43 protein-coding genes and 1 tRNA gene (1 of these 44 only partly in view) are annotated in these 57,671 nt (G+C 65.4%); 12 read left to right on the top strand and 32 right to left on the bottom strand.

Translation table 11 applies throughout. The features are described 5' to 3' along the window. Nucleotides 1–65: 65 nt before the first annotated feature. Nucleotides 66–1,697, bottom strand: coding sequence for a diguanylate cyclase domain-containing protein (locus tag GN330_RS17840; RefSeq protein ID WP_197435221.1), 1,632 nt, complete (start codon nucleotides 1,695–1,697; stop codon nucleotides 66–68). A 42-nt stretch (nucleotides 1,698–1,739) separates the two neighbouring features. Here GN330_RS17840 and GN330_RS23530 point away from each other — a divergent pair, with 42 nt between their 5' ends. Further along, nucleotides 1,740–1,883, top strand: a complete 144-nt coding sequence (locus GN330_RS23530) for a hypothetical protein (RefSeq protein WP_197435222.1) — start codon at nucleotides 1,740–1,742, stop codon at nucleotides 1,881–1,883. Nucleotides 1,884–2,218: 335 nt separating this feature from the next. Here GN330_RS23530 and preA read toward each other — a convergent pair whose 3' ends face one another. The 11 genes from preA to GN330_RS17895 all read right to left on the bottom strand — a co-directional run bounded on the left by preA (nucleotide 2,219) and on the right by GN330_RS17895 (nucleotide 20,510). Beyond that, entirely contained in the window at nucleotides 2,219–3,529 is a 1,311-nt protein-coding gene (gene preA, locus GN330_RS17845) for an NAD-dependent dihydropyrimidine dehydrogenase subunit PreA (protein ID WP_156714073.1), read from the bottom strand. Between the two features lie 2 nt (nucleotides 3,530–3,531). Further along, a complete protein-coding gene (locus GN330_RS17850) occupies nucleotides 3,532–3,861 on the bottom strand; it encodes a hypothetical protein (RefSeq protein WP_156714074.1) in 330 nt (109 codons plus the stop codon). Between the two features lie 43 nt (nucleotides 3,862–3,904). Further along, nucleotides 3,905–5,257, bottom strand: a complete 1,353-nt coding sequence (locus GN330_RS17855; RefSeq protein WP_156714075.1) for an NAD(P)-dependent oxidoreductase — start codon at nucleotides 5,255–5,257, stop codon at nucleotides 3,905–3,907. A 566-nt stretch (nucleotides 5,258–5,823) separates the two neighbouring features. Continuing rightward, a complete protein-coding gene (locus tag GN330_RS17860) occupies nucleotides 5,824–6,207 on the bottom strand; it encodes a hypothetical protein (protein WP_156714076.1) in 384 nt (127 codons plus the stop codon). Between the two features lie 261 nt (nucleotides 6,208–6,468). Further along, the gene (locus tag GN330_RS17865) at nucleotides 6,469–6,720 is read right to left on the bottom strand and encodes a hypothetical protein (protein ID WP_156714077.1); all 252 of its coding nucleotides are present in this window, start codon (nucleotides 6,718–6,720) and stop codon (nucleotides 6,469–6,471) included. 253 nt (nucleotides 6,721–6,973) lie between these two features. Then, nucleotides 6,974–9,823, bottom strand: a complete 2,850-nt coding sequence (locus tag GN330_RS17870; protein ID WP_156714078.1) for a dipeptide ABC transporter ATP-binding protein — start codon at nucleotides 9,821–9,823, stop codon at nucleotides 6,974–6,976. A gap of 79 nt (nucleotides 9,824–9,902) precedes the next feature. After that, on the bottom strand, nucleotides 9,903–11,060 hold the full coding sequence (locus tag GN330_RS17875) for an ABC transporter permease (RefSeq protein ID WP_156714079.1): 1,158 nt from the start codon (nucleotides 11,058–11,060) through the stop codon (nucleotides 9,903–9,905). Nucleotides 11,061–11,072: 12 nt separating this feature from the next. Next, the gene (locus GN330_RS17880) at nucleotides 11,073–12,110 is read right to left on the bottom strand and encodes an ABC transporter permease (RefSeq protein ID WP_156714080.1); all 1,038 of its coding nucleotides are present in this window, start codon (nucleotides 12,108–12,110) and stop codon (nucleotides 11,073–11,075) included. A gap of 227 nt (nucleotides 12,111–12,337) precedes the next feature. Then, nucleotides 12,338–13,990: an ABC transporter substrate-binding protein gene (locus GN330_RS17885; protein ID WP_156714081.1), complete on the bottom strand. Its 1,653-nt coding sequence runs from the start codon at nucleotides 13,988–13,990 to the stop codon at nucleotides 12,338–12,340. Nucleotides 13,991–14,367: 377 nt separating this feature from the next. Beyond that, complete coding sequence (locus tag GN330_RS17890; RefSeq protein ID WP_343040842.1) at nucleotides 14,368–18,537, bottom strand: translocation/assembly module TamB domain-containing protein; 4,170 nt, start codon at nucleotides 18,535–18,537, stop codon at nucleotides 14,368–14,370. Between the two features lie 125 nt (nucleotides 18,538–18,662). Further along, complete coding sequence (locus tag GN330_RS17895) at nucleotides 18,663–20,510, bottom strand: autotransporter assembly complex protein TamA (protein ID WP_197435223.1); 1,848 nt, start codon at nucleotides 20,508–20,510, stop codon at nucleotides 18,663–18,665. 316 nt (nucleotides 20,511–20,826) lie between these two features. Here GN330_RS17895 and GN330_RS17900 point away from each other — a divergent pair, with 316 nt between their 5' ends. The 3 genes from GN330_RS17900 to pbpC all read left to right on the top strand — a co-directional run bounded on the left by GN330_RS17900 (nucleotide 20,827) and on the right by pbpC (nucleotide 29,285). Next, nucleotides 20,827–21,420, top strand: coding sequence for an NAD(P)H-dependent oxidoreductase (locus GN330_RS17900; protein WP_156714083.1), 594 nt, complete (start codon nucleotides 20,827–20,829; stop codon nucleotides 21,418–21,420). Between the two features lie 200 nt (nucleotides 21,421–21,620). After that, nucleotides 21,621–27,092 (top strand): alpha-2-macroglobulin family protein, encoded by a 5,472-nt coding sequence (locus GN330_RS17905; protein WP_156714084.1) that lies wholly within the window; start codon nucleotides 21,621–21,623, stop codon nucleotides 27,090–27,092. A gap of 90 nt (nucleotides 27,093–27,182) precedes the next feature. Beyond that, complete coding sequence (gene pbpC / locus GN330_RS17910) at nucleotides 27,183–29,285, top strand: penicillin-binding protein 1C (protein WP_156714085.1); 2,103 nt, start codon at nucleotides 27,183–27,185, stop codon at nucleotides 29,283–29,285. A 13-nt stretch (nucleotides 29,286–29,298) separates the two neighbouring features. Here pbpC and GN330_RS17915 read toward each other — a convergent pair whose 3' ends face one another. From GN330_RS17915 to GN330_RS17950, 8 genes are all read right to left on the bottom strand, one after another. After that, nucleotides 29,299–30,219: a helix-turn-helix transcriptional regulator gene (locus GN330_RS17915; protein ID WP_156714086.1), complete on the bottom strand. Its 921-nt coding sequence runs from the start codon at nucleotides 30,217–30,219 to the stop codon at nucleotides 29,299–29,301. Between the two features lie 73 nt (nucleotides 30,220–30,292). Beyond that, complete coding sequence (locus GN330_RS17920; protein WP_156714087.1) at nucleotides 30,293–30,751, bottom strand: acyl-CoA thioesterase; 459 nt, start codon at nucleotides 30,749–30,751, stop codon at nucleotides 30,293–30,295. Between the two features lie 15 nt (nucleotides 30,752–30,766). After that, nucleotides 30,767–31,963 carry a benzoyl-CoA 2,3-epoxidase subunit BoxA gene (gene boxA, locus GN330_RS17925; RefSeq protein WP_156714088.1) on the bottom strand — a complete coding sequence of 399 codons (1,197 nt, stop codon included), beginning with the start codon at nucleotides 31,961–31,963 and terminating at the stop codon, nucleotides 30,767–30,769. 77 nt (nucleotides 31,964–32,040) lie between these two features. Next, a complete protein-coding gene (boxB, locus tag GN330_RS17930; RefSeq protein WP_156714089.1) occupies nucleotides 32,041–33,492 on the bottom strand; it encodes a benzoyl-CoA 2,3-epoxidase subunit BoxB in 1,452 nt (483 codons plus the stop codon). A 98-nt stretch (nucleotides 33,493–33,590) separates the two neighbouring features. Continuing rightward, nucleotides 33,591–35,252 carry a 2,3-epoxybenzoyl-CoA dihydrolase gene (boxC, locus tag GN330_RS17935; RefSeq protein ID WP_343040846.1) on the bottom strand — a complete coding sequence of 554 codons (1,662 nt, stop codon included), beginning with the start codon at nucleotides 35,250–35,252 and terminating at the stop codon, nucleotides 33,591–33,593. 126 nt (nucleotides 35,253–35,378) lie between these two features. Then, nucleotides 35,379–35,906, bottom strand: coding sequence for a DUF309 domain-containing protein (locus tag GN330_RS17940; RefSeq protein ID WP_156714090.1), 528 nt, complete (start codon nucleotides 35,904–35,906; stop codon nucleotides 35,379–35,381). Nucleotides 35,907–35,938: 32 nt separating this feature from the next. Next, on the bottom strand, nucleotides 35,939–36,754 hold the full coding sequence (locus GN330_RS17945; protein ID WP_156714091.1) for an alpha/beta fold hydrolase: 816 nt from the start codon (nucleotides 36,752–36,754) through the stop codon (nucleotides 35,939–35,941). A gap of 1 nt (nucleotide 36,755) precedes the next feature. Beyond that, nucleotides 36,756–38,309: a benzoate-CoA ligase family protein gene (locus GN330_RS17950; protein WP_425487180.1), complete on the bottom strand. Its 1,554-nt coding sequence runs from the start codon at nucleotides 38,307–38,309 to the stop codon at nucleotides 36,756–36,758. Nucleotides 38,310–38,890: 581 nt separating this feature from the next. Between GN330_RS17950 and GN330_RS17955 the strand changes: the two genes are divergently transcribed. From GN330_RS17955 to GN330_RS17980, 6 genes are all read left to right on the top strand, one after another. Then, entirely contained in the window at nucleotides 38,891–39,784 is an 894-nt protein-coding gene (locus GN330_RS17955) for a LysR substrate-binding domain-containing protein (protein ID WP_156714092.1), read from the top strand. 201 nt (nucleotides 39,785–39,985) lie between these two features. Continuing rightward, a complete protein-coding gene (locus GN330_RS24140) occupies nucleotides 39,986–41,809 on the top strand; it encodes an ATP-binding protein (RefSeq protein ID WP_197435225.1) in 1,824 nt (607 codons plus the stop codon). Beyond that, on the top strand, nucleotides 41,806–43,146 hold the full coding sequence (locus GN330_RS17965; RefSeq protein WP_343040848.1) for a sigma-54-dependent transcriptional regulator: 1,341 nt from the start codon (nucleotides 41,806–41,808) through the stop codon (nucleotides 43,144–43,146). The genes GN330_RS24140 and GN330_RS17965 overlap by 4 nt, the downstream gene beginning before the upstream one ends. Before the next feature lie 289 nt (nucleotides 43,147–43,435). Next, nucleotides 43,436–44,437: a DctP family TRAP transporter solute-binding subunit gene (locus GN330_RS17970; RefSeq protein WP_156714094.1), complete on the top strand. Its 1,002-nt coding sequence runs from the start codon at nucleotides 43,436–43,438 to the stop codon at nucleotides 44,435–44,437. A 96-nt stretch (nucleotides 44,438–44,533) separates the two neighbouring features. Continuing rightward, nucleotides 44,534–45,229, top strand: a complete 696-nt coding sequence (locus GN330_RS17975; protein ID WP_156714095.1) for a TRAP transporter small permease — start codon at nucleotides 44,534–44,536, stop codon at nucleotides 45,227–45,229. A gap of 5 nt (nucleotides 45,230–45,234) precedes the next feature. Next, the gene (locus tag GN330_RS17980) at nucleotides 45,235–46,854 is read left to right on the top strand and encodes a TRAP transporter large permease (RefSeq protein WP_156714096.1); all 1,620 of its coding nucleotides are present in this window, start codon (nucleotides 45,235–45,237) and stop codon (nucleotides 46,852–46,854) included. A gap of 61 nt (nucleotides 46,855–46,915) precedes the next feature. Here GN330_RS17980 and GN330_RS17985 read toward each other — a convergent pair whose 3' ends face one another. From GN330_RS17985 to GN330_RS18020, 8 genes are all read right to left on the bottom strand, one after another. Continuing rightward, nucleotides 46,916–47,395, bottom strand: coding sequence for a TspO/MBR family protein (locus tag GN330_RS17985; RefSeq protein ID WP_156714097.1), 480 nt, complete (start codon nucleotides 47,393–47,395; stop codon nucleotides 46,916–46,918). 79 nt (nucleotides 47,396–47,474) lie between these two features. After that, on the bottom strand, nucleotides 47,475–47,876 hold the full coding sequence (locus GN330_RS17990) for a DUF3307 domain-containing protein (RefSeq protein WP_246188742.1): 402 nt from the start codon (nucleotides 47,874–47,876) through the stop codon (nucleotides 47,475–47,477). A gap of 249 nt (nucleotides 47,877–48,125) precedes the next feature. Continuing rightward, the gene (locus GN330_RS17995) at nucleotides 48,126–49,367 is read right to left on the bottom strand and encodes an MFS transporter (protein WP_343040851.1); all 1,242 of its coding nucleotides are present in this window, start codon (nucleotides 49,365–49,367) and stop codon (nucleotides 48,126–48,128) included. Between the two features lie 214 nt (nucleotides 49,368–49,581). Next, complete coding sequence (locus tag GN330_RS18000) at nucleotides 49,582–49,944, bottom strand: ArsR/SmtB family transcription factor (RefSeq protein WP_156714098.1); 363 nt, start codon at nucleotides 49,942–49,944, stop codon at nucleotides 49,582–49,584. Between the two features lie 76 nt (nucleotides 49,945–50,020). After that, entirely contained in the window at nucleotides 50,021–50,443 is a 423-nt protein-coding gene (arsC, locus tag GN330_RS18005) for an arsenate reductase (glutaredoxin) (RefSeq protein WP_156714099.1), read from the bottom strand. A 15-nt stretch (nucleotides 50,444–50,458) separates the two neighbouring features. Next, nucleotides 50,459–51,550 (bottom strand): ACR3 family arsenite efflux transporter, encoded by a 1,092-nt coding sequence (gene arsB / locus GN330_RS18010; RefSeq protein ID WP_156714100.1) that lies wholly within the window; start codon nucleotides 51,548–51,550, stop codon nucleotides 50,459–50,461. 28 nt (nucleotides 51,551–51,578) lie between these two features. Continuing rightward, nucleotides 51,579–52,088: an arsenate reductase ArsC gene (locus GN330_RS18015; protein ID WP_156714101.1), complete on the bottom strand. Its 510-nt coding sequence runs from the start codon at nucleotides 52,086–52,088 to the stop codon at nucleotides 51,579–51,581. After that, nucleotides 52,085–52,465, bottom strand: a complete 381-nt coding sequence (locus tag GN330_RS18020; protein ID WP_156714102.1) for an ArsR/SmtB family transcription factor — start codon at nucleotides 52,463–52,465, stop codon at nucleotides 52,085–52,087. Before GN330_RS18020 ends, GN330_RS18015 begins: the two co-directional genes overlap by 4 nt. A 427-nt stretch (nucleotides 52,466–52,892) precedes the next feature. Between GN330_RS18020 and GN330_RS18025 the strand changes: the two genes are divergently transcribed. Next, on the top strand, nucleotides 52,893–53,918 hold the full coding sequence (locus tag GN330_RS18025) for a PAS domain S-box protein (protein WP_156714103.1): 1,026 nt from the start codon (nucleotides 52,893–52,895) through the stop codon (nucleotides 53,916–53,918). A 313-nt stretch (nucleotides 53,919–54,231) separates the two neighbouring features. On the opposite strand, the gene GN330_RS18030 is transcribed toward GN330_RS18025, so the two are convergent. The 3 genes from GN330_RS18030 to GN330_RS18040 all read right to left on the bottom strand — a co-directional run bounded on the left by GN330_RS18030 (nucleotide 54,232) and on the right by GN330_RS18040 (nucleotide 55,959). Continuing rightward, entirely contained in the window at nucleotides 54,232–55,593 is a 1,362-nt protein-coding gene (locus tag GN330_RS18030; RefSeq protein ID WP_156714104.1) for an amidase, read from the bottom strand. A gap of 40 nt (nucleotides 55,594–55,633) precedes the next feature. After that, nucleotides 55,634–55,798 carry a hypothetical protein gene (locus GN330_RS18035; RefSeq protein WP_156714105.1) on the bottom strand — a complete coding sequence of 55 codons (165 nt, stop codon included), beginning with the start codon at nucleotides 55,796–55,798 and terminating at the stop codon, nucleotides 55,634–55,636. 85 nt (nucleotides 55,799–55,883) lie between these two features. Further along, a tRNA-Ile gene (locus GN330_RS18040) sits at nucleotides 55,884–55,959 on the bottom strand. Nucleotides 55,960–56,073: 114 nt separating this feature from the next. Here GN330_RS18040 and GN330_RS18045 point away from each other — a divergent pair. Beyond that, the gene (locus GN330_RS18045) at nucleotides 56,074–56,784 is read left to right on the top strand and encodes an SIMPL domain-containing protein (RefSeq protein WP_156714106.1); all 711 of its coding nucleotides are present in this window, start codon (nucleotides 56,074–56,076) and stop codon (nucleotides 56,782–56,784) included. 71 nt (nucleotides 56,785–56,855) lie between these two features. Here the strand turns inward: GN330_RS18045 and GN330_RS18050 are convergent, their stop codons facing one another. Continuing rightward, on the bottom strand, nucleotides 56,856–57,671 hold the 3' portion of the coding sequence (locus GN330_RS18050; protein ID WP_156714107.1) for an ABC transporter substrate-binding protein. 396 nt of this gene lie beyond the right edge of the window; only the last 816 of its 1,212 coding nucleotides appear in the window; its start codon lies beyond the right edge, outside the window; its stop codon occupies nucleotides 56,856–56,858.

A 57,671-nucleotide genomic window follows, 5' to 3' on the forward strand; every position in this document is an offset into this window, starting at 1 on the left:
GCACAACATGCGCAATCTCGAAAGCCTGGGGTGCGCCGAGCGAGGCTGAAACAGTGCAGCGCGCTTCAACCGGCGGCGCGATCCGCGCCGCTTTCACCGGCATGTCGGCCAAAATCCGGATTGAAGGTCCGCACCGTGTTACGGCCGGCCGATTTTGCCGCATAGAGCGCCTGGTCTGCCTTCCTCAACAACTCATCGGGACTAACGCCATCATAGGGTGCGAACGCGATGCCGATGCTCGCGCCGACAAGCGCGCGCGAACCGTCCAAGCTGAAAGGTTCGACAAAGGCGGCGAGGATACGCTCCGCCAGCCCTAGGGAACCGTCCGGTTCGTCGGCACTCGTCGACAGGATCGTGAACTCGTCACCGCCGATGCGCGCCACCACGTCCTCGCTCCGGCATACCGACTTCAGCCGTCGCGCCACATCCGCCAGCAAAAGGTCGCCCGCCGCGTGGCCAAACGTATCGTTGACGGGCTTGAAGCGGTCGAGGTCGAGATACATGACCGCAAGCCAGCCGCCTTTGCGCTTGCGCTGTGCAAGCGCCTGCTCAAGCCGCTCCATGAAATGGCGCCGGTTCGGCAGGTTGGTCAATGGATCGTGACTTGCAAAATAGGCGTTCTGTTTTTCGGCCCGCATGCGTTCGGTGATGTCGATCAGCGTTCCTTCGAAATAGGCCGGCTCCCCGTTTTCGTCCCAGACCGTCCAACCGTTTTCGGAGACCCAGATGCGTTCGCGTGTCTTGTGACGATAGACCTCCGAAACGAAATCGATGACCCGCCCGGTTCGGCCCATGAGCCGCGCCCATTCCTCGCGGCGCTGCGGTTCGACATACCACTCAGAGGCAATATCGTTGACGGCCGTGACCAGTTCGGCCTCCGAGGAATATCCGTTCAGACGAACCAGCGCCGGGTTGGCGCGCAGCATTCTGCCGTCGGGCGTGGTTCGGTAAACCCCCACGACGGCATTTTCAAACAGGGCCCGGTATTCGGCCTCCGCCTTGCGGAGCTTTTCTTCCTGCTGCAGCCGACCGGTGATATCAAACACCGACGAAACGACCTGCATGTCCGCCGCGCTCTTGTCAACCACGTTGGCCGACACCAGCACCGAGCGAACGCTGCCGTCGGCGGCGTGGACCCGGGTGGGGAAATCCCGCACTGCCCCCTCGCGGGCGAGAGAGGCCAAGAGCGCCGATCCGTCGCCGGGATCTTCATGAAGATCGGCAGCCCGGCAACCGACCAGCCCGCCCGTCGAACCGTGCAGGAACAACCCGGCCGCCTTGTTAGCCCGCCTGATCCTCCCGCTCGCCGTCGACACCACCACCAGCGGGATCGGAACCGCCTCGAAGATACGTTCGATCAGCTTGCGGCTTTGCGCGAGCTCGGCGAGCGCCTCGGCGCGAGAGCGCGCGGTTGCCCAGGCGATCCGCAGATCACGCCCGCTCCGCCCGCGCAATGCCGCAAGAAGCCCGGTGAGGACGATCAGCGCCACACCCGTCCGCAACGTTGTTTCCGTCGCTCCGGCATACGCGGTGTAACTGCCCATCATGACAAGGCTTGCAACACCGTTGGTGATGACGGCAACTCGAAAGCGCGTCGGAACGGCCAGATAAAAAGCCGCAGGCAACATCAGGACGGAGACCGCGTCGACGTTCTGCTGAACAAAAATCAACGTCGCCGCGGCCAGCGTGATCACCACCTGCCAGACGACCAGCAGCGGTTCGACGAGCGACTTCGCCACATGTCCGACCACCAGCAGGCAGGCAAGCGACGCGGCAAACGCGACCGAGCGCGCGGCAAGCGCAAGGGGAACGAGTTCCTGGTCCGCGAGAAGAGCGTTAACGCCGGCCAGGACGAGGCTGACCAACAGCCCGAGGCCGAATAGGAACTTCGATTGCCTCAGAATTTCGGCATATTGGTCGCGACGGAAATCATCCTCGAGCGCGGCATCCCGAAACTCGCCGGTGAAGCGCGACAGGGCGCGCGCGGGATCGTTCGCGGACAAGGCATCTGGTCGCATATATCTGTATCGCCGGCTGCCAATGGATGCATCACTAAACGGCGATCATGCGGGTGGAGGGTAAAAAAACGGACAACAAATCGATAGGACGCCAACAATCCATCCATCAACCGGGCCGACGCCCGATTGATGGATGGTCCTTGTCTTGACGGGTGAAATTTTCCGCCAGCGCGAAACGGCGGCGTCAACGCCTGCGCTGGCTATTCCGCGGCCTGCCTCGCGGCCGGGTTGTTGGGATGCGTCGTCCAGTTGGCATAGGTCGGATCGACCTTTTCGCCTGTGCGCTTGTCGAGGGCTCCAGCCTCCAGCGCCACCATGTCGATACAGCTCTCGACCGGGCAGACATTGACGCACAGATTACAGCCGACACATTCCTCCTCGATCACCTCGAAGCGGCGCTTGCCGTCGACGATTGCCGTGATCGCCTGGTGCGAGGTGTCTTCGCAAGCGATGTGGCAACGGCCGCACTGGATGCACAGATCCTGGTTGATGCGCGCCTTGGTGACGTAGTTGAGATTGAGGTATTGCCAGTCGGAGATGTTGGGTGTGGCACGCCCGATCACATCGTCGAGCGTGGCGTGGCCCTTGACGTCCATCCAGTTTTTCAGGCCCTCGATCATCTCCTCGACGACCTTGAAGCCGTAGGTCATCGCCGCCGTGCACACCTGCACGTTGCCCGCCCCGAGCGCCAGAAACTCGGCCGCGTCGCGCCAGGTGGTGATGCCGCCGATGCCGGAGATCGGCAGGCCGGCGGTCTCGGTATCGCGCGCGATCTCGGCCACCATGTTCAGCGCGATCGGCTTCACCGCCGGGCCGCAATAGCCACCATGCGAACCCTTGCCGTCAATGGTCGGCTCCGGCGCGAAACTGTCGAGATCGACGCCGGTGATCGAGTTGATCGTGTTGATCAGCGACACGGCATCGGTGCCGCCGGCCCTGGCCGCGCGCGCCGGCTTGCGGATGTCGGTAATGTTGGGCGTGAGCTTGGTGATCACCGGCATGCGCGAGTTCTGCTTGCACCAGCGCACCACCATCTCGATATATTCGGGCACCTGCCCGACGGCGGAACCCATGCCGCGCTCGGACATGCCGTGCGGGCAGCCAAAATTCAGCTCAATGCCGTCGGCTTCGGTCTCCTCGACCAGTTTCAGGATCGACTTCCAGTTCTCCTCCTCGCACGGCACCATCAAAGAGACGATCATCGCCCGGTCGGGCCACTCCTTCTTGACCCGCTTGATCTCGCGCAGATTGGTCTGTAGCGGCCGGTCGGTGATCAGCTCGATATTGTTCATGCCCAGCAGACGCCGGTCGCCGCTCCAGATCGCGCCGTAACGCGGCCCGTTGACGTTGACGACATGCGGGTCCTCGCCGAGCGTCTTCCACACCACACCGCCCCAGCCGGCGCGGAAAGCGCGTACGACATTATATTCCTTGTCGGTCGGCGGGGCCGAGGCGAGCCAGAACGGGTTGGGGGATTTGATCCCGACGAAATTGTTGCGGATGTCTGCCATGGTCAGTTCCCCTTGTTGGCCGCGAGGTCCGGAAACAGGGCGGGAAGGCCGGCAATGCGACGCCAACCTTCACTCTTTTCCACCGCCTCCACGCGAAGATCGTCAAAATACCGGTCGAGGACCGCCACCCGCTCTTCGGCGAGCGGCGGATCGCAATAGTCTTCTTCTTCCCACATCGCATTCCCGTCGGCGCGCAGACAGGCATTCTCGAGTGCGACCGTGAGCGCGCCGCCAAACGGTTTGAGCGAGCGGAACGCGGCGCGGTCGAGTTGGTCGCTCAGTTCCGCCATCAGCGCGCCGCGTGGTTTCGCCGTCACCAGGTAATGGCTCATGGTCCCGTTCTCCCTTGCGCGGGCCGTGTCCATGCCGGCGCCGTCAGCCCATCAACGCCCGGTCGATGCTCATCGCCGCGTCGCGGCCCTGCGCGACCGCGGAAACCGTCAGATCGTCGCCGCCGAAAATGCAGTCGCCGCCGGCCCAAACCTTCGTCATCGAGGTCCGGCCCTCCTCGTCAACCTTGATGCGGCCCTTTTCGAGCGCGATCGCGTTGCCGCTGCCGTTGAGCGGGGCGGCATCGAAAGTCTGGCCGATCGCCTTGAACACCTGGTCGGCTGCGAGCGTGACCACCTCACCGGTGCCTACCAGCTTTCCCTCGACCAGGCGGGTATATTCGAGTTCGATGCCCACCGTCGTGCCATTGACCGCAACGACGCGTTTGGGCTGTTGCCAGTGGCGAATAACGACGCCGTTCGAGGCGGCAAGATCCTGCTCGTATTCCGAGGCGTTCATATGCTCCTTGCCGCGCCGGTAGCAGATCGTCACCTCCTCGGCGCCGAGCAGCTTGGACTGGATCGCCGCGTCGATCGCCGTCATGCCGCCGCCGATGACCACGACCCGGCGGCCGACGGGGATGGTGGCGAGATCGTCCGCCTGGCGCAGGCCGGCGATGAACTCGACGGCGTTTTCCACGCCCGACGCGTCCTCGCCCTCCGCGCGCAGCGCGTTGACCCCGGCCAGCCCCATGCCCAGAAAGACGGCATCGTGCTTAGCCGCCAGTTCGGCAAGCGCGATGTCGCGGCCGAGCGCCATGCCATATTCGATCGAGATGCCGCCGACCGCCGTCACATAATCGACCTCGGACTGGGCGAATTCGTCCACGGTCTTGTAGGCGGCGATACCATATTCGTTCAAGCCGCCCGGCTTGGGTTTGGCCTCGTAAAGGGTGACCGCGTGGCCGCTGACCGCCAGCCGATGGGCGCAGGCGAGGCCGGCCGGTCCGGCGCCGACCACCGCGACCGTCTTGCCGCTCGACGCGGCGCGTTCGTAAAACTGCCTGCCTGCTTCCATCGCCACGTCGGTGGCGTAGCGCTGCAGCCGCCCGATCTGCACCGGCTTGCCCTCGGCGACCTCGCGCACGCACACTTCCTCGCACAGCGTTTCGGTCGGACACACACGTGCGCACATGCCGCCAAGAATGTTCTGGTCGAAGATCGTCTTGGCCGATCCGAGCGGATTGCCGGTGGCGATCTGGCGGATGAACATCGGGATGTCGATCGAGGTCGGGCAGGCCTGCAAGCACGGCGCGTCGTAGCAGAAATAGCACCGATCCGCCTCCACGACCGCTTCATGGCGGTCAAGCGGCGGATGAAGATCGGAAAAATTTTCCGAATATTGCGCTTGCGACAGTCGCCCGGCGGCAATCCCGTCCTTGAACTGGCCTTGTGCCATCCTTGTTCCCCATTCTTGATTTGGGAAAAATCTAGCACGTTTTCTTTTTTTATCAATCGGTCAAATTTTTAGATCACTGCCAGGCAGCGACTATTACATGAGTATTATTCTCATATTTTATCAGAGACGGAATCGGGTGCTGCAACCTTCCGGTTCCCGCGCTGCTCGGTCGCTTCTACGCCAAGATCGACGCAGGACCATCCCGCAAGGAAGCCCCACCGCCGTGGAGCCGAGATGTTCCAAGTGCGCGATTGCGATGTGATACTCTGTAACATCCGGATACGGCGGCAGAACCGATACGGCCCAACCGCGCTGTGCGCGGGAATGCAACAACCAGCGAAATATCGTTGACGAAAATTCAATCTTGTTCAGTTTACCTCACAAAATGGCCTATCGCCGTTATCGACTACTTCGGCATTAGGCCGACTCGCAAGTTGAGCACGTGTCTGATATTCAAGGAGATACGGGTGATTCCGGTGAATTTCTTCGCTGACCTTCCAGAAAATGTGCCGCTGGAATAGCGCCCTCTCATTTTGTTTGCTATAAAACCTTCAGCATCAAATCGCTCACCCCGGATTGCCCGCATGACAAGCAAACCCGATCCCGTTGAGGTAACGCGCGCCGCCGACGCCATGATGGAAGCTTATGGCCGGGAAGACCCCCAGCATGCGCTGCGTCAGGCGGCTCGGGCGGAAGCCCAGAGTGCCAACAGGGTTTTTGCGCGGGCGGTTCGAGAGGAAATCGAAAAGCGCTGCCTGGAGCAAAATCCTGAAAAATGGGCACCGGTTTTCGGAAAAGATCACCCCGTGACGCGAAGATAATTCATCATCGCGCTGCGCGGCTTGTCCCGAGCGCCCAAAATCCAGCCCGTCAAACCGCTTCCGGCAAGACCCGAGCGGTTCATCTTTGGATGAAAGTGGTTTGATGGAGCGGATTTTTCGGTCCGGCAAGGAGACGTCCGCGGCGCGATATCAGTATCGGGCAAGGGCTTTGACGGCGAGAACTGGCTTATCGGACCTGCCCGACGAAACGTCCGAAGGGCCGGGGCGGAAAAGCCGCCCAGGCCGGGAGCGCCTTGTACTTTTGATGCCGCCTGTCCAACCGCGATTGTCCGACCTTGGTCTTTCGCGCCCTCACCAGCGTCGCGCGCGGTTCACGGTGCCGGCACCATATCGCCACGCGCTCCCGGTCAGACCACGAAGTCCCGGCGGTCAGACGGCTCGAGCCAAAGATGAGTCGCCCTTATCCGTGGCCAGGACCGTCTCCTGGGCTTTGTTCTCATTGTCGGATGTGTCGAAGGGACGTTCCCTGCGTACCGTGTCGCACGCCTCGATATAGGCCATCTCGACAAAATACCCGATCAGGGGCAGCCCGTCCCCCTGGGCCATCTGGCGCAGTTCGCGCAGATGTTCCTGCAAATAGACCAGACGTTGACGCCGGTCATACCTTGTTCTCGCGCCCATGGCGGTGCCCCTTTTCGCGACGTTTAATCACCCCGCCATCACTATACCCACCATGTTGGATACGCGCGGGTTTCCCCCTTGGACAGGTTATGATTGCAGCCGGTTGCAGAAGGAAACGATCGGACGCGGACATTATGAGGCGGCGATATCCGCCCCTGTGCCGGCGGGATACCGGCGCGCGGTGCGGGCAGGCACACCACGGACCGCTTTGAGCCGTTCATCCTTAAATGGACAACCTCCGGAAAGCCTGCAGCTACCGCGGCTTCTTGCCGAACACCTTGACGTATTCCGCGACGCCGCCCTTCGCGAGCGCCTTGGCCTGTTTCACCCAGTCCTCGCGCTCGATGCGACCGTGGAATTTCAGATGCCCATCGACCCATCCGCGCTCGGCTTTCTTCCACGAAGCAACCTGGCTGTAGCTGTAAATGCCGAGCCCGTTCAAAATTCCCTCGATCTTCGGGCCGACGCCCGAGATCAGTTTGAGGTCGTCCGGCCGGGCCGGTTTTTTCATCGCCGGCGGGCGGTTCTTGTCCGGGTCGGACGCCGGCTGGGCCTTGGCTGGCCCTGCCTTCCTGGCGACGGAGCTACCCTTGCGGGCCGCAGCCGACGGCGCTTTTTTGGCGGTCTTCGGTGCCGGTCCGCTCGCGGCAAGCTCTCCGCGTGACACTGTTTTCGGCCCCGACGGTTTGGCCTTGCGGCCGGCGAGATCGGTGTCGGGCGCGGCCTGCTTTGCCGTTTTCGGCCGCTTTGCGGTCGCCGGCCTGGTCGATGCGCTCACCGCCTGCCGGCCGGCGCCGACCTGCGACATTACCTTGGCCGGAGCGGATTCACCCGGCAGAGCAGACGGTGTCTTGCGCACGCCCGCCCTACCCGTCTTCTTCGCCGCTGCCTCGCGGGCTCCGGGAATTTCTCCCTTTGCCTTTTGCCGGGCCTTCGGGCTCGTCTTGGCAGCCTTGGCGGATGCCGGTTTGCGCTTAGATTCGGCGACCTTGCTGGCGCCGACCTCGAAGCTAATCACCGGCTCCATCTCGTCCAGAATCTCGTCGTCGAGCCAGCATAGGCTTCTGTGGCCATTGCCGAGTTCCTTGAGCGGCGGCACCTCGGTTTCGCATTTGTTGCCCGGCACGCGCGATTTCCAGCGGCAGCGCGTCTGGAACGGGCAGCCCGTGGGTGGATTGAGCGCGGACGGAATGTCGCCCTCAAGCACGATATGCTGCTTGACGACGCTGGTGTCAGCGATCGGGATCGCCGAAAGCAGCGCTTCGGTGTAAGGGTGATAGGGCGGCGAAAAAATCTGGTCGGTCGTGCCCTGCTCGACGATATAACCGAGATACATCACGACCACCCGGTCGGCGAGATAACGCACGACCGACAAATCGTGGCTGATGAACAGCATCGTCGTCTTGTTCTTGCGCTGGATGTCCATCAAAAGTTCGGTGACGGCCGCTTGCACCGACACGTCGAGCGCCGATACCGGCTCGTCCGCCACCACCACCTTGGCGTTGCCGGCGAAGGCGCGCGCCACGCCGATACGCTGCTTCTGGCCGCCCGAAAGCTGGCGCGGCATCCTGACGGCGAAGGCGCGCGGCAGTTTCACCAGGTCGAGCAGTTCCAGCATGCGTGTCTGTCTGTCGGCCTGGCTGTTGCCGACTTTGAATTTTTCCAGCGTACGGATGATCTGCGAGCCGACCGAATGGCTTGGGTTGAGCGTATCGAACGGGTTCTGGAACACCATCTGGATGGAGGAGATCGTGTCGACGTCGCGCTCCTCGATCGGCGTCGACTGGATTTCCTTGTTGCCCAGCGTCACCGTGCCCTCGGTCGCCGTTTCCAGGCCGAGCAAAACCTTGGCGAGCGTCGACTTGCCGCAACCCGATTCACCCACGATCGCCACGGTCTCGGCCTCGCGGGCCTCGAAGCTGATCGTCTCGTTCGCCTTGACGGTCCGCGTCTCCGATCCGCCGAAGATCGCGTTGGCGGCGACATGGTAATATTTCTTCAGCTTGTCGACGACCAGCGCCGGAGCGCCGGGTCCGGTCGCCGTGTGCTCCACCTCGGCGCCTTCCGGCAACGCCTGCCAGTCGAGTTCGTCGAAACGCAGGCAACGGCTCTGGTGCCTATCATGACCCTTCACGTCGATCATCGGGATTTCGGCCACGTCGCAGACCCCTTCCACGAAATGGTGGCAGCGCGGCGCGAAATTGCAGCCCTTGGGCCGATCCTGCGGCAGCGGCAGTTGCCCGGGAATGGCGATCAGCGGCCGCGAGTTCTTGTCCGCGCCAGGCAGTGGGATGGAGCGGAACAGGCCTTGCGTGTAGGGGTGGCGCATATGGTTGAAGACGTCGTCGATATTGCCGGTCTCCACGGCCTCGCCCGAATACATCACCGTGATCCGGTCGCAGGTCTCCAGAATCAGGCCGAGATTGTGCGACACGAAGATCATCGACGTGCCGAATTCCTTGCCGAGCCCCTTGACCAGTTCGACGATGCCGGCCTCCACCGTGACGTCGAGCGCGGTGGTGGGCTCGTCGAGCAGAAGCAGCGCCGGTTTCGACAACAGCGCCATGGCGATGACGATGCGCTGCTGCTGGCCGCCTGAAAGCTGGTGCGGGTAGGACCGCATCATCCGCTCGGGATCGGGCAGGCGCACGGAACGGACCATCTCCAGCGCTCGGTTATAGGCCTCCTTCTTTGACACCTTGTCGTGGATCAGCGGCACTTCCATCAGTTGCTGTCCGACCTTCATCGCCGGATTCAGGCTCGCCATCGGCTCTTGGTAGATCATGGCGATCTCGTTGCCGCGGATCGCACGCAGCTCCTCGTCCGACATGTCGCCCATGTCGCGGCCCTTGAACGTGATGCGCCCGCCGACGATCTGGCCGACATTGGAGAGATCGCGCATGATGCCGAGCGAGACGGTCGACTTGCCACACCCCGATTCCCCAACAATGCCCATCGCCTCGCCCGGCATCACGGAGCATGAAAAATCCATCACGGCCGGAATTTCGCCCTTGCGCGTGAAAAACGAGATCGACAGGTTCTCGATTTTTAGGATCGGTTCGCCCGCCTGCTGGCTCCGCGAGATGCTGATGGCTTCATTCATGGCGTCGCTCTCGGTTTTCTTCTGTCTTTGCCCGCCCCGCGATACGGCGGCGCGCAGGGGAATCGTGGTCCGGCCGCCTTCAGTCCTTCAGCGACTCCTCGCGAAGCGCGTCGGCAAGCAGGTTGAGACCGAGCACGAACGACATCAACGCGATGGCTGGCGGCAGCGCCGGATGGATATATGAACGCAGGAGACGGCTCGATTCCTTGATCGCCGTGCCCCAGTCGGGGCTTTCCGGCGCCAGGCCGAGACCGAAATAGCCGAGTGTGCCCAGCAAGATCGTCGTGTAGCCGATCCGCAGGCAGGCATCGACGATCAGCGGTCCGCGCGCGTTGGGCAACACCTCCCACAGCATGATGTACCAGGGGCGCTCGCCGCGGGTCTGCGCCGCCGCGACATAGTCCCTTGTCTTGATGTCCATCACCAGACCGCGCACGATGCGGAACACGCCAGGGCTCGACGCGAACACGACCGCCACGAAGATGTTGAGCTCGTTCGGCCGGATGGCGATGATGCCGAGCGGATCCGCGTTGAAGACCAGCCCGAGATAGACCCAGCCCCCGATCAGGATCGTCAGCGCGAGCTGCACGACGAGCAATTGCGGGCGGCTCTTGTAGCGCGTGTAAAACAGCGTGCAGAAGAAGATGATCGGGAAGAGGAAGAACACCCCGGCCATTCCGTAGGGGATCGGCGTATCCATGATGCCCGGCGTGACCAGCAGGTAAAACAGCAGGATCACCGGGAAGGCCAGTACCAGATTGGCCAGGAACGACAGGAGCGAGTCGATACGCCCGCCGTAATAGCCGGCAGGCAGGCCGAGCGTGATGCCAACCATCAGCGCGAACAGGGTCGCCGCCGGTGCGATGATCAGCACGATCTGGCTGCCGAACACCATCCGACTGAAAATATCCCGGGCCAGCCGGTCGCCGCCAAACAGGAAGGCCTGCCCTGATTCCGGCTCGATCGCGCCGGGCAGCGCGTCTTTCATGACGAAGATCTGTGCCAGCGGATCGAACGGCGAAATCACGTCGGCGAAGATCGACGTGAACAGCCAGAACAGGCAGATGAGGACGCCGGCAATGCCCGCGCCAGTATCGAAGAGCTGCCCGTAAAGGCCAAGCCGCGCCTTGAAAGACATGCTCAGGCCCAACACGATGGCGAGTGCGAGCCACACCGGCCAGAAGCGCGCCATGACACCGAGAAAGGTCTGGAAGGCGCCGAGATACTCGAGTTCCATGCGAAGCGCCCCCTAGCTAACGCGAATACGCGGATTGAGATAAGCATATCCCACATCCGAGATGAGCTGCGTGAACAAGACGACGAACACCGAGACCAGCGAACATCCAAGCAGGAGATCGATGTCGTTGTTGCCGGCCGCCTCCACCAGCGTGTAGCCGAAGCCCTGGTAACGGAACATCACCTCCACGATGACGACACCGGTCAACAGCCACGGAAACTGCAGCATGATCACCGTGAACGGGGCGATCAGCGCGTTCCTGAGCGCGTGTTTGATGACGACCGCGTTGAAGGCCAGCCCCTTGAGGCGCGCCGTGCGGATATATTGCTGCGTCATCACCTCGACCATCGAGGCCCGCGTCATGCGCGCGATATAGCCGATGCCGTAGATCGCCATCGTCATCACCGGCAGGGTGAAATTGGAGAATGTTATGCCGCGGCTGGTGGCGGTCGCCGCCGAGCCGTTCAATATGCCGAGCCACGACGCGAAGATGATGGTGAAGATGACGCCGGACACATATTCGGGCGTCGCCGTCGTGGCGATCGACGCCACCGAGAGACTTCGGTCCGTTCGCGTGCCTTCCCGCATGCCGGCGATCACGCCGATCAGCAGCGAGACCGGCACCATCACGATCATCACCCAAAACATCAGCAAGCCGGTCGCGCCAAGCGCGGGAAACAGCTTCGCCGCCACGGTCGTCTTGAACTTGGTCGAGCAGCCGAAATCGCCCTGGAGAATGCCGCCGTAATAGGGCTCGTCCGGTTCGTCGCAATAGGAGAAACGCGCCGTCGTCACGCCCGTCTCCGGATCGACATAAGGCTGTTTCTGGACCACTCCCAGCCAGCGACCGTAACGGACGAAGAAATTGTCCCGGTAGCCGTTCTTGACCAACCAGCTTTCGATGTGTTCGTCCGAGGAGCGCATGTCGAGCTGACTGATCGACAGCTTGCGCAGGTTGGGCTCAAGATTGACCATGAAAAAGACGATAAGCGTCAGGCAGAACATGGTCAGCGCCATGGTGCCGAGCCGTCTCGCGACAAATGAAATCATGTCTTTCCCCTGCCGATCAGGTTGGGGATAGCACCGCGAACCATGTCCGCCGTTACAGGATCAAGGATGTCTTGCGGGTGCAGAAAACGGGACGGATCGACGTTCCATCCAAACCCACTCCACGATGCAAACCGGTTCTCCGGTTTTTCTTGTTCCCTCTGGACGGTCCGACCGCGGCGCTCCCACGAGTGCAATGGGGGCGCTGACGCCCCCATTGCCGACCTTTGTTATGCGTTGTCGAGCCAGACCTTGCCGAAATCGTGCTCGAAAGTCGGGTGCATCTCGAAATTCATCACCTCGGGCGCATGGTGATTATAGAGCTTGCGCCAGTAGGGCTGAATGATGATACCCGAATCCTGCAGGTGCTTCTCGATCTTTTCCATCAGCACCTTGCGCTTGTCGGCATCGGCGATGGTCAGCGCCTCATTGATCATGCCGTCGAGTTCGGCGTTGGAATAGCCCGCCTCGTTCCAGGCCTCGCCGCTGCGATAGGCGAGCGACAGGACCTGTACGCCCAGCGGACGCATGTTCCAGTTGGTCATGGAATACGGATATTTCGTCCAGTCGTTCCAGAAGGTGGAGCCGGGCAGAACGGTACGCTTGACCTTGATGCCGGCCTCGCGGATCTGCGCGGCGATCGCGTCGCCGGTGTTCTTGTGCCAATCCTCGTCGACCGTGATGAGCTCGTGCTCGTAGTCGCTCTGGCCGGCCTCCGCCATCATCGCCTTCGCGCCCTCGACGTCCCGCTCCTGCGCCGGCAGCTTGACGTATTCGGGATGGATCGGCGCGACGTGATGGTTCTCCGCCGCCTCGCCGGCATTGCCATATCCGAGAGCCAGGACGATCTTGTTGTCGACAGCCATCTGCAGCGCCTTGCGCACCTTCGGATCGTCATAGGGCTTGTTGTTGACGTTGGTGCGCGCGACGATCGTGGCGGCGGTCACCGTCTCCGACGTCGTCATGCCGACCCCTTCCAGGATGTCGACGAAATCGGCCGAGGTCTCGTGGTTGGCCTGCACCTCGCCCGCCTCGAACGCTGACACCATCGCCGAAGGATCGGTGCCGTAATCAATGAACTCGACACCGTCGAGATAGGCTTCGCCGTTCCACCACTTGCCGTTCTCGCGGCGCTTGTAGACCACGCTCTGACCGACGTCGTAGGAGACGAGTTCGAACGGGCCGGTGCCGATCGGGTTCTCGACGAAATTCGCACCGGTCTCGTCGAAGCTGCGATGCACCACCAGCGCCGGATAGTCGGTGAGGTTCGGAATCAGGGCGATGTCTGGTTTGGTCAAGTTGAGCTTGACCGTCATGTCGTCGACCTTCTCGACGGCGCCCTCCCGGAGCTTGCCGGTTTCGTCGTCCACCAGCGAGCCGAGACGGCCCGGCATGGAATTGCCTTCCGAGCTCTTGTCGGCCCAACGGGTGAAATTGGAGATCACGTCGTCGGCATTGAATGTATCACCATTATTCCAGGTCACGCCCGGACGCACGTGAAGCACATATTCGGTGGCGTCGTCGTTGACGTCCCAGCTTTCGAGCAGATAAGGCTCGATCGTATATTGATGCGTGTATTTGACCAGCGGCTCGAGCGTCTGACGCTGGGCATTGGCGATTTCCGACCAGTCGGCCGTACGCGGGTCCTTGGGATCCTTGATCCACATGGCGACCTTAAGCACGCCGCCCTTCTTCGGCTCCTGCGCCACGGCCTTCACCGGCGCGGCCAGCCCGATCATTCCATAGGCCATTGCGGTCGAGGCGCCGAACACGCTCGCCATGGTAAGGAACTCGCGGCGATCCATCTTACCCGATTTCACGCTCTCGGCGAGCTCGGCAATCTTTTTGGGTACCCGGTCGCCATTGCTCTTGTAGAACATCATCGCACTCTCCCGTTGTTTGGCTTTTCGCCTATTAGCATTCCGCATCCGGCCACACTTGTCAAAAACAGGACGCGGGTCATTCCCGCGCGAAATGTGCAACTTTACCAAAGGACAAGATGCCGCAATTGCGACAAGAACGGCTTAGAATCGCCGCGAATCCGCCGAATTGTTGCGCGCATCGCGTCGCTGGCCACGATAGCGCGCACGGCTCGCGCCATGGTTGCGTTACGCCGAGCCCGGCGCGTCCAGAGCGAACGGGGATGGACCATCGGGACGAGATCCCTTGCGTGTCTTGACTTTTACCCACGACACGCCGCGGTTGTGGAAAAAAATCACTCTGCTTTTATGGTGCCGTATCGGGCCTGCACGCAAGGCCGTCAGTATTCACGTTCGAAAAAAATCCCGCCCTTGGCCTCGCCGTCGTCGCTTGCCTCGCCGCGCAGCTTGACCCCACGGCCGATATTGAGGTCGATCCTGGCCTTACCCGTGCCCGCGCCATCGCCCTTTTCGATACCCACATAGGTGCGGTCGTTCAGATATTTGCCGACGGCAACCGACGCCTTGCCGGTCTCGGCGTCCGTCTTGATGTCGATGTCGTCGACGCCGATCTGGTCGCGCAGCGTGTCGAGCAACGAAGTCGAGCCGCCGACGCCGGCGAGCTGGGCGGCCGCGGCGGCGAGCTGGGCGATCTGCAACGGCGACAGGTTCGACAGCGAGCGGCGGAAGATCACCCGCGCCAGTACCTCGTCCTCCGGCAGGCTGGGCGTGGAGGTGAACGAGAACTTCGGATGGTTGGCCTGACCGGTCACAGCCACCGTCGCGGTGACGTCGTCGGCCCTGGTGTCGGCGGCGAAATTCAGGCGCGGGATCAACGAGCCGGCGAAGTCGAGCGTGCCGCGCGTGAAGTCGAGCCGCTGTCCCAGTATGGAAAGCCGCCCGCGCCGCATGGTGAAGTTGCCGATCGCGCGCGGCGACGACGCCGATCCGACGAGGCGTATCCTGCCGCCGAATTCGGCATCGATCCCGCGGCCCTGGATGAATATCTGGCGCGGCGCGTCAACCGTGACGTCGAGCGTCAGCCCGCCGCCACCGCTCCCACCCGCTTCGGCCGGACGCATAGCCTCGGCCTGCGCCTCGACGGCGCCGGTAGCGTTGCGGTGCTTGACGTCGAGCTGGGCAAGCGATGGCGGCAGCTTTTCCGGTACGGTGATCACGGTCCTGCCGAGATCAACCTGGCCCGAAAGCAACGGCAGCTGGGTCAATCCCCCGGTCACCTTCAGCGTGCCGCCGAAATTGGCCGTCACCACGCGCCCGTCCGTGTAACGTCCATCGGTGACCCGCGCCGTCAGATCCGCGGGAAAGCCGCGCGCCGGGTCGATCGCCAGCGTGCCGCCGACGGTCAACTGTCCGCCGGTCGACAGTGTGCCGGTCATCGAGCGGATCGTCGCCACGTTCCGGGCCAGGCCGATATCGGCGGCGATGTCCTTGATCGCGATGCCGGAGCGCGCGTCGAGAAACCGCGTGCCCGTCGTCCTGACCGTTCCCGAAATCGCCGGCGCGCCCGCCGCGCCCGACACCGCCACCTGGACATCGGCGCCGCCGTCGAGCGCAAGCCCCTGCGCCGCGAGCCGGCGCGCCAGGAAGAAAAACGGCACCTTGCCGGCGAAATTCAGATCGAGCGCGATCGCTCCCGTCGTGTTGACCGTGCCGCCGCCCTTAAGACCCAGCCCGCCAGCGCCGCCGGCATCTGCGTCGAAACGCAGCCGGCCCTGCTGGAAGGTACCTTTGGAGGTGATCGATAGCGCGCCGAAACCGGCCGCGCGCGTCTGACTCGTCGCCATGTCGCGCCAATCGACGGCATAGGCAATGCGCGGCTCGGATGCCGCGCCTTTGACATCCACCGTGCCCGAGATCGCGCCTGTCGCGCCGAGGCCCGGCGCAAAACCATTGGCGAGCGAGGCGGGCAATCCCGACAGCCGAACCTTGAGATCGAGCGTTCCGCCGGCCGTGCCCGAGATTTCGGCTTCGCCGCCGCCAAGGCCGAGCGCCAGCCGGTCGAGCACCGCCGTGCCGCCGCGCACCGTGATCGTCGTCGGCCGCGCCAGCGCCGCCGATATGCCGCGGAACGCGCCCTTGGCGGTGTCGAGCGCAACCGTCGTTACGCCGTCGGCGACCGCCACGCGGCCGGCGGCCGAAGCCGGTATGCCTGCAACCGTCGCCCCGCCGGAAAAGCCGGTCCACTCGCCGTCGCGCGTCAGGCGCAGATCGATCGCGCCGATGTCTGCCCCGCCCGCCTTGACCGCGTTCGCCTGCACGCGGCCGGCAAGCGTCGGCGCGGCTAGATAGTCGCGCGCGCTCAGGCTCACCTCCGCCTGGTCGACGACGATGTCGCCGCGCACGATCCGTCCCGCCTCGGCCGACAGGTCGATCACGGGGACCGCGCCGTCCTTGCCGAAGCGGATGGTACCGGAGACATCGCCACTCGCCTCCTCCAGCGCCATCGCCGCCAGCGGTCCTATGTCGGGCAGCGCGATCGTCAGTTCACCGACCGGCATGAAGGCGCTATCGAGGTCGAGCGTGCCGAAAATGCGGTTCTCGCCGACCTCGACCAGAAGCTCCTCGACCCGGCTTGCGCCGTCGGCCGAGCGCAATGTTGCCTTGCCGCTGATCGTCTCTCCCCCGATCGCGCCGCTGAGCGAAATATCGGCGACCGGTCGCGCCAGATCGGCCGTGCCGGAGGCTTCGAGCACGAGAGCGGTGATCGCCCGGCCGGCGCTTTCGATGCGGTCGCTTTCAACCGTGACCTCGACGTCGGGCCGGGCCACCTCGCCCGTCGCCGCTAGGGCGAAGCTGATCTCGCCTTGCGCCTGATCGGAGAGCCGCGCGACGGCGTCGTAGCGGCCGTCGAGCCGCGCATCGAGCACGCCGTCGGCAAGCGACACCCGCCCTTCGGCGGCGAGCGGATCGGAACGCAGCACGAGATCGCCGAGCGCCAGAGCGCCATCGCCGCCCCGCTCGAGCCGGCCCGAGACGGCCAGCCGTTCGCCAAGATAGGCGCGCGCGGCTTCCGGCAGGGCCGCAACCAGCACGTCAGCGGCAAATTTGGCCTCGACGGCCGCGCCCTCGATCGTGAAGGCGCCATCGGCGCTGGCGTTCACCTGATTGTTCTTCACGACGATCTTGTCGAATGCGATCCGGCCGGTTTCCAGACGTGCCTCACCCGTCACGTCGAGCGGCCCAGCCACCAGCGGCGCGAGCGCGGTCTGAACCGTGCCCACGCCCCCCGCCGAGAGTGTCAGCGACAGCGGCCCGGTCCGCTCTGCGATGTCGAACCCGGTTGAGGAAAGCCTGGCCATGATGTCGGCGACACCGAAACCGGCCGCCTGCGCGGAGGCGAGCGACAGCGCGGCATCGAAGGCGGGGGCATGGCCCCTGCCCGTTACTCGTATATGCGCGTCGCGCACCCCCAAGATCACCGGGTCGGCATCGGGACCGAAGGTGAGCATGACCGGCCCGTTCTGCGCCGCGACTTCGATGTCGAGATCGCTCTCTGCCTTCGGGTCGATCCGCCCCGAGGCGGTCGCGCTCAGTGCGTCCGACTGCACCAGCGCGCGCTCGATAGCCACCGCACCGTCCTCGCCCAGCGTTGCGGCGAGGTCGAACAGCATCGTACCGGCTGCCGCCGGCGCCAAGCCTTGCGGGAGAAAACGCGCGAAATCGCCCTCACCCTTGGCGGCGACGAAGCGCCCTGCGCTGCTTTGGCGATGCTGCGCCGACAGGCTGGTCACCACCCGCCCGTCGACCGAAAGCCGCCCTTGCGCCAGCCAGTCGGCGAGCGGACCGCTACCCGATAGGACCAATTCGACGGCGGGATTGCCCGGCAGTTTCAAAAGCCCGGCCAGAAGGCCGCCATCAGGTTCGCGCGCGGTCACGTCGAGCGCCAGACGGTTTTGGTCCGGCGCGAAATCGACCTTGGCAATGACTTCGGTGCGCGCGCCGTCGATGCGCTCGGCCTGGAGATCGGCGCCGATCCTCAGCGGCGCGTCATCGGCCATCGCCGAACCGCGCGCGGCAAGCGTCATCGCCTCACCCGCGACCTCCGCGCCCAGGGCGATCCGCGGCAGGTCGATGCGCGCGATCTCGACGGAAACCGGAAGCGAGAAGCCGCCGCCGTCATCGGCCTCGCCCGTTTCGGCCGCCTCGGGCAGACGCACCAGATCGATGCTGCCGGCATGAAGCCGCTCGGCCTCGAAGGCGAAACCCGCCAGTGCCAGCGGCGACCAGTCGAGCGCAATATCTGTGAGCGAGAGCCAGACGCCCCGACCGTCCGACACGACGACCGAGCCGACCCGTGCCTGCCCCGAAAGCAACCCGTCCAGTCCCTGGATGCGCACCGTGCGTTCCGGGCCCGAAGCCAGGCCCGACGCGATCGCGGCCAGCTTGGTACGGCCGGCCTCGGTCTGGGTGAACACGACCAGCATGCCCGCGGCGAAGACCACGACGAGCGCAAACACGATCAGCACGGAGCGCAGGATTCTGCGAAGCACGACTATCCTTTCGGCCGGACCGTGAATCAGTCCGTCTGGCGAAGACTATAGGGTGATTTCCGTCGAAATCATGCCGAACGGCGTTGCGCCTCCCGGAAGCGCCCCTGCAAGAACGGCACGACGCCTCAGAAAGACTGGCCGATGCCGGCGTAGATGCCGAAGGTTGGATCGCCGGGGCGCCTGTTCAAGGGCACGCCGACATCGACCCTGAGCGGACCGAACGGCGTCAGGTAGCGCACCCCGAGGCCAGCTCCGACCTGTAAATTGGCAAAGTCGGGCGTGGTCGAGGCCGACACCGCGCCGGCGTCGATGAACGGCACGATGCCGAAACTGTCGGTGACCTGGATACGCATCTCGGCCGACATCTCGACATAGGAGAGCCCGCCGGTCGGCATGCCAGCGGCGTTGCGCGGGCCGATATCCTGATAGCCGTAGCCGCGTACAGACCCGCCGCCGCCCGCGTAGAAACGCCGGTCGGCGGGAATCGCGGCAAGCGGCGCGCCGAAGATCGAGCCGGCCGCCACCCGGCCGGCGGCGACGAAACGCTTGGCCTCGTCCAGCGCCCTGTAAGCCGACGCCTCGCCCTTGATCTTGACGAAGCTGGTCGAATTGAGAATGTCGTGCGCCGGCTCGACATAGGCGAGCAGCCGGAAGCCGGATTTCGGATCGAGCCTGTTGTCGCGATTGTCGAACACATACTGGATCGGCGTGCTGGCGATCAGATGCTCGTTGCTGCCGAAGGAATCGTCGATCCTGGAATAGTCCAGCGCGATCTCGGCCGACACCGTCTGCGTGTCGGTAAGTTCGTAGCGCAGGCCTGTCGACCCCTTCACCGAGAACCGGTCGAAGGCATCGGGATGCTCGAAGGTGGCGTCCAACCGCGCGACGAATTTCGACGGCGGCCCGATTACGCCCGGCTTTTCGAACAGAAGCCCTGCCCTGTAGTCGAGCTTGCCGAACTGCGTCGTGTCGCCGATTCGGCTGATAGAGCCTTCAACGCGCAGCTTTTCCGCCCGGCCGAACAGGTTGCGGTGGCCCCAATAGCCCTCGACCCCCGCGCCCTCGGTATTGGAGAAAGTGGCCCCGACGCCGAAATAGCGATGCTTGCGCTCCGATACGGTCACGTCGACCGGCAGGCTGCCATCGGCGTCGAGCGCGTCGGCCTCGTTGACCGCCACGCTGTCGAACACTTCGAGCTCCAGGAGCCGCTCGCGGGCCGCCTCCAATTGGTCGGGCGAATAGGTCGCGCCCGGCTCGATCCCGGCCATATAGGCGGTGAAGTCGCGGTCGACCTTTTCGGTGCCCTCGACCCGTGTCGCGCCGAAGGGTGCGACGGGCCCCGCCTCCAGCACCATGGTGACGTCGAGCAGGCCGGTCTTGTGATCGGCAACGATCTCGCGCCCGGTCACCCGCGCCAGCGGGTGGCCCTTGTCGCGCAGCGCCCGCACCATCTTGGCTTCGGCGTTGAGGATCACCGTCGAGCCGGCATCGCCGCCGGGCATGAGACCGAAGCGGGCTGGCGCGATGTCGCCGGTATCGCCGCCGACGTCGATCCGGCCGAGACGGAAAACCTGCCCTGCGGTCACCGCCACCCGCACAGGCACCGGTTCGCCGGTGAATTCCGCGTCGGGCGCAAGGTCGTCCAGTGCCCGCCCGGCAATGGTGATCTCAACGGTGCCGTCATAACGCCCGGCCTCGTAGAGCGCGGCGACCAGCAATTCGCGTTCCGTGCGCGCCTTCGACAACAGTCCGAGCGAGCCCGAAACCGGGCGGTCGGCGTCGGCAAGAAGGGTCGAGGCGGCCCTGAGCCTGCCGTCCAGTTCGGCCCCGGCGTCACCGGTGTCGAGATCGACCGAATAAGTGAGCGGATCGACGACGGGCGCAGCGTCTTCCTCGTTCGATCCAATCAGCGTGATGCCGAAGATTTCAAAGGCGGCGGCGGGGTTCGGTGTCAGGGCGAGCGCCAATATCATGGCCGACACGGAAGCCAGGCCGCGGCGAACGCGCCTGCCGTGCGGTACTCCAGAACTTTCCGCGCCCGGGCTCAGCATGGCTCCAACATAGCGAGAATGGTTAAAATTGCCCTGAAGGTTCTAGCGGATATAGGGACGGGATGCACCTGCATCCGTTCCTTCCCTTCGCATGGCTGAGTGATTCCACAAGAGGCTGCTTAAAAAAAGACAATCGCTTGGCCCGGTTTTCACCCTTCCGGCAAGCTGATACGCAAACCGGCGTCGCTTGGATGGCTTCGGGAAGGCCCCGCGCGGCGAAGGGAAGGAACCGCGCCTGATGCGTGTGCTTGTCGTTTATTGCCATCCGGTGCCCGAGAGTTTTTGCGCGGCCCTGCGCGACCGCGCCCTGGCCGCGCTCGACGCGGCAGGACACGAAACCCGGCTCGTCGACCTTTATGCCGAGGGTTTCGATCCGGTGATGGGAGCCGAGGAACGGCGCGGCTACAATGTCCACGAACCAAGCGACGACAGGCTCGCACCCCATATCCAGGCGCTGCGCTGGGCCCAGGCGATGGTGTTCGTCTACCCGACATGGTGGTACGGCCAGCCGGCGATGCTGAAGGGCTGGTTCGAGCGGGTCTGGGCCAAGGACGTCGCCTTCACGCTTGCGGCCGAAGGTGGCCGGATCGAGCCTTTGATGCGCCACATCGAAAAGCTCGCCATCCTCACCACGTGTGGCGCGCCGCGCTGGTGGTCCTTTCTCGTCGGCCATCCCGGACGCAAGACCCTGCTGCGCGGCATCCGGGCGCTGTGCGCGCGCCGTTGCCGCACGCTCTACCTCGCCAAATACGAGATGGACGCGGCGGACGAACCGGCCCGCGCCGCCTTCCTGGCCAGGGTCGAGCGCAGACTGGCGGCGTTTTTCGCATGAGCGTCGACGCAATGCATTGTGCGTCGCCTCCTGACGCCCGGCCCCTCGGCGAAGACAGCGAAAGGCGCCGTCCGGCCTCGGTCGCGGGACACCACGACACGCTCTGGCCGCATTCGCGCGGCTAGCATCACATTGATTGACAAGCCGACACAAAGCTTGGCCAAATATCGGTGATCACGCGCCGTCTGCCGGAGGAATCCATGTCGCCACGCACGTGCAAAGGCCTTTTTCTTACCCTTTTCACGACGCTCGCCCTGCTTGTCGCGCCGGCCTTCGGCCAGGAAACGCGCCAGATCGTCACCACCGCCGATTCGGACTATTACGGCTTCGACCTGCGCACCGAGCGCGACGTCTCGCTCGACCAGTGCAAGGCCGCCTGCCTGGCCGATCCGGCCTGCCGCGCCTTCACCTTCAACACCAGCGCGAAATGGTGTTTTCTCAAATCCGACTACAATCAGCTGAACCCGTTTCCCGGCGCGGTTGCCGGCAAGGTGGAGACGGCCCTCGGCGAGCCCGACATCGGCGCGCCGAAAGCGCTCTCCTTCGTGCCCGCCCACGTGACCGGCGACGCCGAGCGCCTGCGCGCCGACGTGCTTGGCAAGGCCAATGCCGGCGGCGCCGGCCTCGCCTTCCTGGTCCAGGCGGCCGAAAACGCCATGGCCTCCAACGACCCGCGCGCCGCCCTGCTCAACTACCAGAACGCGCTGGCGATCCTGCCCGACGACACCGCGATCTGGACAGGGCTTGCCGCCGCCGCCAACGCGATCGTGCCGCGCTCGGGCGAAAGCGCCTATTATTTCCAGCGCCTGGGCACGGGAGCCGCCATCAATGCCTATCTCCTGTCGCGCACCGCAAACCAGCGCGCCGACGCGCTCAACCAACTGGCGCCGGCGCTCGAAAAACGCAGCATGTTCCGCCCGGCGATCACCGCCTACGAGGAAAGCCTGGCGCTGGTGGCCTCGCCCCGGATCCAGGCGCTTTACGCCGACCTGAAGCGCCGCAAGGGTTTTCGCGTCGTCGAACACACCATCGATTCCGACAGCGCCACGCCGCGCGTCTGCGTCCAGTTCTCCGAGGATCTGGTCAAGAGCGGCATCGACTACGCGCAATTCGTGCGTGTCGACAACGCGCCGACCACGGCCGTCGACAAGGGCGCGCGCGAATTGTGCGTCGCCGGGCTCGAGCATGGCGGCCGCTACCGCATCGTCATCCGCCAGGGTCTGCCGGCGGCGATCGGCGAGGTGATCGCCGAGCCCGTCGCGCTCGACATCTATGTGCGCGACCGCTCGCCCTCGATCCGCTTCACCGGCGACAATTTCGTGCTGCCGGACAGCGCGCGCCGCGGCATCCCGCTGGTCTCGGTGAACACCGACAGGGCCGAAATCGCGCTCTACCGCATCGGCGCGCGTTCGCTCGCCCGGCTGATGGGCGAATCCCGGTTCCTGCGCCAGCTCGACGCCTATGAGCTGGGCAGCATCGCCGACGATCTCGGCGCGCCGGTCTTCGAAGGCACGATCGACATCGCCGCCGACCGCAACAAGGAGGTGATCACCTCCTTCCCGGTCGACGACGCCGTCCCGGAGCGCGAGCCGGGCGTCTATGTGATGACCGCCGTGCCCGAAAACGACCGCCGCGACAGTTGGGACTCGCGCGCCACGCAATGGTTCCTGGTCTCCGATATCGGGCTTGCCACCTTCGCCGGCGAGGACGGGCTCAACGTCTTTGCCCGCTCGCTCGACAGCGCCGCGCCGCTTGCGGGCGTCACGCTGCAGCTCGTTGCACGCAACAACGAGGTGCTCGGCACCGCGCGCACCGACCACGACGGCCGCGCCCGCTTCGACGCCGGCCTGGCACGCGGCGAAAACGGGCTCGCCCCGGCCGTCATAACCGCCGAGGCGGACGAGGATTTCGTCTTTCTCGACATGACCCGGGCCGGTTTCGACCTGTCCGACCGCGGCGTCACCGGCCGGCCCTCGCCCGGCGCGCTCGACGTCTATTCCTGGACCGAGCGCGGCATCTACCGCGCCGGCGAGACCGTGCACGCCGCCGCCCTGGCGCGCGATCCCGCCGCCGACGCCATCGACGACCTGCCGTTGACCTTCATTTTTCAGCGTCCGGACGGGGTTGAGGACCGCCGCATCGTTTCCAACGGCGCCGAGCTCGGCGGCCATGCCGTCGAGCTGGAGTTGACCGACAACGCCATGCGCGGCACCTGGAGCCTGCGCATCCACGCCGATCCCAAAGAGCCGCCGCTGTCGGAGAAATTCTTCCTGGTGGAGGATTTCGTGCCCGACCGCATCGAGTTCGATCTCGCCGCCGACCGCGAGGAAATCGCCCTTGGCGAGGCCGCCTCCGTCGAGGTCGACGGGCGCTATCTCTACGGCGCGCCGGCCGAGGGCCTGGCGCTCGAAGGCCAATTGGCAATCACGCGCAGTCGCGAATGGGCGCGCTTCCCGGGGTACCGGTTCGGCCTCGAGGACGAGGAGGACGTCGAGGACGTGCGCGTCGCGCTCGACGGCCTGCCGCGCACCGGCTCGGACGGCAAGGCCGCCTTCCCGGTCGAACTCACGCAAGTGCCCTCCACCACCCAGTTGCTTTCGGCCGAGATCTCGGTGCGCATGGTCGAGGCCGGCGGTCGCGCCGTCGAGCGCACGCTCGAGCTCGGCGTGAAACCCGAGGGTCCCTCGCTCGGCCTCAAGCCCGAATTCGAGGGTGGCCAGGTGCCGGAAGGCAGCATCGCCAGTTTCCGCGCCATCGCGATCGGCCCGGACGGCGCGCGGCTCGACGCCGCCGGCCTGTCCTGGTCGCTGGTCAAGATCAACCGCCAGTATCAATGGTATCGCAGCGGCAATTCCTGGCGCTACGAGCCGATCGTTTCGACCAGTCTGGTCGAGGAAGGCAGCATCGACGCCACGGCGGCGGGCGAGGCCCAGATCAGCGTTCCGGTCGACTGGGGCCGTTACCGGCTGGAGATCGAGACGGACGACCCCGCGGGGCCGGTAACCAGCGTGGAATTTTCCGCCGGCTGGTTCGTCGCCGCGCGCTCGACCGAGACGCCGGACGGGTTGGAAATCGCGCTCGACAAGGAAAGCTACCGGGTGGGCGACACCGCGCGGCTGAAGATTGCGTCGCGTTTCGCCGGCCAGGCGCTGATCACCGTCGGCTCCGAGAGCCTGATTTCGACCGTCACCGCCGCGGTTTCCGCCGACGGCGCGACCATCGAGATCCCGGTGACCGAGGACTTCGGCGCCGGCACCTATGTCACGGCCACCCTGTTCAGGCCCGGCGAGGCCGCCGAGACGCGCCTGCCGATGCGCGCCATCGGCGTGAAATGGCTGCCCGTCGACCCCGGCCCGCGCAAGCTCGCCGTCGCCCTGGAACTGCCTGAAAAGACCGAGCCGCGCCAGCCGCTCACCATCCCGCTCGCCGTCACCGGCCTGCAGCCGGGCGAGGAGGCCTATGTCACGGTCGCCGCCGTCGACGTCGGCATCCTGAACCTCACCCGTTACGAGGCGCCGGACCCGGCCGGCTGGTATTTCGGCCAGCGCATGCTCGGCATCGAGATGCGCGACCTCTATGGCCGGCTGATCGACGGCTCGCCCGGCGCGACCGGCCGGCTGCGCACCGGCGGCGACGGCGGCGGCATGAGCCCGCAGGGCAGCCCGCCGACCGAAAAACTGGTCGCCTTCTTCTCCGGCATCGTCAAAGTCGACGAGGACGGCCGCGCCACGGTCGCCTTCGACATTCCGCAATTCAACGGCACCGCCCGCGTGATGGCGGTCGCCTGGTCGAAATCGGGCACCGGCAGCGCCGAACGGGACATCGTCATCCGCGATCCGGTCGTGCTGACGGCGAGCCTGCCGCGTTTCCTGGCGCCCGGCGACCAGACCCGGCTGTTGCTGGAGATCGCCAACACCGACGGGCCGGCCGGCGCCTACACGCTCGGCCTCGCCACCGGCGCCGCCCTGGTCGCCGACACCGGCGCCCTGCCCGCGACCCTCGACCTGCCCGCCGGCGGCAAGACGACGCTCTCGGTGCCGGTCGCGGCCGAAACCGCCGGCGACGGCGCGATCACGCTCACGCTCTCCCACGCCTCCGGCCTGGCGATCGAACGCAGGCTCGCGCTGCCGGTCCGGCGCGGCGTCATGCCGGTCACGACCCGGCGCACCGTGGCGCTGGCCGGCAAGGGCGGCAGCCTGAGGATCGACGGCGAACTGCTCGCCGCGTCGATCGCGCAAGGCGCCTCGGTCACCGTCAACGTCAGCCGCGGCGCCGCCTTCGACGTGCCGGCGCTGTTGATGTCGCTCGACCGGTATCCCTATGGCTGCGCCGAGCAGACGACGAGCCGGGCGCTGCCGCTGCTTTATGTCGGCGAATTGTCGAAATCGGCCGGGCTGGAGGACGATCCGGCCCTGCGGGGACGCGTGGCCGACGCGATCGAACGGGTCCTGTCCCACCAGGCCTCGTCCGGCTCGTTCGGACTGTGGGGCCCGGGCTCCGGCGATCTGTGGCTCGACGCCTATGTCACCGATTTCCTGACCCGCGCGCGCGAGCAGGATTATCATGTGCCGGCCGCGGCCATGGACCAGGCGCTGCTTAATCTGCAGAACTCGCTCGCCTACGATGTCGATCTCGCCACCAATGGCAGCGAGGTCGCCTACGCGCTCTACGTGCTGGCGCGCAACCGCAAGGCGTCGGCCGGCGATCTGCGTTATTATTCCGACACGCAGCTCGGCGCCTTCTCCAGCCCGCTGGCACGAGCCCAGCTCGCCGCCAGCCTGTCGCTTTACGGCGACGCCCAGCGTGCCGGCCAGGCCTTCTCCTCCGCGCTGACCCTGGCGCGCGGCGTGGAACCCGGCCTGCAGGCCCGCGCCGACTATGGCTCGGCGCTGCGCGACGGCGCGGCCATGCTGGCGCTGGCGGCCGAAAGCCGGCCCGAGCCGGCGCTGGTGCCGCAAATGGTTTCCTACGTCTCCGATATCCGCAAACAGACGCGGTATCTCAGCACGCAGGACCAGGCCTGGATGCTGCTCGCCGCGCGCGCCGTCGCCGGCGCCAGCGACGACATCCGCCTCGACATCGGCGGCAGCCCGCACGAGGGCGCCTTCTCGCGCCGTCTTAGCGGCGAGGCGCTGGCATCCGATCCGTTCGTGATCACAAACAGCGGCGACGAGCCGGTCGAGGCGGTGGTGACCACGCTCGCCGCCCCCGAACAGCCTCTGCCGGCTGGCGGAGACGGGTTTTCGATCGAGCGCAGCTACTACACGCTCGACGGCAAGCCCGCCACGATCGCCGCCGCCCGCCAGAACGAGCGCTACGTGGTGGTGATCAAGGTGCGCGAACACAACGACTGGCCCTCGCGCATCCTGGTCAACGATCTCTTGCCCGCCGGGTTCGAGATCGACAATCCGCGCCTGGTCGGCAGCGCCGAGCTCAAGAATTTCGAATGGCTCGGCCAGACCGACGCGGTGCATACCGAGTTCCGCGACGACCGGTTCATCGCCGCCTTCACCCGCGGCCAGGGCGGCGATCGCGACTACACGCTCGCCTATGTGGTGCGCGCCGTCACGCCGGGCGTCTTCGTCCACCCCGCCGCCAGCGTGGAGGACATGTACCGCCCGCAGCTTTCGGCGCGCACGGCCTCCGGCTTCATGGAGGTGGTGGGCGAGTAAGAGACGGAGGCCGACGATGAGCACGCGCCCGATGGGCCGTTTCCGGCGTGCGGGACCGCCCGCGCGCGGCGCGCGCCGGGCGGAACGGTCATGCGCCTGAACCGGCCGGCCCTTGTCCGTCTCGCTCGCCGGAGCGCGCTCGCCGTCGCCGTTCTGGCGGTCGTGGCCGGTGCCGGTCTGTGGCTGCTCGACCGGCTCGACCGCGCGTTTCCGCCGCCGCTCGACAGCGCCGCCGCGATCTCCACCGAAGTCGTCGACCGCAACGGCGTGCTTTTGCGCGCCTACGCGCTCGAGGACGGACGCTGGCGGCTCGGCGCCGATCTCGACAGAATAGACCGCGCCTTTGTCGCCATGCTGGTCGCTTACGAGGACCAGCGGTTCTGGAGCCATCGCGGCGTCGATCCGCTGGCGCTTCTGCGCGCCGCCGGCCAGTTCCTCGCCAATGGCCGCATCGTGTCGGGCGGCTCGACGCTGACCATGCAGCTCGCCCGGCTGATCGAGCCGCGCTCCGAACGCAGCCTCGGCGCCAAGCTGCGCCAGATGGCGCGCGCCCTGCAGATCGAACGACGACTGTCGAAACGCGAGATCCTGACCCGCTATCTGACGCTCGCGCCCTATGGCGGCAATCTGGAGGGCGTGCGCGCGGCGAGCCTGGCCTGGTTCGGCAAGGAGCCGGCCCGGCTGTCGCTGCCGCAGGCGGCATTGCTGGTCGCCCTGCCGCAATCGCCGGAGGCGCGCCGGCCGGACCGGCATCCGGACGCGGCCCGCGCCGCCCGCGACCGCGTGCTGGCGCGCATGGCAGGCGCCGGCGTCATCATCGACAGCGAGGTCGCGCGCGCGGCCGCCGAACCGGTCTCGCCGGTCCGCCGCCCGCTACCGGGCTTCGCCGCCCATGTCGCCGACGCCGCGCTGCGCGAAGAGCCCGCCGCCCAACGCCACCAGCTCACCATCGACCGCGGCGTGCAGGAACGGCTGGAACGGGTCGCGAAAAAGGCGGCGGCGCGCATCGGCCCGAAAGTCTCGGTGGCGATCGTGCTCGCCCGGGCCGACACCGGGGCCATTCTCGCCAAGGCGGGCTCGGCCGATTATTTCGACGCTGCCCGCGCCGGCTGGATCGACATGGCGCGTGTCGCCCGCTCGCCCGGCTCGACGCTGAAACCCTTCATTTACGGGCTCGCCTTCGAGGACGGGCTGGTCATGCAGGAGACGACGATTGAGGACCGGCCGGCCAATTTCGCCGGCTACCGGCCGAAAAATTTCGACATGGAGTATCAGGGCGACGTCAGCGTGCGCCAGGCGCTGCAATTGTCGCTGAACGTGCCGGCGGTGCGGCTGCTCGACACGGTCGGCCCGGTCCGGCTGGTCGCGCGCATGAAGCGCGGCGGCGTGATGCCGACGCTGTCCGAGGGCGAAAGGCCGGGGCTGGCCATCGGCCTCGGCGGCGTCGGACTGTCGCTGGAAGAGCTGGTCCAGCTCTATACCGGCCTGTCGCAACGCGGCCGGGTCGCGCGGCTGCACAGCCGCGCCGGCGCCGACCGGCCAGAGCCGCCCGACGCGCCGATCCTGTCGCCGCAGGCCGTCTGGCAGATCACCGACATCCTGTCCGGCGTCGCCCCGCCCCAGGGCGCGCCGCGGCTCGGCATCGCCTACAAGACCGGCACCTCCTACGGCTATCGCGACGCCTGGTCGGTCGGTTATGACGACCGCAACGTCATCGGGGTGTGGGTGGGGCGTCCCGACGGCGGCGCGGTGCCCGGCCTCACCGGCTATCTCGCCGCCGCGCCGATCCTGTTCGAGGCCTTTGCCAAATCCGGGCTCGGCATTACCCCGCTGCCGCGTCCGCCGGCCGGCGCCATCCGCCTTGCCCGCGCCGACCTGCCCTTCGCGCAGCGCCGCTTCGCCGCCTCGGCGCGCGAGAGCGCCGACGCGCCGGTCGAACCCGCACCCGAGATCGTCTATCCGCCGCAGGGCGCGCGCGTCGATCTCGGCCTGCGCGCCGGTGGCGCGATGCCGCTGGCGCTGAAAATCAATGGCGGACGCGCGCCGTTCCGCTGGCTCGCCAACGGCCGGCCGGTGCGGCTGTCGGCCCGGCGGCGCACCGCCGCCTGGACGCCGGACGGCGCCGGCGCCTCGACCTTGACCGTCATCGACGCGGCCGGCCGCGCGGCCAGCGTGAACGTGTTTCTGGAATAGGCGAGAGCCGTCCCTACCCCGCCGACCGGCCGAGGCCTTTGAGCTTGTCCATCACCTCGGCCAAGCAGTCCTGCGGCGTGCGGCCCGACGTCTCGATATGCAGGCTGGCGCGCGCGTAGAGCGCCTCGCGGCTGGTCAGGATCGATTTCAGTTCCTCCATCGCCGCCGGATTGCCGGCCATCGGCCGTGTGTCGCCCTGGGCGCGCACCCTGGCCATGTGCTCCTCCGGCGCCGCCTTCAGCCACACCGTATGGAAATTGCGCAACAGGATGTCGAAGGTTTCCGGCTCGGCGACGATGCCGCCGGCCGCCGCCAGCGCAATGTCCTCGCAGGTGGCGATGACGCGCTCGAGCGCCTGGCGTTCCAGCCGCCGATAGCCTTCCTGGCCGTAAAGCGCCATCACCTCCGTCACCGGCATGCCGCTCGCCGCCTCGATCTCCTCGTTCAGCTCCATGAACGGCAGGCCGAGCGTGTCGGCAGACAGGCGCGCCAGCGTCGATTTGCCGGCGCCCCGCAGGCCGATGAAGGCGATGCGCCGGGCGCGCCTGAGCGCCGGGTTCTGCGGATCGAGGATGGCGATCACCCGCCGGCGCTCCTCGGCCGTGGCGCGCTGGAAAAGCCGGGTCACGGTGCCCGTCTCCGACGCCCACGGATCGTCGGCGGCGACCAGCCACTCGATCTTCAGGTCGAGCGCCTCGGCGATGCGCCGCAGAAGCAGGATGGAAATATTGCCTTCGCCGCCCTCGAGTTGGGCCAGATAACGCTGCGAAACCCCGGATTTTTCCGAAAGCACCCGCCGCGACAGGCCCTTGCGGGCACGCGCCGTGCGCACGCGCTCGCCGACCAGCGCCAAAAGGGCCCGGTTGGCCGCGTCCTCGCCGGCGGCCGTTTCCGGCGGCCTTGCCCGTCCATCGAAGCCGACGATCTCGTCCATGCGCTCACGATCCGTTTCAATTTATGCATTATAATGCACAAATTGCCGAGTTTCGCAAGAACTGCCGTCGCCGTCAGCCGGACACGGCAAGCGGCCCGATCAGGGCGCGGATATCCGGCGGCGCGGCCATCTTGCGGAACGATTTCGCCTCGACGAACACGCACACGAACGTGCCTTCGAAACACAGAACCCCGTCCTGGCTTCCGGCGACGGAAAACCGCACCGAGCTTTCGCCGAGTTTTTTTAACGTCACCGCGCAGGCAAGCGGGTGCCGCGGCGTGACCGGCGCGCGGAAATCGAGGCTCATATGCACGAACGGCGTGCCGACATTGCGGTCGAGATTGAGCCGGTACCAGTCCTGGCCGACATGGGCCTCCCACCAGGCGTCGATCGCCTCGAGCGCGAAATAGGGAATGCGGCCGGTATAGGCGATCAGCGCCGGATCGCAATCGGCCCAGCGCACGTGCACACTATGCACGAAACCGCTAGCTGCCTCGACCCGTGGCGCCTTGTCGTCGGTCCTGGCATCCATCGTCCAGTTGCTCCGCTAATAGGTCTCGACATGGTAGCGGCCGGTGTCGCGCATGGCGTCGCGCACCGCCTTCCAGTCGAGCCCTGCGCCGCGCGCGATGTCGGCAAAGGCCTCCTCCACGCCGGCTTCCATCGCCTTGAGCCCGCACACATAGACATGGGTGGTGTCGGATGCCAGCATGGTCGCGATCTTGTCCTTTTCGATCCGCATCCGGTCCTGGACATATTCGCGCGGCGTTCCCTCGACCCGGCTGAACACCAGATGCTTGTCGAGCAGCGCGTCCGGCACCTTTTTCAGCGGCCCGAAATAGGGCAGCGAATCGGGCCGGCGCGCGCCGAACACCAGCATCATGCCGCCGGTCTCGCCCGACGAGGCGCGCTGGCGGCGCATCGTGAAGCCGCGAAACGGCGCCGAGCCGGTGCCGGTGCAGATCATCAAAATGGTGGCGCGCGCGTCGTTCGGCATCAGGAAGGTCGAGCCGAACGGGCCGGTGAGCCGGACCTGGTCGCCGCGCTTGAGATCGCAGACATAATTGGAGGCCAGCCCGTGCGGCTCGCGCTTGACGGTCAGGGACAGATTGTTGGTGTTCGGGCGCTCGCCGTCGCGCGGCGAGGACACCGAATAAAGCCGCATGCGGTGCGGCCGGCCGCTCTCGTCAGCGCCCGGCGGCGCAATGCCGACACTCTGGCCCTCCAGCACGGGAAACGAGGTCGTGCCCAGGTCGAGGATGATGTGGCGCACGTCGGAATCGGCGTTGTCGCCGGTCAGCCGGTAATTGCCTTGCACGGTGGCGATCGCCGGGCTGGCGGCGGTGAACAGGTTGACGGTCGGCTTGGCCGCGGATGCAGGCGCCTTTGCCGCGCCGCCGGCGCCCTTGTGCGCCTCGGCCAGGAGTGCGGCGACCTCGTCGTCCAGCGCCTCGATCGCGCCGCCGCCCGCCCCATCCCCGGCCTCGAATTCCTCCTGTTCGGGCAACTCCATCCAGGAAAGCTGCTCTTCCAGCGAATAGGGCGTCTTGACGATCCGCCAATTGTCGATCGAGCCGGTCGGGCACGGCGCGATGCAGGCCATACAGAAATCGCAGATCGAGGCGTCGACCACGACATTGTTGTCGTCGTGGGTGATCGCGTCGATCGGGCACGCCTCCTCGCAGGTGTGGCAGCGGATACAGATTTCCGGATCGATCAGATGCTGTTTGGCGAGCGCGGTCATGAATGTCTTCGCTCCGGGGTTCGTTCGCGATACCCCTCATCCGCTTGTGTCACAGGCCGCGGATGAGGGGCGGATCCTCACGCCATGTGCAGTTGCACATACTCGAAATCGCCGGGCTTGTTGTCGATCCCGACACGCGGCGGCGCGATCCAGCCGGCAAACTTGCCCGGCTCCCACACCGGCACCATCAGCGAAGCGATATAGTCGCCATCGGCCTTGGACGGCAGCCATTCGTCGCGCTTGTTTTCCCAAGCCTCGGCGGACACGGTCTCGCCCTCGGGCGTGATGTGAGCCGGGCCGAACACGCCGATCTGGCGATGGAAGCCGGGATGCGGCAGCTTCATCTCGAAGGGCACGCCGATCTTGGCGATCATCGCGTTCCAGCGGTTCACGCCGCCCTGGGAGTCGCGGATATAATCGTCGCGCAGCCGCATGTTGATCGCCGACAGCGCCGGCAGATCGGCCGTCACCACCTTACCGTCGACGAGCTGGACGACCGGATAGGTCGCGTCCTTGAGCCGGTGGTCGTCGTCGATCTTGGTTTCCTGATAGCGGCCCTTGATGCCGGCGGCGAAGGCGTTGGCGGCGTTGGTTGACACTTCCGAGCCGAACAGGTCGAGCGACAGCGTGTAGTGCAGGTTGAGCTTCTTCTGGATCGTCGGCAGATCGATGACGCCGAGCGCGCGCACCGCCTGGATGTCATAGGGATCCTCGATGCCGGCCTCCTTCATCGCCTCGCAGGTGCGCTGGATGACCCGGCCCACGCCGGTCTCGCCGACGAACATGTGGTGCGCTTCCTCCGTCAGCATGAAGCGGCAGGTGCGCGACAGCGGGTCGAAGCCGGACTGGGCCAGGCTTTCGAGCTGCATCTTGCCGTCGCGATCGGTGAAATAGGTGAACATGAAGAAGGACAGCCAGTCGGGCGTGGCCTCGTTGAAGGCGCCCAGCATGCGCGGCGCCTCCTCCGATCCCGACGAGCGGCGCAGCAATTCGTCGGCCTCCTCGCGGCCGTCGGCGCCGAAATATTTCTGCAAGAGATAGACCATCGCCCACAGATGCCGCCCCTCCTCGACATTGACCTGGAACAGATTGCGCATGTCGTAGAGCGACGGCGCGGTCTTGCCGAGATGGCGCTGCTGTTCGACCGAGGCCGGCTCGGTGTCGCCCTGGATGACGATCAGCCGGCGCAGCATGGCGCGGTGTTCGCCCGGCACTTCCTGCCAGGCCGGTTCGCCATACTGTTCGCCGCACGGGATGCGGCGATCCTCGACCTGCGGCGCGAGCAGGATGCCCCAACGATAATCCGGCATCTTGACGTAGTCGAACTTGGCCCAGCCCTTCGGATCGACCGAGATCGCGGTGCGCAGATAGACCAGCGATTCCTGGAATTTCTGCGGGATCAGGTCGTTCCACCAATTGATGTAGCCCGGGTGCCACTTCTCCAGCGCCTTGAGAACGCGCCGGTCGGAGGAAAGCCCGACATTGTTGGGGATCATCGTGTCGTAGGAAACATTGAGCAATTCGGACATTGGTCACTCCCGCAAGACTTTAAGCCGTGATTGGTCACTGGACGAAGGAAGCATGCCCGGCCCGCAGGGCCGCGCCCACGCGCCTCGTGGCGCTTTCCTCACACCCGCTTCATGTCGAATTCGCCGCGCAGACCGGTACCGTAGCGCTGCAGCGCGCCGGTCTCGCCGACCGCGTTGGGACGCTGGAATATCCAGTTCTGCCAGGCCGTCAGCCGGCCGAAAATGCGCGTTTCCATGGTTTCGGGCCCGGCGAAGCGCAGATTGGCCTCCATGCCGGTGAGCGCATCCGGCGAAAAGCTCGCCCGCTCCTCCAGGAAGATACGCACCTCGTCCTCCCAGTCGATATCGTCGAAGGCGAAGGTGACCAGGCCGAGCTCGCTCGCAGCGTCCGCCTCCAGCGCCTCACCGATCCGTTCCTCGGCGGCCCCGACACTTGCCGGTTCGCCGAGAAAGCGCGTCTCAAGGCGGGTGAGGTCGTTCGACATCGGGTACGGCCCGAAATTGCCCTTGGTCAGGGTCAGGGTCGCGACCGGCCGGTTGTCGCCCTCGAACTCGCCGTCAGCCATGTAGGAGCGGTCGGCGGCGAAGGCGAGTTCGGCCAGGGGTCCGGCGAAACAGGAGCCCGGCTCGATCAATGCCGCCAGCGAGCGCGAGGTCATGTCGACCCGTTTCAAAACCCGCTTCCAGTAAAGCAGGATCTCGTTGGCGAGCCAGTCGTCGCGATTGTCGAGCAGAAACGCTTCATGCACGGCGACCAGAGCCGGGTCGCCCTGGGTGCGAAACACGATGACGCCGATCTCGAGTTCGTTGTTGCGCAGATGCAAAATGGCGTCGTCGAGTTCGCGCGCCGCCCGCAGCATCCAGCTTTCGGCCCCCTCGGCGTGCAGCGCCTCGACCGAGGCCGGCGCCGGGGCGTCGGGACCGTGCACGGTCAGCCGCGCGATGCGCTTTTCGCGGTCGATCTCGACCTCGACGCTCGAATAGGTCACCGATCCGTCCTCGGAAATATCGCGCTTGAGCGGCGTCAGCGCGATCCCTTTGGCGTCGGCGGGCCGCTTCGACTTGGCCGCGTATTCGCGGGCGCGGGCCGCGACCGTCTCGGCGAATTTGGTGTTGGGCACAACGTCGTCGACGAGACGCCAGTCCTTGGCCCGGCGTCCTTTCACCCCCTCCTCGATCGAGCAGAACACGTCGGCGTGGTCGCGGCGCACTTTGCGCTTGTCGGTGACGCGGGTGAGCCCGCCCGTGCCCGGCAGCACGGCCAGCAGCGGCACTTCCGGCAGCGCGACCGAGGACGAGCTGTCGTCGGCCAGGATGATGTGGTCGCAGGCAAGCGCCAGTTCGTAGCCGCCGCCCGCGCACGCGCCCTTGACGGCGCAGATGTAATATTGCCCGGACTCCGCCCCCGCCGCCTCGAACGTGTTGCGGGTCTCGTTGGTGAATTTGCAGAAATTGACCTTGTGGGCGTGGGCCGCCCCGCCCAGCATGCGGATATTGGCGCCGGCGCAGAACACCCGGTCCTTGCCCGACTGCAGGACAACGACTTTGATTTCGGGATGCTCGAAGCGCATCCGCTGGACCACGTCTGCCAGTTCGATGTCGACGCCGAGATCGTAGGAATTGAGCTTGAGCTCGTAGCCCTCGAACAGGCCGCCATTCTCGTCGACATCCATGAACAGATGCGCGACCTCGCCGTCATAATCGATCCGCCAGTGGCGATACTGCGACGGGTCGGTCTGGAAATCGATTATCTTGGCCACGCTCTGCCTCCACCTTCTTGCTGCACTCTAGTGCAATATGATGCAAATTCCAAGCCCAATCTGGAAAGTTACTGCGATATTTCACAGGAATCTTGGTCTTTTTGGGGTGATTTTATGCATTATAATTCATAATTTCCATTCCAGCACGGGACGCCGTGCCACGAGACGCTCCAAGGCGCCGGAGCCGGCTTCCGCGTCGATCGCCACGGCATAGGCGACCGACGCTTCGGCGAGCTGCGCCACGTCGACCCCCATCACGCGCGCCGTGCGGCCATGCCCCGCGTTCCATAGGCAGTCGGCCGCGTGATGGGCGAGGCGGGCGGCCGCGCGCGGCCGCCCCATGCCGAGTTTCAGGCAGCAATTGGCCAATTGGATCATGCCCTGAACGAGCATCCGCTCGGCGCTGTTGGGCCTGAGCCCCATCCACACCGGCTCCCAGACCTCGTGCGCCTCCCAGAAGAAGCCGTTGCCGTAGAGCGCGAAACCGTAGAGCCAGGCCTGGTTGTCGGCCCAGCCGGCCGGATCGGTCGTCTCCGGCGCGGCATCGGCGACGTCGATGAAGACGCCGCTTTCGGGCCGGCGCGTCACGCCGGGCACGAAGGCGGTGTCCGGCAGCGGCAAGGCCCCGGCCTGACTGAAAATGCGATCGGACATGCTGTTGTCCGGCACCGTTCGCGCCTCGCCGATTAGGCCGCCTCCGCCTCGGCGGCCTCGATCGCGTCGAGCCGCCCGACAAATTCGGCCATCGCCGCGAGCGTGCGGTCCGGCTGGTCGATATGCGGCGAATGCCGGCAGTCTTCCAACATCGCAACGTCGACCGGATTGTAGCTCTGCGTCTCGAGCGCTTCGATCTGGGCGCGCGTGCCGTACTGGTCGTCGACGCCCTGGATCGCCAGCACCGGCACGCGGATATAGGCGATCACCTCCTCGATGTTCCAGGCTTCGAATGTCGGATCGAGCCAGGCGTCGTTCCAGCCCCGGAAGGCGTTGTCGACATCGCGATGATAGCGCCCGAGCCGCGCGCGCAGGTCGCCCTCGTCATAGGCCTGGCGCGCGTCGCGGATCGCGTCGAGCCCCATCGGCTCGGTGAAGAAATGCGGCGCCATCAGCACCAGCCCGCGCACCCGGTGATCCTGGACCGAGCCGGCATAGATCGCGGCGATCGAGGCGCCGTCGGAATGGCCGGCAAGCACGCCTTTCTTGAAGCCGATCGCCTTGAGCACGTCGGGCAGCACGTCGACCGCCTCGCGGGTCATGTAGTCGAGCGGGCGCGGCAGCAGGGCCGCGTCCGAACGGCCATATCCCTGCCGGGAATAGGCGAACACGCCATAACCGGTCGCCTCGGCGAGTTTTTGCGGGAAATCGCGCCACAGCTCGACGCAACCCAGCCCCTCGTGCAGCAGCACGATCGTCGGCGCGCGCTCCGGCGTCGGGCCGTAGCCCCTGCCCTCGAGCGACACGCCCCGGGTCCGGATCACCATGCCTTCGCCGCTGGTCCACATATCAGGCCACTCCCTGTCTGAGTTTGAAACGCTGGATCTTGCCGGTCGCCGTCTTCGGCAGGTCGGGCACGAAATCGATCCGGCGCGGATATTTCCAGGCGCCGACCTTGGCCTTCACATGGTCCTTGAGCGCCTGTTCCAGCCCGTCGCCGGCGGCCTCGCCCTTCAAAACGACGAAGGCGCGCGGCTTTTCCAGCCCCGTCTCGTCACGGTCGGCCACCACCGCCGCCTCGAGCACGTCGGGATGGGTCACCAGCGCCTGCTCGACCTCGAACGGCGACACCCAGATGCCCGAGACCTTGAACATGTCGTCGGTGCGCCCGCAATAAACGAAGCGGCCCTCGGCGGTGCGCTCGTATTTGTCGCCGGTGCGCGTCCAGCGCCCCTCGAAGGTCGAGCGGCTCTTCTCGCGCTGGTTCCAATAATTCTCCGCCGCCGAGGGACCGTCGACCAGAAGCTCGCCGACCTCGCCGACGCCGACCTCGCCGCCGGTCTCGTCGACCAGCCGCAATGCGTAGCCCGGCACGGCCACGCCCGAGGTGCCGTAGACGATGTCGCCGGGTGCGTTCGACAGGAAGATGTGCAGCATCTCGGTCGAGCCGACCCCGTCAATAATGTCGACGCCGGTCGCCGCCTTCCAGCCATTGCCGATCTCGGCCGGCAGCGCCTCGCCGGCCGACACGCAAAGCCGGAGCCTGTCCATCCCGTCCGGCCGCGCCCCGCCGGCGGCGGCCACCATGGCGGCGTAAAGCGTCGGCACGCCGCAAAAGACCGTCGGTCTGATCTGGGCGGTGGCGGCGAACATGTCGTCCGGCGTCGGCCGCCCCTTGAAGAGCGCCGCCGTCGCGCCGGCCGCCATCGGAAACGTCATCGCGTTGCCGAGCCCGTAGGCGAAGAACAGCTTGGCCGCCGACAACACGACATCGTCCGCCTGCATGCCGAGAATTTTTGCGCCGAACGTATCGGCGGTCGCCTTCAGGCTGCCGTGCAGATGGCGAACCCCTTTCGGCCGGCCGGTCGAGCCCGACGAATAAAGCCAGAAGGCGCATTCGTCCGCGCTCGCCTCGACCGTGCCGCCGTCCCGGCTCGTGGCGAGTTCGGCGGCGAAATCCGCATGCCCGTCCACCGCGCCGCCGACGACGAACACCGTGGCGAGATCCGGCAGCCGGCCGAGGATCGGCGCGACCACCGGCAAGAGCTCGCGCGACACGAACAGCGCCTTGGCGCGGCTGTCGGCCAGGATGATCTCGTAATAATCGGCCGAAAGCAGCGTGTTGAGCGGCACCGGCACGACGCCGGCCTTCAGCGCGCCCCAGAAGATGATCGGGAACTCGACCTGGTCGAGCACGATCATCGCAGCCCGATCCTCGCGCCGCACCCCGTGCCGCGCAAACAGATCGGCCATGCGGCCGGCCTCCCGCGACAGCCCGGCATAAGTTAGCCGCCGTCCGTCCTGCCCGCATTCGACGAAGGCGACGCCGTCGCCGCGCCCCGCCGCGACATGCCGGTCGATGAAATAGGCGGCGGCGTTGCCGTTCTCCTGGCCCAAAACCATGCCCTCCCGAATGCGATTTTGGATCCGCTTCGGCCATGGTCAGGCGGCGGATTTGTGCGATATGATGCACAAACGCACTCGAGAGTGCAAGCGCCCTTCTGCGTGTCTATGTGGCTAAGGCAAATGTCCAGGCTGTGTTTCGTCGATTTTCCGATGTATCTCAGTTGGTTGGGTTATGCCGGCGGAGATTTCTGCATTATATTGCATATATAGGTGCGATAACACCCTATTCCGACCTCGCCGCTCAGATCACGTCCGGCCAATCCGGGTTTTGCGCCCGCCGCCCGCGCGGATCGTTGCCGTCCGCGAACCCCATGTCGCGCTTGAGATGATCGGGAAGCAAACGCGGGTCGAGGCGGTTTCGACGGGAACCGGGACGCAGGCGGACGATGTGAGCGGCAAGTCGCATGAGCCAGAAACGGCCGCGGGGCGCGAAAAGCCGGGGAAGATGATCTGCGGTAGCCATGGCTAGGCTCCTTCCTTATGATCGACGATTGATGCGTCGATGACATAACTGGCTCGAAAAGCCTTGCTTTTCCAATCAAACGGCAATCGGGATACATAAGGGAGTTTCATGCATCATGGCCACACAGCTCCCTCCGCTGGCTGCGATCCGTGCGTTCGAGGCCGTCGCCCGGCACGGCAGCTTCACCCGCGCGGCCGGCGAGCTCGGCATGACCCAGTCAGCCGTCAGCTACCAGATCAAGGTTCTGGAGGAGCGGGTCGGAACACCGCTTTTCGTGCGCCGCCCGCGCCGGATCGCGCTCACCGAGATCGGCCGCCGACTGGCGCCGGCGGTCAGCGAGGCCTTCGAACATATCGCGGCCGCATGGCAGGAAGCGCGCCACGGCGCCCAGGGCACCCTGGTCATCAACACGCTGCAGACCTTCGCCACCGCGTGGCTCGCACGTCATGTCGGCTCATTCCAGCTTGCCCATCCCGGCATCGCAGTCCGCATCGAGACCGAGCAAAAGGTCATCGACTTCGCCCGCAACGAGGCCGACGTTGCCATCCGGGCCGGGTCGGGCGGCTGGCCGGGCCTGGTCGAGCACCAACTGATCGGCACCGATTTCTCGCCGATGTTGTCGCCTCGCCTGGCCGCCTCGGTCGGCGGATTGCGCGAGCCGGTCGACCTGCTGAAGCTGCCGATCGTATCGCCCAACGACCCCTGGTGGCCCGACTGGCTGGTGCGCGCCGGACTTGCCGCCGACGCGCTCGCAGGGCGGCCGCGGACCAGCCTGGGTTCGCAATCGGTGGAAGCGAGCGCGGCAATTGCCGGCCAGGGGGTGGCACTCCTGACCACGGCCTTCTACCGGCAGGAAATCGAGGCCGGCCTTCTGGTCCAGCCCTTCGACATCGTCGGCACGGAGGGCCAGCGATATTTCCTCGTTTATCCGGAGGCGCGGCGCAACGCGCCCAAGACACGGGCCTTCCGCGACTGGATCCTGCCGCTGTTCGACCAAAAAACCGCCTGAGGACGACCGGTCCGGACACCCGGCCTTGCTTGATCCAGATCATGGCGCCAGGGCAGCGACCGCGCCATCTCTGGCATGGGCAGGCGCGGCGGGCCAAAAAAGGCTGGACGCGCACCGATATTTTGCTCAAACCATGGCAAAATAAGCGCGCCGCCGCATCACCACAGCAAGTCTGCGGACAAGGCGCACAGGGAGGGGAATGTGGGTCCGGCCGAAATCCATGCCGGCGAAAGCCTTATTCGCGGGCGCTATGCGCGCATCGGCTTTGCAGTCCTGGCCGCGACGCTTTTATGTGGCGCGGTGCTGGCTTGGATTGCCTATGCCTTCGGCAGCGCCCAGGCGCGCCGCGCGGTCGAGGCGTCTGCCAGCGAGGCGCTGGCGCTGCAAGCCGAAACCCTGACGGGCGTGCTGGAAAAATACCGCCTGCTGCCGCCTCTGCTGGCGCGGCGCGACGACATCATGGCCCTGTTCGCCCGGCCGAACGAAGGCGAGGCGCGCAAGGCGGCCCGCGACGTCGCCTTCGAGATCGCCGGCTATTCCGGCGCCAAAGATGTCGCCTTCGCCGACGCGACCGGACGCATCTTCGCCTCGGCGCGCGGCATATTCGACAATTCGCGCCTCAACGAAAACGCCCTGCTCGACGCCGCGCGACAGGGCCGTCTCGGGCGCGAAACCCGGTCGGACGACAATGAACGCGCCTACGTGTTCGCCGCGTCCGTCCGGCGCGGCGGCGCGCTGGTCGGGGTGATCGCGGTCTATGTGCGTATCGACCGGATCGAGCAGACCTGGTCGCTTTCGGCCAATCCCATCGCCGTGGCCGATGCCGGCGGCCTTGTCTTCATCTCCAACCGCCCGCAATGGAACCAGCGCCGCCTGTTCGGCCCGGCGGGCGGCGACGCGGTTCTGAGCGGCGATCCAGACGGAGACGGCGTGGTCGCCGAAACCGGCGAACCCGGCCTCGGCTACATCCCCGCCCGGCGTGACCTGCCCTTGATGGGCTGGACCCTGCATGTGCTGGCCGACCGCGCGCCGGTGGTGGCCGCCGGACGCACGGCCGGTCTGGTCGTCGTGCTGGCGGCCCTGCTCGCCGGCAGCCTCTCCTTCTTCCTCGTCAAGCGCCGCGAGGCGTTCGCGCTGCGCCAGGCGCGCGCGGAGGCCGAAGCGCATCGGCTCGAACATCTGGTCCAGGAGCGCACCGCCGACCTGACCCAGGCCAACGCGGCCCTTGCCCACGAGGTCAGGGAACGCACCGAGGCCGAAGCGCAATTACGCAAGGCCCAGAACGAGGTGATCCAGGCCGCCAAGCTCGCCGCGCTCGGGCAGATGTCGGCCACCCTCAGCCATGAATACAACCAGCCGCTGGCCGCCATTCGCACCTATGCCGACAATGCGACCGCCTTTCTGCAACGTGGCCGCGCGGAAGCCGCGAGCGAGGCGCTCGCACGCATTTCCGGTCTCGTCGACCGCATGTCGGAACTGTCGCGCACGCTCTTGTCCTTCGCCCGCAAGCCGGGCACCGAAATCGGCGATGTCGCCCTCGCCCCGGTGCTGGAGGAGGCGTTGATGCTTATCGGGCCGAGGGCGCGCAGCGCCGGTATCGAGATCCGGCGTGAGAGCATTCCGCAGGACCTCGTGGTGCGCGGCGGCAAGCTGCGCCTCACCCAAGTGGTAGTCAACCTGCTCAACAATGCGCTCGATGCGCTCTCCGGTATCGGCTCGCAGGGCCGGTCCGACACGCCCCTGGTCACGATTGGCGCACGCCGCGCCGGCGCCCGCGTCGCGCTGACGGTGGAAGACAATGGCCCCGGCATTCCCGATGCGCTGCGCGAGCAGGTGTTCGAGCCGTTTTTCTCCACCAAAGGGGTTGGAGAAGGCGTCGGCATCGGCCTGTCCATCGTCTACAATATCGTGCGCGAATTCGGTGGCGCGGTGCGCATCTCCAGCACCCCCGGCGGCGGCGCACGCTTCACCGTGCTTTTGTCCGCCGCCGCATCGGCCCCACAAACGCTGGCCAAGGCCTCGTGAGCGATGCCCGCATCCTGCTCGTCGACGACGACGATGATCTGCGCCCGGCGCTCGTCCAGGGTTTCGAGATCGAGGATCTCGCCGTCATCGCCTATCGCAGCGCCGAGGACGCGCTGCCCGACATCAGCCGCGAGCTCTATGGCTGCATCGTTACCGACATCCGCATGGCCGGCATGGACGGCATGGATTTCATGCGCCGCTGCCTGGAAATCGACCCGGCGCTGCCGGTCGTGCTGATCACCGGCCACGGCGAGGTCGCGCTTGCGGTACAGGCGATGCGCGACGGCGCCTACGATTTCATCGAAAAACCCTTCCCTGTTCACCGCCTGACATCGGTGGTGCGCCGGGCCATCGAAAAGCGCCGCCTGGTGCTGGAAAACCGGGTCCTGCGCGAAACACTCGACGCCTCCGGCAATCTGGAAACGCGCCTGGTCGGCCGCAATCCGGCGATGCGACGCCTGCGCGAAGAGATCGCCGCGCTTGCCGGCACCGACGCCGACGTGCTCATTCTGGGCGAGACCGGCTCCGGCAAGGAGGTCGTGGCGCGTGCCCTGCACGATTTCGGCGACCGCTCGCAGGCCAATTTCGTCGCCATTAATTGCGGCGCGCTGCCGAAGGACATTTTCGAAAGCGAGTTGTTCGGCCACGAGGCCGGCGCCTTCACCGGCGCGCAGAAATTACGTATCGGCAAGCTGGAACACGCCGACGGCGGCACGGTCTTCCTCGACGAGATCGAATCGATGCCGCTCGACCTTCAGGTCAAGCTGTTGCGCGCCATCGAGCACCGCACCGTCGAACGCCTCGGCTCCAACCGCCCGATCCCGCTAAATGTCCGTTTCGTCGCGGCCAGCAAGGCCGACCTCAAGGCCGAGAGCGAGGCACGCCGGTTCCGCGCCGATTTGTTCTACCGGCTCAATGTGGCCGCGCTGAAAATCCCGCCCTTACGTGAGCGCGGCGACGATATCCCGCTGCTGTTCGCCCATCTGGCGCGCGAGGCACGCGCCCGCTACCGCCGCGACATGCCCGAAATGACCCCGGCGCTGGAGGCCGAGCTCACAGCCCATGACTGGCCAGGCAATGTCCGCGAATTGCGTAATATCGCCGATCGCTGGGTACTCGGGCTGTGGCGCGGCGTTTCGCCCGATGACCCTGCCCCGCCCGACGGTGCCAATGTGCTGGCCGACAGGGTCGCGGCTTTCGAACGCGCTGTCATCGAGGCCGAGTTGAAGCGCCACGGCGGACGCCAGAAGGAAACCTACGAGGCGCTCGGGATTTCGCGCAAAGGCCTTTACGACAAGATGAAGAAGCTCGGCCTCGGCGGTCGCGACGATGGGTAGATATCCACTCATGTCGCCTGCGCAATGTGTATTCGATGTAACACTCTTGTAGATGGGCGTTTGAACAGGCGCCTGCGAAAAGACGTCTAGACACCTGATTTTAAAGTATTTTTCGAAAAATTCGACCGCCGTACCGAAACTGGCACCGCTCTTGCTATCAAAAGAGCGAGCGGCGCGTCCGCTTAGACGGCGTGGATCGCCGCCGCGCTCCCGAGCGGAGCGCGAATGCTGCTGCAGCCGTGGATTTGAAAGCAGAACCGGGCCTGGGCCCACCAAGTGGAGGACGATCATGAAAAAACTTCTCGGCGCCGTATCGGCGCTCGCCATCGCGCTATTCGCCGGACAGGCAGTCGCATCCGAAGGCTGCGACGATGGCGAGATGGTCATCAAGTTCAGCCACGTCGTGGCGGCAACCGGTCATCCCAAGGGCGACGCGGCCACGCTTCTGGCCGACCGCGTAAACAAGGAGATGGACGGCAAGGCCTGCATGGAGGTGTTTGCCAACTCAACCCTGTTCGACGACGACAAGGTGATGGAGGCACTACTTCTCGGCGACGTCCAACTCGCCGCCCCCTCGCTTTCCAAATTCGAGGCCTACACGCTGAAATACCGGCTGTTCGACTTGCCCTTCATCTTCGCCGACCTGAAAGCCGTCGGCGCCTTTACCGGCAGCGAGGCCGGCAAGAACCTTCTCAAGGTGATGGAGGACCAGGGTTATACCGGGCTCGGCTACTGGATGTCGGGCATGAAATATTTCTCCGCCAAGAAGCCGCTCCTGGTGCCCAGCGACGCCAACGGGCTGAAATTCCGCGTCCAGACCTCCGACGTCGCGGTGGCGATGATCGAGGCGATGGGCGCTTCGGCGCAGAAACTGGCCTTCAAGGAGGTCTACGGCGCGCTGCAGACCGGCGTGGTCGACGGCCAGGAAAATTCCTGGTGCAACATCTACAAGCAGAAATTCTTCGAGGTTCAGGACGGCGTCTCGGAGACCAACCACCAGGCGCTGGCCTATCTGCTGGTGACCTCGACCGAATGGCTAAACGGTCTCGACGCCGACGTTCGCGACCAGTTCCTGGCGATCGCCGAGGATGTCACCAACGCCGCCAATGACGAAGTCGGCAAGAAGGAAGCCGACTGCCGCCAGGGCATTCTCGACGCCAAGGGCGAGATCCGCACCCTGACGCCCGAACAGCGGACCGAATGGGTCAAGACGATGAAGCCGGTCTGGGACAAGTTCGAGGGCGACATCGGAAAAGATCTGATCGACGCCGCCGCGGGCGCCGGCTCCTGATCAAGCCCAACACGGCACGGCCGGGCAATCCGGCCGTGCCGTTCCTGCCGCCAGCTCGAGCAGCCGGCAGGTTCCAAAACCGGGGGGAACCATCCGATGGCATTGTTGTGGCCAATCCTTGGCCTGATCGCGCTCGTCGCGATCCTTTTCGCGGCCGAGCGACGCTGGCCCGAGGCGATCACCCGGCTTGAAGAAAACTTCATCGCCGTGCTGATGGCCATCATCACCCTGGTCTCGTTTTTCCAGGTCGTCGCGCGCTACGGTTTCAACACCGGCTGGAGCGGCGCGCTGGAACTGACCCGCATCCTGTTTGCCTGGCTGATCCTGTTCGGCATGAGCTACGGCATCAAGCAGCACATGCATCTCGGCGTCGACGCCTTCATCCGCTTGCTGCCGAAACCCGCCTTCCGCGTCGTCGCCGTGTTCGGCGCGTTTTGCGCCTTCCTCTACGCCTTCATGCTCTTGCATGCCGGCTGGCTGGCCTGGTTCGGAGTCGACGTCAGCACCAATTGGCGCCAGACCGGCGCTATCGGCTACTGGAAGTTCATGTTCGATCGCGGCACCGGCCTCGACGATTTGCGCTGGCCGGAGCTGATCCAGTCGCTGTTCGGCACCCAGGAGCGGGTGCAGCGCTGGATCGCCTATCTGATGCTGCCGGTCGGGCTTTCGCTGCTCGCCTTTCGGTCGCTGGAAGCCATGATCGCCATTGTGCGCGGCGAGCGCGAACTGGTGATCGCCGGCCACGAGGCCGAGGAGCTCGTCTCCGAACACAAAGACATCCTGAAGGACTGAGAACCATGGAAGCCGCCATTCTGTTCGTTCTCGTCCTGGGTCTGCTTTTTCTCGGCGTGCCGGTCGCGGTGTCGCTGGGCCTTTCGTCGATCATCATCATCGCCTTTTTCTCCGCCGATTCGATGTCCTCGGTGGCGCTGCAGCTTTTCACCGCCTCGCAAAACTACACGCTGCTTGCGATTCCCTTCTTCATCCTCGCCTCCGCCTTCATGTCGACCGGCGGCGTGGCCAGGCGCATCATCCGTTTCGCGATCGCCACGGTCGGCCATTTCCGCGGCGGCCTGGCGATGGCGAGTGTCATGGCCTGCATGCTGTTCGCCGCGCTCTCCGGCTCCTCGCCGGCGACCGTGGTCGCCATCGGCACGATCGCCATCGCCGGCATGCGTCAGGTCGGCTACAGCAAGGACTTCGCCGCCGGCATCATTGCGAACGCCGGCACGCTCGGCATCCTGATCCCGCCCTCGATCGTCATGGTGGTCTATTCCGCCGCCACCGATGTGTCGGTCGGGCGCATGTTTCTGGCCGGCGTCGTGCCCGGCCTCGTCGCCGGGCTGATGCTGATGGCGGCGATCTACGTGCTGGCGCGCATCCGCAACCTGCCGGCCGAGGAGTGGAAGGGGTTCGGCGAAATTCTGGCCGGCGGCAAGGAAGCCGGCTGGGGCCTGTTCCTCATCATCATCATTCTGGGCGGCATCTATGGCGGCGTCTTCACGCCCACCGAGGCCGCCGCGGTCGCCGCCGTCTACGCCTTCTTCGTCGCGCTGTTCGTCTATCGCGACATGGGCCCGCTCAAGGGCGTGCGCTGGATCCAGGACACCGACAGCAAGCGCGCCCGCGTCGGCTTTTCCGCCCTCGTCTACGCGCTCGCCTTCTTCTTCGTGTTCATGATCCTGTCCTTCTTCGTCACCGCCGAATGGGAAGGCGTGACGGCAGGCGGCCGCGCGCTCGTCGGCCTGGTCCTGTCGCTCGCCATCATGGTCGCCTACGCGGTGTGGCGCGACCGCGAGTCCAACCCCTTCAACATTCCCGGCTACGTCGTCGCCGGCCTGCCGATCTGGGGCCGCAATGTCGCGCTGATGGGCCGCAACTTCTTGCGCATGTTCTTCAACGAGGACACGCGCAAGGTGATGACCGACGCGTCGAAGACGACGATTATGCTGATGTTCATCATCGTCAACGCGCTGCTGTTCGCGCACGTGCTGACCTCCGAGCGCATTCCCGACGCCATCACCGAACTGATGATCGGCTACGGCTTCAACTGGTTCACCTTCCTGATCGCGGTCAACCTTTTGCTGTTGCTCGGCGGCCAGTTCATGGAACCTTCCGGCCTGCTTCTGATCGTCGCGCCGGTCGTGTTTCCGATCGCCATGGAGCTCGGCGTCGACCCGGTCCATCTCGGCATCATCATGGTGGTCAACATGGAGATCGGCATGATTACCCCGCCGATCGGCCTCAACCTGTTCGTCACCTCCGGCATCACCGGCATGAGCCTGATCCAGGTGGTACGCGCCGCCGCCCCCTTCGTGGCGGTGCTGTTCGCCTTCCTGATCCTGGTCACCTATGTGCCGGTCTTGTCGACCTGGCTGCCCTACAGCCTGATGGGCCCGGAGATCGTGACGCGCTGAGCCGGCGATGGCGCGCCGGCGCCTGCCGGCTCGGCGAGCGACGCGATCTCTGCAACCGGCTTTAGTTGAGGATCGCGATCGACAGATTGAGGATGGCGGCGAAACCGACCCAGGCCGCGTAGGGCACGAACAGAGCGGCCGACAGGCGGTCGGCGCGCCAGCGGTTGATCACGAAGCCGACGACCAGCAGCGTCACGGCAACGATCACCACGAATGCCGGCCAGACGAGATGCAGCGCGAAGAAGACCGGCGACCAGAGCCAGTTCAGCGCCATCTGCCCATACCATAGCTTCATGGCGGTGCCGTCGTGCCCGGCGAGAAAGGTCCGCCAGCCGGCAATGGCGATCAGCGCATAGAGCGTGAACCAAGCGGGGCCGAAAATCCAGTTCGGGGGGTTGAACGGCGGTTTTTGCAGGCCCGCATACCACGCGCCTGGCGCCGTTGCGTAGCCGATCAGAGCGCCGACGCCGATGACGACGGCCAAAAAAGCGGCCAGGAGCAAGAGCGAATGGCCGCTGCGATAATCGACTTTCGAAACCATGGTCATGCTCCAGCAACGCAAACGGCGCCATCTGGTTTCCGTGGCCGGCATGCCCGCGGCGGTCGGGCGCCGGGCGCTGTCAGACCACTGACATCACCGCCAGCCGCAGCGCCGCCGCCGTCATCGCCAGATAGGTCATGTGGTGCAGGAACTGGTCGAAGCCGTGCATGGCCCAGAAGGCGGCCGTATCGGGACCTTTGCAGCTTTTCATGCCGTGGCGCGCCTTGGCGTGGTCGATCAGGAAATGCACGGCAAACTCGGCCGCCATGAAGACGAGCAGCAGCGGCAGGCCAAGCCCGGCCAGGACCAGAGCCGGCACCGAGCCGAGCGCGTGCACGCCGGCGTGGCAATAACCGCCCGGCTGGTCGAAATGCCCCTTGGCGCGGATGACCCAGCGCGGCTGCAGCAGATAGTCGGCGATGAAATGCTTGGCCTGCAGGCACGCAAGCACGCCGAACGCCAGCATCAATTCGTCGGCCAAATACAGCCTCCCCACAGGCACGACCGGACACCTCGCCCGACGCCGGTATCGACCATGCCCTTACACCACACTAGAACATGACGGCGGCTCAAGGAAACACCGCCGGTCCTGCGTCAAACCGCCTCCGCCGGCGCTGGTTTGCGACCCCAGTCTCGCTATCAAAGCCGACCTTGCCAAGAGGCAGCGCGCGAAGGCGTCGGTGCGTCAATGTCGCAGGCCGCGCGCGGCGGCGCTCCAACGGGCCCCGGATCACGACGACATCCGGCGCCTGCGCGAAAACAACGCCGCCGCCCAGAAGCTTGCCGCCAGTACCAACGTGCCGGCGATCACCGCCAGCATGACGCGATCATAATCGCCGTCGCGCGCCCACAGCGCTGCCGCGGCCAGCGGCGCCAGCGCCTGCACGAGATGCATGGGAGCCGTCAGCGCGCCGTTGATCGCGCCGTAAGCGTTGCGGTCGACCATCTCGGGAACCGCCAGCCCGCGTACGATCGTCAACACGCCATTGGCTGCCCCGTAGAAGAGCGCGACCGGCGCCAGCAGCCAGAATTCGGCCGGTGCGAAAGCGAAGCCGGCCGCCGCGAACGGGAACGCCAGCACCGCGACCGACCCGATCCGGCGCACGGGCGCCTCGGCCATGAAAAACCACACCAACACCCGCCCCGCTACCTGGGCCGGCCCGATCACCGCGATCACGCCGACGACGGCGGCCGGCGCAAGTCCTTTTTCGAGCAGGATCGGGTAGAGATGGAAGGTCAATATCGAAAACGCCGCCGCGTAGGCGACCAGCGCCAGGACCAGCGCCCAAAACACCGGTCTGCCGGCGGCCACGACCACGGCGCGGCGTCCCGTAACGGTCGGACGGTCGGCGGCGCCGGCAACGGCCTGATCCCTGGCCGGATCGATGGCGAAGACATAAAGTGGCGCGCATATCAAGATATTGACCAGGCCGAGCCCGATCAGCGCACCGCGCCAGCCCACCTGATCGAGCAGGAACTGGATCAGAGGCACGAAGACGGTGCTTGCGAACCCGCCCCACAGGGTCAGCGCGGTGATGCCGCGCCGCGCGCCGCTCGCCCCGGCGCGCCGGGCGATCACCGCGAAGGCGGGTTCGTAAAGAGTGGCCGCATGCAGGCCGCCGATCGCGGCGAAGATCAGGTAGAAGCCGTACAGGCTTTGGACGCGCGACCACATGATCAGCAAAAGGCCGGCCGCCAGCGCGGCCGTCGCCATCACGACGCGCCCGCGCCCGCGATCGATCGCCGCACCGACCGGGTAAGCGGCGAGACTGGCCGCGATCAGGCCGATCGTGACGGCAAGATAAAGATCCGGCTTGGCCCATCCGAGGTCCCGCCGCATCGCCTCCGCGATCAACGGAAAGGAATAATAAAGCGACCCCCAGGAGCATATCTGCGCAATACCGAGCGCGGTGATCATCGCGAGCAAGGTCGGAGCAGAGGGCGCATAGCCGCGCCCGGGAACAGCGTTCACGCCGCCGTGCCGCAACAGGTTGTGTTTTGGGTTGCCTTTTCGTCCGGTCGCGCCGCGCCTTCGCTGCAGCCGCACCCGTCGCTCCCCTGCGCTTTGGCCTCGGCGTCCTTGGCACAGCAGGCCTCCACCTCCGCTGGCGCCGGCCCGCCGCAGCAGCCGGATTGCCCTTCGACCCCGGTCGTATGCTCGCCGCGCGACGCTGTCGGCTTGGGTTTCAGCATCCTTTGATCCTTCCTTGCGATGCGCCATCTGCAGCCGGCAACGCAGTGGCACCGCTCACCGGCCGGCAGTTGGCGTCGGCACAACACTCGTCCGCGAGATAGCCGATCAGAGCCTGCATATGCGGATAACTGGCGCGACAGATCAGGGTCGTCGCCTGCCGCTCCCGTTCCACCAGTTCGGTGTCCACCAACCGCCTGAGATGGTGCGACAGGGTCGAGGCCGGGATGGCGAGTTTTTCCTGAACATGGCCGACCGCTAGGCCCGCCGTGCCGGCGCGCACCAGCACACGATAGAGTTCGAGCCGGGTGGTATTGCCCAGCGCCTCGAGTTGCCGCGCGGCTTGTTCGATTTTCATCGAAATAGCATGGCGACCGCGCCGCCGCGGGTCAAGCCTATTTCGAGTATCATCGAATTATAGGGGGGGGCTGCGATCAGGCGGCGCTCTTACCGCCGCTACCGATCACCACCTCGCCATCCTCCTTGACGAAGGAGGCGATCTGCACATTCGGCAGTAGTGCGAACACGCGTTCAAACGGGCGGCAGAGCGCCGTGCCCTTCGGGCTTTCCACGATCGGCCGATTGATCAGGATCGGATGCGCGATCATGGCATCGATCAGCGCATCGTCGCTCCAGGCGCCCTCGCCCAGGCCGAGTTCGTGATGAGGCGCGGCCTTGTCGCGCAGGATAGCGCGCGGCGTCACGCCCATCGCCTCAATCAGCGCGACCAGTTTCTCGCGCGTGGGCGGGGTCTTGAGATATTCGATCACGACCGGCTCGACGCCTGCCTCGCGGATCGCGGCGAGTGTCTTGCGCGAGGTGCCGCAGGCCGGATTGTGGTAGATGGTGATCGTCATGCGTGTCTCGTTCTTCTATTGGGAATCGGGTGCTTGTGGAAACCAGTGTCGGGTGCGGTTGGCGAAGGCGACCAGCGACAGCATCACCGGAACCTCGACCAAAACGCCGACCACCGTGGCAAGGGCGGCGCCCGAATTCAAGCCGAACAGGCTGATGGCGACGGCCACGGCCAGCTCGAAGAAATTGGATGTGCCGATCAGCGCGCAGGGGGCGGCGACGTTGAACGGCACTTTCCACGCCTTTGCCGCCGCATAGGTGAGAAAGAAGATGCCGTAGGACTGGATCAGCAGCGGGACGGCGATCAGCACGATGAGAACTGGCCGGGCAACGATCACATGACCCTGGAAACCGAACAACAACACCACCGTGACCAAAAGACCGATCACCGACACGGGTTTCAGCGACGCCGTGAAACGGGCTACGGCCTCCTGCGCCGCCTTGCCTTCGGCGCGCCTGGTGAGCCAATGGCGCGTCAGCGCGCCGGCGATGAGCGGGATGACAACGTAGAGGCCAGTGGCCAACAGCAACGTCTCCCACGGCACGGCGATGTCGGTGACGCCGAGCAGCAGCGCGACGATCGGCGCGAAGGCGAAGATCATCACCACGTCGTTGAGCGAAACCTGCACCAGCGTGTAGGTGGCGTCGCCGCGCGTGAGCTGGCTCCACACGAATACCATCGCCGTACATGGCGCGGCACCCAACAGGATCAGGCCGGCAATATATTGCTGCGCATCGGCCGGCTCGATCCAGGGCGCGAAGACGTGCTCGAAAAACAGCACGCCGAGCGCGGCCATGGTGAAGGGCTTGACCAGCCAGTTGACCGCCAGCGTCAGCACCAGGCCCTTCGGCCGGTCGCCGATATGGCTGAGACTGGAAAAATCGACATTGACCATCATCGGGAAGACCATCGCCCAGATCAGCACGGCGACGACGAGGTTGACGGAGGCATATTCGAGACCGGCGAGCAGGCCGAACAGGCCCGGTACCAGATTGCCGAGCGCGATGCCGGCGACGATGCACAGCGCCACCCATAAAGACAGATATTTTTCGAAAAAGCCGATGCCGCCGGCAGAAGGCGCGGCACTCCTAAAAATTTGGTCTGTCATGAGATTGTCCTGAAGGGTTCGGTCGGGATCATCCGGCCTTGGCGATATCGCCACCGATGGCGTCGAGCCGCTTTTGCAGCGTCATCTGGTCGATCGAGGCGAGCGGCAGGCTGGTGAAGACGGCGATGCGGTTCGACAACATCCGGTAGGCATCGGCGAAGGCGAGGTGCTTTTCGGCCTCCGTCCCCTCAACCGCGGCCGGATCGGGCACGCCCCAGTGCGCCGACATTGGCTGGCCGGGCCAGATCGGACAGCTTTCAGCCGCCGCACTGTCGCAGACGGTGAAGACGAAATCCAATGCCGGCGCCTCGGGTCCGGAAAACTCTTCCCAGCTCTTGGAGCGCGCGAATCCGGTATCGTGGTTCATCGCCGTAAGCAGTCGCAGCGTGGCGGGGTGAACCGCGCCTTTTGGCTGCGAGCCGGCCGAAAATCCTCTGAAGCGCCCGTTTCCGATGCGATTGATGATCGCCTCGGCAAGGATCGAACGGGCGGAATTGCCCGTGCACAGAAAAAGTACGTTGTAGACCCGTTCGCTCATGTCGGCCCTTTCCACGCATCGTGATCGGTTGATTGGTGTTCGTCCTGCCGCAAGCAGGTCGCCGCCGCGATCGCGGGCCGGCACAGGCCCGGCGCGCCGTTGCAGCAATCCTCCATCAGGAAGGCGAGCAGGTCGCGAAAGCCGGTCATGTCGGCGGCGTAGCACACGCTGCGGCCCTCGCGCCGCGCGGCGATAAGCCCGGCCCGGTCGAGCACTTTCAAATGCGCCGACATGGTGTTTTGCACCGTCGACAGGCGCGCCGCGATCTCACCGGCCGCAAGTCCGTCTGGGCCGGCGCGCACCAAAAGGCGAAACACATCCAGCCGGGTCTCCTGGCCAAGCGCGGCCAGGGCGTCGAGAGCGGTTATCTTATCCATATTTCCAGAAATCCGGATATTTAGACCAGCCGCCGTTTAACCTTTGCCACGGCCGCACGCAAGATAAAAATCAAAGGTCGACACAGGGGTTTGCGGGTGGGCGATTACCGCACCTTGGCCATCCCGGTGAACGACAAGCGGCGCCTTGCGCGATCCGGCCCGAGCGACTTGCGCGCGGCCCGCGCCGGCACTGCGGAGCTTGAGCCCGCAGCCATCGCACCGTGGAGTATAGCCCGGTCTCGAATTGTCTAACTTCCCCCAGATGCCTTCAGGCAATCCTTGGCCGGTGCTTCTTGGCCTGGGAACGGACTGGCGACCGGGCACCGACGGAATCGCTGCCGCGTCCGCAATGCGGGTCGGCGCGTGACACAAGGCAGTTCCGCTCCGGCAGATTCGGTATAAGCTGCCGCCGAACAAGGTAAATGGCATGAGTACGATGGAATACCCGATCAGTCTGCAGCAGCACCTCGCAGCAATCGTCGAGGATTCCAACGACGCGATCATCACCAAAAACCTGGACAGCATCATACAGAGCTGGAATCGCAGCGCTGAACGCCTGTTCGGCTATACCGCCGAGGAAGCGATCGGCCAGCCGATCACGATCCTCTTCCCCGAGGGCCGGCAGGGTGAAGAGGCTGATATTATCGGCAGGATACGCCGCGGTGAACGCATCACGCATTACGAGACCACCCGCCGGAGAAAGGACGGAAACCTCTTACCGATCTCCCTGACCATCTCCCCTGTCCGCGATGCCAGCGGCCGCATCGTCGGTGCCTCAAAGATCGCGCGTGACATCACCTTGCAACACGAAGCGGAAGAACAGCAGCGCTTGCTGTTGTCGGAAATGCGTCATCGGGTCGGAAACTGCTTCGCCGTCGCAAGCGGCCTGCTGAGTATATGCGCCCGGCAAGCAGACACGACCGAGGAACTTGTGCAGATGGTGAAGGAGCGCTTTGCAGCGCTGTCGGTCGCGCATTCTCTCGCCGTGCATGACCCGAAGCAAACGCACACGCAAACCTCGAATACGCGCCTGTCCGAACTACTTCTGTCTATTTTGGAGCCATTCGTCGGAACGAAACGGCCGCGTATTGAAGTCGAGGATTGTCCGGTTGTGGATGCGGCAATCACGCCGTTCGCGCTCGTGTTCTACGAACTTTGCACAAATGCACTGAAATATGGCGCGCTTTCCCAGCCGGAAGGCGAACTCGCCGTCAGCACCGAGCGACACCACGATCGGCTGCGGATTATCTGGGCGGAAACCTGCAGGCTTGAGTGCGAGGATCAAGCCAAGCCTCGCCTAGGTTTCGGCACGCGGATGAGCCAGACCACGATCGCCAGCTATCTCGATGGATCGTTCGAGCGGACATTCGCGCCAACCGGCATGCGGGCCGTGATCGATCTGAGTCTGGAAAAGGTCACGGGACAACGCCTGACCACAACAATTTCGGAATGAAGCCATGCCCGGGCGAAGTCGAACGCGACCTTGGCCTTGAACTCGGCCGTAAACCGTCTGCGTGTCTTCATGCTGGATCGTCCTTCTCAACGGTCGATCCACCGTATGCCCCCTGTCTCAGAAACCGGCACCACCTCACTGACGTGCACGCCGTCACAGCCGCAATCGTTCGAAACAGAAATTCCCCGCAAACCGGTGCGCCAAATGCCGCGTCAGCGCCTTCTTTCAATCCTCAAGATATCCACCTCGAAAAGTCTGCCAAAATAGTGCGAGAATGAACAATTCTACGACATCGATGGATGTAACGAACAATTCAGTTGCGAATCGCTTCCTCCGCGGCAAGCGCCACCGCCAACAGGTGATCGTCTGTATGCGGCAGGCCCGATAACAGGCACCCGACCGGCATCCCGGCGGCGCCCGTCGTACCACAGGGAATGGAAACACCACACCAATCGAGGAAATTGCCGATCTGCGTGTTACGTAACGCTTTCGCGTTGGCAGCGAAGAAGCTCGCATCATCGGCCAGAAGGCCCTCTATCTTCGGCGCGACATGAGGCAATGTCGGCGAAACGAGTATTTCGCCGGGTGCGACGGAGCGAGCCATTTCCGCGATCATGCGCTCGCGCGTCTGGAGGATATGGACGTAGTCCGGTACGGTGATCTTCTGGCCGGCCAATATCCGCGAAACGACACGCGGATCGATGTTCCGGGCATTTTCGCCGTGTAGCCGCTCGTGATGAAACGCATAGGCTTCTGCCGTGACGAGAGCCCCCTTCTCGGCAATGAGTTCGAATAGCTGGGAAAAAATCGGAAAAGCCTGACGACGGATGCGGACTCCGGCATTGGTAAGTTTCTCAAGTGCCGCCTCGAAGGCGGTAGCGACACCATCCTCAATGCCGTCGAAGAACACTGTTTCCGGCACGACGAGGGATTGTCCCTCCAGCCCTCCCCGAACTACCTCCGAACGGGTGCAGCCGCGCATGGCTGCGTCGACCCATACGGCGTCCTGAACGGTTCGGCACAACGGGCCGAGGGAATCGAGGCTCTTTGCCAGCGGAAAGACGCCGCCCATGCCATAGCGCCCTCGCGTCGCCTTGTAGCCGACAATTCCGTTGAAAGCGGCGGGGATACGGATGGAGCCGCCGGTGTCCGTGCCGATCGCAACGGGCACGAGACCGGCCGCCACCGCCACGCCCGAGCCAGAGGACGAGCCGCCGGGAACGCGCGGGGCATCGGTTGCTGCGGGGTTCTTCGGCGTGCCGTAATGCGGGTTGATGCCGATACCGGAAAAGGCGAATTCACTCATATTGGTCCGGCCGACGGCAATCATGCCGGCCTGTTTGAGGGCTGCGACGGCAGCGGCATCGGCTGTCGCGGGCCGGCTCTTCGCCAGCACCTTCGACCCGGCGGTGGTCGCCATCCCCTGCATATCAAAGAGATCCTTCCAGGCAACGGGTATACCGTCGAGGACGCCGATCGAGCGACCTTCGGCAAGCCGCTTAGCAGATATTTCAGCCTCGGCCATTGCCCTTTCCGGCGTCGGCCGGATGAAGATGGATTGATCCGCATGGGAGCGGATGGCGTCAAGCGTTTCCTCGGCGAGCGCACGCGGATCAAGCGCTCCCGTCTGTAGAAGAACTGAAAGTTGCGCAATCGACTTGCCAAGATTACCCAAATTCTTACCCTATTTTCTTCGATGAATTTCTGAACTGTATTCAGCGTCGGGCGAGATAGCTGTCCTCATTCATCGTGGTGTTCTCACACCGCGATTGAATTAACTCTTTGCCAGTGGAGCCTGCGCCGCGACGGATGCGGATGCCGCCGTCCAGATCGGACAGGCACTCTTTGCTGGAAAACGGGCGCAAGCCATCGAGCGACATCGACAACCCTCATCGCGCACGAGGTTGTCACCCATGTCTTAGGTACAGACTGTTACCCATGTCTCCGGGCCGTACAAGTATGATTTGGTGGGCCCGGAGGGACTCGAACCCCCAACCAAGCGGTTATGAGCCGCCGGCTCTAACCATTGAGCTACAGGCCCCACCGGCTGCGTGACTTAGTGGCTTTTTGACCTCCGCACAAGCAGGTGCCGCAATCCACCCACATTCGCCCCCTAGCGCTTGCGGCGGGAGAGATTTCAACCGGAGTGAACTGAATGATCCGCACCGTCCTGCCGCTGGCCGCCGCCCTGTCGCTTTCCGCCCTGCCCGCAATCGCCGCCGACCAGCCCTCTCCGCGCATCCAGGTGTCCGGCGAAGGCGAGGCGGCGCTGAAGCCCGATCTCGCGGTCCTGACCCTGTCGGTGATGCGCGAGGCCGACAGCGCGCGTGAAGCGATGAGCGCCGCAAACCAGGCGATGGAGGCCGTGATCGCGGCGATGAAGGAGGCCGGCATCGCCGCCCGCGACCTGCAGACCGCCGGCCTGCAGATCAACCCGCGTTATGAAGCGAAAAAACACGACGACGGCAGCCAGACCTCCGAGATCGCCGCCTATCAGGTCGCCAACACGCTGACGGTGCGCGTGCGCGACATCGCCGCCGTCGGCGCGGTGCTCGACCAGGCCGTCACGCTCGGCGTCAACCAGGGTGGCGGCATCCTGTTCGGCAACGAGGACCCTTCCTCCGCCCTGACGCAGGCGCGCACGGCCGCCGTCAAGGACGCGATCGCCAAGGCGGGAACGCTGGCCGCGGCCGCCGGCGTCGAACTCGGTCCGATCGTCGAGATTTCCGAACAGGCCTATAATCCGCGCCCGATGCCCTATATGGCGCGGGCCGAAATGGCTGCCGGCGCGGCCCCGGTCGAAGCCGGCGAGAATGCCTACCGCGTCCAGGTCAACGTCACCTTCGGCATCGACGCGCAGCAATAGGCCGCCGGCTCGTGAACGAACCAAGGCCCGGCGCGCACGCCGGGCCCTTCATAACGGTTAATTCTCCGGACCTATTCGACCTGGCCGACTTCCTTGAAGACCGCGCCTTCCACGACCGTCTTCACGATCACGCCCGGCACGTCGCCATTGTCGTCGAACTCATGGCTGCCGGAGGCGCCCTCGTAGTTGATGTCGGCGCCCTCGGCGAGCAGCTTCTTGGCTTTTTCCCACTCACCCGGCAGGATCACCTCGCCCGGAGCGCTGGCGACGTCGCGCAGCGCCTGGCTCAGCCCCTCGCGGCCGCCATTGCCGTTCTTCTCGATGGCAAGTGCGATCAGGAACGCGGCGTCGTAACCTTGCGGCACGAAGGTGCCTGTGGGGGGCACGCCGGCGTCCTCGGCGAGTGTGTTGAAAATGGCCGTGCCGTCGGTCTGGCTGCTGCCGGGGCGGGTGGCGATCATGCCCTGCAGCGGAGCCTCGCCGACGGCGGGAACGAGCGTGGCGCTGATCATGCCGTCGCCGCCGGCGAACTTGGAAAAGTCGCCGCCTTCGATCGCCTGGCGGATGATCGTCTGGCCGGAACCGTCGGCATAGGCCAGCACGACCAGCATACCGGCGCCGGAGCCGGCGAGCTGGCCGATCTCGGCGCGGTAGTCCGCCTTGCCGTCCTCATGGGCCACATTGGCCGCAACCGAACCGCCCTGCTCGGCGAACGCGGCCGCCAGCGCATCGGCGAAGCCCTTGCCGTAATCGTTGTTGACATAGGTGATCGCGATGTTGTCGGCGCCGTCGGCGCGCAACGTCTTGGCGAGCATCTGGCCCTGATAGGCGTCTGACGGCGCGGTGCGGAAGACGAGGTCGTTGTCGTCCAGGGTGGTCAGCGCCGG

Origin of the sequence: Nitratireductor arenosus, from assembly GCF_009742725.1 — a bacterium.
GTDB lineage: Bacteria > Pseudomonadota > Alphaproteobacteria > Rhizobiales > Rhizobiaceae > Mangrovimarina > Mangrovimarina arenosa.

Coding starts and splice junctions, on each gene's coding strand:
- GN330_RS17980 (WP_156714096.1), top strand. CDS start 45,235: ATGGAAGCCGCCATTCTGTTCGTTCTCGTCCTGGGTCTGCTTTTTCTC.
- GN330_RS17975 (WP_156714095.1), top strand. CDS start 44,534: ATGGCATTGTTGTGGCCAATCCTTGGCCTGATCGCGCTCGTCGCGATC.
- GN330_RS17855 (WP_156714075.1), bottom strand. CDS start 5,257: ATGGCACAAGGCCAGTTCAAGGACGGGATTGCCGCCGGGCGACTGTCG.
- GN330_RS17850 (WP_156714074.1), bottom strand. CDS start 3,861: ATGAGCCATTACCTGGTGACGGCGAAACCACGCGGCGCGCTGATGGCG.
- GN330_RS17950 (WP_425487180.1), bottom strand. CDS start 38,309: ATGGTTTTGGGCCAGGAGAACGGCAACGCCGCCGCCTATTTCATCGAC.
- GN330_RS17885 (WP_156714081.1), bottom strand. CDS start 13,990: ATGATGTTCTACAAGAGCAATGGCGACCGGGTACCCAAAAAGATTGCC.
- boxB (WP_156714089.1), bottom strand. CDS start 33,492: ATGTCCGAATTGCTCAATGTTTCCTACGACACGATGATCCCCAACAAT.
- GN330_RS18015 (WP_156714101.1), bottom strand. CDS start 52,088: ATGAGCGAACGGGTCTACAACGTACTTTTTCTGTGCACGGGCAATTCC.
- GN330_RS17875 (WP_156714079.1), bottom strand. CDS start 11,060: ATGGAACTCGAGTATCTCGGCGCCTTCCAGACCTTTCTCGGTGTCATG.
- pbpC (WP_156714085.1), top strand. CDS start 27,183: ATGCGCCTGAACCGGCCGGCCCTTGTCCGTCTCGCTCGCCGGAGCGCG.
- arsC (WP_156714099.1), bottom strand. CDS start 50,443: ATGACGATCACCATCTACCACAATCCGGCCTGCGGCACCTCGCGCAAG.
- GN330_RS17970 (WP_156714094.1), top strand. CDS start 43,436: ATGAAAAAACTTCTCGGCGCCGTATCGGCGCTCGCCATCGCGCTATTC.
- GN330_RS18025 (WP_156714103.1), top strand. CDS start 52,893: ATGAGTACGATGGAATACCCGATCAGTCTGCAGCAGCACCTCGCAGCA.
- arsB (WP_156714100.1), bottom strand. CDS start 51,550: ATGACAGACCAAATTTTTAGGAGTGCCGCGCCTTCTGCCGGCGGCATC.
- boxA (WP_156714088.1), bottom strand. CDS start 31,963: ATGACCGCGCTCGCCAAACAGCATCTGATCGATCCGGAAATCTGTATC.
- GN330_RS17955 (WP_156714092.1), top strand. CDS start 38,891: ATGGCCACACAGCTCCCTCCGCTGGCTGCGATCCGTGCGTTCGAGGCC.
- GN330_RS17900 (WP_156714083.1), top strand. CDS start 20,827: ATGCGTGTGCTTGTCGTTTATTGCCATCCGGTGCCCGAGAGTTTTTGC.
- GN330_RS17905 (WP_156714084.1), top strand. CDS start 21,621: ATGTCGCCACGCACGTGCAAAGGCCTTTTTCTTACCCTTTTCACGACG.
- preA (WP_156714073.1), bottom strand. CDS start 3,529: ATGGCAGACATCCGCAACAATTTCGTCGGGATCAAATCCCCCAACCCG.
- GN330_RS23530 (WP_197435222.1), top strand. CDS start 1,740: ATGTCCGACCACCAGCAGGCAGGCAAGCGACGCGGCAAACGCGACCGA.
- GN330_RS17985 (WP_156714097.1), bottom strand. CDS start 47,395: ATGGTTTCGAAAGTCGATTATCGCAGCGGCCATTCGCTCTTGCTCCTG.
- GN330_RS18020 (WP_156714102.1), bottom strand. CDS start 52,465: ATGGATAAGATAACCGCTCTCGACGCCCTGGCCGCGCTTGGCCAGGAG.
- GN330_RS17870 (WP_156714078.1), bottom strand. CDS start 9,823: ATGAATGAAGCCATCAGCATCTCGCGGAGCCAGCAGGCGGGCGAACCG.
- GN330_RS17940 (WP_156714090.1), bottom strand. CDS start 35,906: ATGTCCGATCGCATTTTCAGTCAGGCCGGGGCCTTGCCGCTGCCGGAC.
- GN330_RS17920 (WP_156714087.1), bottom strand. CDS start 30,751: ATGGATGCCAGGACCGACGACAAGGCGCCACGGGTCGAGGCAGCTAGC.
- GN330_RS17880 (WP_156714080.1), bottom strand. CDS start 12,110: ATGATTTCATTTGTCGCGAGACGGCTCGGCACCATGGCGCTGACCATG.
- GN330_RS17895 (WP_197435223.1), bottom strand. CDS start 20,510: ATGATATTGGCGCTCGCCCTGACACCGAACCCCGCCGCCGCCTTTGAA.
- GN330_RS17865 (WP_156714077.1), bottom strand. CDS start 6,720: ATGGGCGCGAGAACAAGGTATGACCGGCGTCAACGTCTGGTCTATTTG.
- GN330_RS17945 (WP_156714091.1), bottom strand. CDS start 36,754: ATGTGGACCAGCGGCGAAGGCATGGTGATCCGGACCCGGGGCGTGTCG.
- GN330_RS18000 (WP_156714098.1), bottom strand. CDS start 49,944: ATGAAAATCGAACAAGCCGCGCGGCAACTCGAGGCGCTGGGCAATACC.
- GN330_RS18045 (WP_156714106.1), top strand. CDS start 56,074: ATGATCCGCACCGTCCTGCCGCTGGCCGCCGCCCTGTCGCTTTCCGCC.
- GN330_RS17915 (WP_156714086.1), bottom strand. CDS start 30,219: ATGGACGAGATCGTCGGCTTCGATGGACGGGCAAGGCCGCCGGAAACG.
- GN330_RS18035 (WP_156714105.1), bottom strand. CDS start 55,798: ATGTCGCTCGATGGCTTGCGCCCGTTTTCCAGCAAAGAGTGCCTGTCC.